General features: G+C 51.9%; 55 protein-coding genes and 3 tRNA genes (1 of these 58 running past the window's edge). 34 read left to right on the forward strand and 24 right to left on the reverse strand.

The features are described from left to right. Positions 1 to 3,130 (reverse strand): InlB B-repeat-containing protein (locus O0S10_RS06705; RefSeq protein ID WP_268925116.1); only part of this gene is annotated, 3,130 nt, incomplete at its 3' end. A 1,026-nt stretch (positions 3,131 to 4,156) separates the two neighbouring features. Here O0S10_RS06705 and O0S10_RS06710 point away from each other — a divergent pair. Continuing rightward, on the forward strand, positions 4,157 to 4,660 hold the full coding sequence (locus O0S10_RS06710) for a hypothetical protein (RefSeq protein WP_268925117.1): 504 nt from the start codon (positions 4,157 to 4,159) through the stop codon (positions 4,658 to 4,660). 299 nt (positions 4,661 to 4,959) lie between these two features. On the opposite strand, the gene O0S10_RS06715 is transcribed toward O0S10_RS06710, so the two are convergent. Further along, positions 4,960 to 5,178 (reverse strand): hypothetical protein, encoded by a 219-nt coding sequence (locus O0S10_RS06715; protein ID WP_268925118.1) that lies wholly within the window; start codon positions 5,176 to 5,178, stop codon positions 4,960 to 4,962. A 36-nt stretch (positions 5,179 to 5,214) separates the two neighbouring features. Here O0S10_RS06715 and O0S10_RS06720 point away from each other — a divergent pair, with 36 nt between their 5' ends. The 4 genes from O0S10_RS06720 to O0S10_RS06735 are packed head-to-tail and all read left to right on the forward strand — an operon-like array spanning position 5,215 to position 6,873. Next, a complete protein-coding gene (locus O0S10_RS06720) occupies positions 5,215 to 5,643 on the forward strand; it encodes a hypothetical protein (protein ID WP_268925119.1) in 429 nt (142 codons plus the stop codon). Further along, on the forward strand, positions 5,640 to 6,179 hold the full coding sequence (locus O0S10_RS06725; RefSeq protein WP_268925120.1) for a hypothetical protein: 540 nt from the start codon (positions 5,640 to 5,642) through the stop codon (positions 6,177 to 6,179). Before O0S10_RS06720 ends, O0S10_RS06725 begins: the two co-directional genes overlap by 4 nt. Further along, a complete protein-coding gene (locus O0S10_RS06730) occupies positions 6,176 to 6,679 on the forward strand; it encodes a hypothetical protein (RefSeq protein ID WP_268925121.1) in 504 nt (167 codons plus the stop codon). Before O0S10_RS06725 ends, O0S10_RS06730 begins: the two co-directional genes overlap by 4 nt. Next, on the forward strand, positions 6,676 to 6,873 hold the full coding sequence (locus tag O0S10_RS06735; RefSeq protein WP_268925122.1) for a hypothetical protein: 198 nt from the start codon (positions 6,676 to 6,678) through the stop codon (positions 6,871 to 6,873). The genes O0S10_RS06730 and O0S10_RS06735 overlap by 4 nt, the downstream gene beginning before the upstream one ends. A gap of 39 nt (positions 6,874 to 6,912) precedes the next feature. On the opposite strand, the gene O0S10_RS06740 is transcribed toward O0S10_RS06735, so the two are convergent. From O0S10_RS06740 to O0S10_RS06765, 6 genes are all read right to left on the reverse strand, one after another. Next, a tRNA-Ala gene (locus O0S10_RS06740) sits at positions 6,913 to 6,984 on the reverse strand. Between the two features lie 29 nt (positions 6,985 to 7,013). Next, positions 7,014 to 8,033, reverse strand: a complete 1,020-nt coding sequence (locus tag O0S10_RS06745; RefSeq protein ID WP_268925123.1) for a transcription initiation factor IIB — start codon at positions 8,031 to 8,033, stop codon at positions 7,014 to 7,016. After that, positions 8,009 to 8,350, reverse strand: a complete 342-nt coding sequence (locus tag O0S10_RS06750; RefSeq protein WP_268925124.1) for an H/ACA ribonucleoprotein complex subunit GAR1 — start codon at positions 8,348 to 8,350, stop codon at positions 8,009 to 8,011. The genes O0S10_RS06745 and O0S10_RS06750 overlap by 25 nt, the downstream gene beginning before the upstream one ends. Positions 8,351 to 8,477: 127 nt before the next feature. Further along, on the reverse strand, positions 8,478 to 9,122 hold the full coding sequence (locus O0S10_RS06755) for a histidinol phosphate phosphatase domain-containing protein (RefSeq protein ID WP_268925125.1): 645 nt from the start codon (positions 9,120 to 9,122) through the stop codon (positions 8,478 to 8,480). 3 nt (positions 9,123 to 9,125) lie between these two features. Further along, the gene (locus O0S10_RS06760; RefSeq protein ID WP_268925126.1) at positions 9,126 to 9,398 is read right to left on the reverse strand and encodes a signal recognition particle subunit SRP19/SEC65 family protein; all 273 of its coding nucleotides are present in this window, start codon (positions 9,396 to 9,398) and stop codon (positions 9,126 to 9,128) included. A 316-nt stretch (positions 9,399 to 9,714) separates the two neighbouring features. Further along, positions 9,715 to 10,071, reverse strand: coding sequence for a hypothetical protein (locus O0S10_RS06765; RefSeq protein WP_268925127.1), 357 nt, complete (start codon positions 10,069 to 10,071; stop codon positions 9,715 to 9,717). Positions 10,072 to 10,313: 242 nt separating this feature from the next. Between O0S10_RS06765 and hypB the strand changes: the two genes are divergently transcribed. The 4 genes from hypB to O0S10_RS06785 all read left to right on the forward strand — a co-directional run bounded on the left by hypB (position 10,314) and on the right by O0S10_RS06785 (position 12,473). After that, positions 10,314 to 10,961, forward strand: a complete 648-nt coding sequence (gene hypB / locus O0S10_RS06770) for a hydrogenase nickel incorporation protein HypB (RefSeq protein ID WP_268925128.1) — start codon at positions 10,314 to 10,316, stop codon at positions 10,959 to 10,961. A gap of 158 nt (positions 10,962 to 11,119) precedes the next feature. Next, positions 11,120 to 11,497: a 30S ribosomal protein S8e gene (locus O0S10_RS06775; protein ID WP_268923503.1), complete on the forward strand. Its 378-nt coding sequence runs from the start codon at positions 11,120 to 11,122 to the stop codon at positions 11,495 to 11,497. A 77-nt stretch (positions 11,498 to 11,574) separates the two neighbouring features. Then, positions 11,575 to 11,997, forward strand: a complete 423-nt coding sequence (locus O0S10_RS06780; protein ID WP_268925129.1) for a hypothetical protein — start codon at positions 11,575 to 11,577, stop codon at positions 11,995 to 11,997. Then, positions 11,994 to 12,473 (forward strand): DUF2240 family protein, encoded by a 480-nt coding sequence (locus O0S10_RS06785; protein ID WP_268925130.1) that lies wholly within the window; start codon positions 11,994 to 11,996, stop codon positions 12,471 to 12,473. The genes O0S10_RS06780 and O0S10_RS06785 overlap by 4 nt, the downstream gene beginning before the upstream one ends. A 165-nt stretch (positions 12,474 to 12,638) precedes the next feature. On the opposite strand, the gene O0S10_RS06790 is transcribed toward O0S10_RS06785, so the two are convergent. Further along, positions 12,639 to 13,040 carry a 30S ribosomal protein S6e gene (locus O0S10_RS06790; protein ID WP_268925131.1) on the reverse strand — a complete coding sequence of 134 codons (402 nt, stop codon included), beginning with the start codon at positions 13,038 to 13,040 and terminating at the stop codon, positions 12,639 to 12,641. Between the two features lie 71 nt (positions 13,041 to 13,111). Then, positions 13,112 to 14,884 carry a translation initiation factor IF-2 gene (infB, locus tag O0S10_RS06795; RefSeq protein ID WP_268925132.1) on the reverse strand — a complete coding sequence of 591 codons (1,773 nt, stop codon included), beginning with the start codon at positions 14,882 to 14,884 and terminating at the stop codon, positions 13,112 to 13,114. A 200-nt stretch (positions 14,885 to 15,084) separates the two neighbouring features. Here infB and O0S10_RS06800 point away from each other — a divergent pair. Together O0S10_RS06800 and O0S10_RS06805 are read left to right on the forward strand one after the other, a co-directional pair. Then, positions 15,085 to 15,157 (forward strand) — tRNA-His (locus O0S10_RS06800). 645 nt (positions 15,158 to 15,802) lie between these two features. Next, positions 15,803 to 20,713 carry an InlB B-repeat-containing protein gene (locus O0S10_RS06805; RefSeq protein ID WP_268925133.1) on the forward strand — a complete coding sequence of 1,637 codons (4,911 nt, stop codon included), beginning with the start codon at positions 15,803 to 15,805 and terminating at the stop codon, positions 20,711 to 20,713. Between the two features lie 231 nt (positions 20,714 to 20,944). On the opposite strand, the gene O0S10_RS06810 is transcribed toward O0S10_RS06805, so the two are convergent. The 4 genes from O0S10_RS06810 to O0S10_RS06825 form a co-directional block, all read right to left on the reverse strand. Continuing rightward, a complete protein-coding gene (locus O0S10_RS06810; protein ID WP_268925134.1) occupies positions 20,945 to 21,304 on the reverse strand; it encodes a winged helix-turn-helix transcriptional regulator in 360 nt (119 codons plus the stop codon). 62 nt (positions 21,305 to 21,366) lie between these two features. Next, positions 21,367 to 23,274, reverse strand: coding sequence for an ABC transporter ATP-binding protein (locus tag O0S10_RS06815; RefSeq protein ID WP_268925135.1), 1,908 nt, complete (start codon positions 23,272 to 23,274; stop codon positions 21,367 to 21,369). Continuing rightward, the gene (locus tag O0S10_RS06820) at positions 23,274 to 25,010 is read right to left on the reverse strand and encodes an ABC transporter ATP-binding protein (protein ID WP_268925136.1); all 1,737 of its coding nucleotides are present in this window, start codon (positions 25,008 to 25,010) and stop codon (positions 23,274 to 23,276) included. Before O0S10_RS06820 ends, O0S10_RS06815 begins: the two co-directional genes overlap by 1 nt. Next, entirely contained in the window at positions 25,007 to 25,447 is a 441-nt protein-coding gene (locus tag O0S10_RS06825; RefSeq protein ID WP_268925137.1) for a MarR family winged helix-turn-helix transcriptional regulator, read from the reverse strand. The genes O0S10_RS06820 and O0S10_RS06825 overlap by 4 nt, the downstream gene beginning before the upstream one ends. Before the next feature lie 128 nt (positions 25,448 to 25,575). Between O0S10_RS06825 and hcp the strand changes: the two genes are divergently transcribed. Continuing rightward, entirely contained in the window at positions 25,576 to 27,117 is a 1,542-nt protein-coding gene (gene hcp / locus O0S10_RS06830; RefSeq protein WP_268925138.1) for a hydroxylamine reductase, read from the forward strand. A 31-nt stretch (positions 27,118 to 27,148) separates the two neighbouring features. On the opposite strand, the gene O0S10_RS06835 is transcribed toward hcp, so the two are convergent. Beyond that, positions 27,149 to 27,781, reverse strand: coding sequence for a GyrI-like domain-containing protein (locus O0S10_RS06835; protein WP_268925139.1), 633 nt, complete (start codon positions 27,779 to 27,781; stop codon positions 27,149 to 27,151). Positions 27,782 to 28,145: 364 nt separating this feature from the next. On the opposite strand from O0S10_RS06835, the gene O0S10_RS06840 reads away from it, so the two are divergent. After that, positions 28,146 to 29,375, forward strand: a complete 1,230-nt coding sequence (locus O0S10_RS06840; protein WP_268925140.1) for a class I SAM-dependent methyltransferase — start codon at positions 28,146 to 28,148, stop codon at positions 29,373 to 29,375. 172 nt (positions 29,376 to 29,547) lie between these two features. Here the strand turns inward: O0S10_RS06840 and O0S10_RS06845 are convergent, their stop codons facing one another. Together O0S10_RS06845 and O0S10_RS06850 are read right to left on the reverse strand one after the other, a co-directional pair. Then, entirely contained in the window at positions 29,548 to 30,267 is a 720-nt protein-coding gene (locus O0S10_RS06845; protein WP_268925141.1) for an SAM-dependent methyltransferase, read from the reverse strand. A gap of 14 nt (positions 30,268 to 30,281) precedes the next feature. Next, positions 30,282 to 30,734, reverse strand: a complete 453-nt coding sequence (locus O0S10_RS06850; RefSeq protein ID WP_268925142.1) for a peptidylprolyl isomerase — start codon at positions 30,732 to 30,734, stop codon at positions 30,282 to 30,284. Positions 30,735 to 30,937: 203 nt separating this feature from the next. On the opposite strand from O0S10_RS06850, the gene O0S10_RS06855 reads away from it, so the two are divergent. The 14 genes from O0S10_RS06855 (at position 30,938) to O0S10_RS06920 (ending at position 44,003) form a co-directional block, all read left to right on the forward strand. Beyond that, positions 30,938 to 31,699 (forward strand): hypothetical protein, encoded by a 762-nt coding sequence (locus tag O0S10_RS06855; RefSeq protein WP_268925143.1) that lies wholly within the window; start codon positions 30,938 to 30,940, stop codon positions 31,697 to 31,699. 243 nt (positions 31,700 to 31,942) lie between these two features. Beyond that, positions 31,943 to 32,536, forward strand: coding sequence for a hypothetical protein (locus O0S10_RS06860; protein ID WP_268925144.1), 594 nt, complete (start codon positions 31,943 to 31,945; stop codon positions 32,534 to 32,536). Positions 32,537 to 32,639: 103 nt separating this feature from the next. Then, positions 32,640 to 33,032 carry an acyl-CoA thioesterase gene (locus O0S10_RS06865; protein ID WP_268925145.1) on the forward strand — a complete coding sequence of 131 codons (393 nt, stop codon included), beginning with the start codon at positions 32,640 to 32,642 and terminating at the stop codon, positions 33,030 to 33,032. 62 nt (positions 33,033 to 33,094) lie between these two features. Further along, the gene (locus tag O0S10_RS06870; RefSeq protein WP_268925174.1) at positions 33,095 to 34,255 is read left to right on the forward strand and encodes a TIGR04083 family peptide-modifying radical SAM enzyme; all 1,161 of its coding nucleotides are present in this window, start codon (positions 33,095 to 33,097) and stop codon (positions 34,253 to 34,255) included. 1 nt (position 34,256) lies between these two features. Continuing rightward, on the forward strand, positions 34,257 to 34,733 hold the full coding sequence (locus tag O0S10_RS06875) for a VOC family protein (protein WP_268925146.1): 477 nt from the start codon (positions 34,257 to 34,259) through the stop codon (positions 34,731 to 34,733). Between the two features lie 160 nt (positions 34,734 to 34,893). Next, positions 34,894 to 35,652: an SDR family NAD(P)-dependent oxidoreductase gene (locus O0S10_RS06880; RefSeq protein ID WP_268925147.1), complete on the forward strand. Its 759-nt coding sequence runs from the start codon at positions 34,894 to 34,896 to the stop codon at positions 35,650 to 35,652. Between the two features lie 208 nt (positions 35,653 to 35,860). Continuing rightward, positions 35,861 to 37,423 carry an ABC transporter substrate-binding protein gene (locus O0S10_RS06885; protein WP_268925148.1) on the forward strand — a complete coding sequence of 521 codons (1,563 nt, stop codon included), beginning with the start codon at positions 35,861 to 35,863 and terminating at the stop codon, positions 37,421 to 37,423. Between the two features lie 24 nt (positions 37,424 to 37,447). Then, positions 37,448 to 38,218 carry a class I SAM-dependent methyltransferase gene (locus O0S10_RS06890; RefSeq protein WP_268925149.1) on the forward strand — a complete coding sequence of 257 codons (771 nt, stop codon included), beginning with the start codon at positions 37,448 to 37,450 and terminating at the stop codon, positions 38,216 to 38,218. After that, entirely contained in the window at positions 38,215 to 39,765 is a 1,551-nt protein-coding gene (locus tag O0S10_RS06895) for an ABC transporter substrate-binding protein (RefSeq protein WP_268925150.1), read from the forward strand. Before O0S10_RS06890 ends, O0S10_RS06895 begins: the two co-directional genes overlap by 4 nt. Positions 39,766 to 39,775: 10 nt before the next feature. Beyond that, positions 39,776 to 40,537, forward strand: coding sequence for a class I SAM-dependent methyltransferase (locus O0S10_RS06900; protein WP_268925151.1), 762 nt, complete (start codon positions 39,776 to 39,778; stop codon positions 40,535 to 40,537). Between the two features lie 5 nt (positions 40,538 to 40,542). Then, positions 40,543 to 41,484, forward strand: coding sequence for an ABC transporter permease (locus O0S10_RS06905; protein ID WP_268925152.1), 942 nt, complete (start codon positions 40,543 to 40,545; stop codon positions 41,482 to 41,484). Then, on the forward strand, positions 41,477 to 42,373 hold the full coding sequence (locus O0S10_RS06910) for an ABC transporter permease (RefSeq protein ID WP_268925153.1): 897 nt from the start codon (positions 41,477 to 41,479) through the stop codon (positions 42,371 to 42,373). Before O0S10_RS06905 ends, O0S10_RS06910 begins: the two co-directional genes overlap by 8 nt. Continuing rightward, positions 42,370 to 43,299, forward strand: coding sequence for an ABC transporter ATP-binding protein (locus O0S10_RS06915; protein ID WP_268925154.1), 930 nt, complete (start codon positions 42,370 to 42,372; stop codon positions 43,297 to 43,299). Before O0S10_RS06910 ends, O0S10_RS06915 begins: the two co-directional genes overlap by 4 nt. Further along, a complete protein-coding gene (locus tag O0S10_RS06920) occupies positions 43,284 to 44,003 on the forward strand; it encodes an ABC transporter ATP-binding protein (protein WP_268925155.1) in 720 nt (239 codons plus the stop codon). Before O0S10_RS06915 ends, O0S10_RS06920 begins: the two co-directional genes overlap by 16 nt. Positions 44,004 to 44,260: 257 nt before the next feature. Here the strand turns inward: O0S10_RS06920 and O0S10_RS06925 are convergent, their stop codons facing one another. Both O0S10_RS06925 and O0S10_RS06930 read right to left on the reverse strand, forming a co-directional pair. Further along, positions 44,261 to 45,358 (reverse strand): transglutaminase-like domain-containing protein, encoded by a 1,098-nt coding sequence (locus O0S10_RS06925; RefSeq protein ID WP_268925156.1) that lies wholly within the window; start codon positions 45,356 to 45,358, stop codon positions 44,261 to 44,263. Between the two features lie 59 nt (positions 45,359 to 45,417). Then, positions 45,418 to 45,491, reverse strand: a tRNA-Val gene (locus tag O0S10_RS06930). A 116-nt stretch (positions 45,492 to 45,607) separates the two neighbouring features. Between O0S10_RS06930 and O0S10_RS06935 the strand changes: the two genes are divergently transcribed. Continuing rightward, entirely contained in the window at positions 45,608 to 46,804 is a 1,197-nt protein-coding gene (locus tag O0S10_RS06935) for an MFS transporter (RefSeq protein WP_268925157.1), read from the forward strand. 326 nt (positions 46,805 to 47,130) lie between these two features. Here the strand turns inward: O0S10_RS06935 and serA are convergent, their stop codons facing one another. Next, positions 47,131 to 48,714 carry a phosphoglycerate dehydrogenase gene (gene serA, locus O0S10_RS06940; protein WP_268925158.1) on the reverse strand — a complete coding sequence of 528 codons (1,584 nt, stop codon included), beginning with the start codon at positions 48,712 to 48,714 and terminating at the stop codon, positions 47,131 to 47,133. A 129-nt stretch (positions 48,715 to 48,843) separates the two neighbouring features. Between serA and ppsA the strand changes: the two genes are divergently transcribed. From ppsA to O0S10_RS06965, 5 genes are all read left to right on the forward strand, one after another. Further along, entirely contained in the window at positions 48,844 to 51,129 is a 2,286-nt protein-coding gene (gene ppsA / locus O0S10_RS06945) for a phosphoenolpyruvate synthase (RefSeq protein WP_268925159.1), read from the forward strand. A gap of 35 nt (positions 51,130 to 51,164) precedes the next feature. Then, positions 51,165 to 52,265, forward strand: coding sequence for a tyrosine decarboxylase MfnA (mfnA, locus tag O0S10_RS06950; protein ID WP_268925160.1), 1,101 nt, complete (start codon positions 51,165 to 51,167; stop codon positions 52,263 to 52,265). A gap of 281 nt (positions 52,266 to 52,546) precedes the next feature. Continuing rightward, the gene (locus tag O0S10_RS06955) at positions 52,547 to 53,257 is read left to right on the forward strand and encodes a YkgJ family cysteine cluster protein (protein WP_268925161.1); all 711 of its coding nucleotides are present in this window, start codon (positions 52,547 to 52,549) and stop codon (positions 53,255 to 53,257) included. Positions 53,258 to 53,306: 49 nt separating this feature from the next. Further along, the gene (tsaA, locus tag O0S10_RS06960; protein ID WP_268925162.1) at positions 53,307 to 53,813 is read left to right on the forward strand and encodes a tRNA (N6-threonylcarbamoyladenosine(37)-N6)-methyltransferase TrmO; all 507 of its coding nucleotides are present in this window, start codon (positions 53,307 to 53,309) and stop codon (positions 53,811 to 53,813) included. 111 nt (positions 53,814 to 53,924) lie between these two features. Beyond that, positions 53,925 to 54,134, forward strand: coding sequence for a TOBE domain-containing protein (locus O0S10_RS06965; RefSeq protein ID WP_268925163.1), 210 nt, complete (start codon positions 53,925 to 53,927; stop codon positions 54,132 to 54,134). Positions 54,135 to 54,173: 39 nt separating this feature from the next. Here the strand turns inward: O0S10_RS06965 and O0S10_RS06970 are convergent, their stop codons facing one another. From O0S10_RS06970 to modA, 4 genes are read right to left on the reverse strand one after another with little or no spacing between them, the layout of a single operon-like run. Next, positions 54,174 to 55,229, reverse strand: coding sequence for an ATP-binding cassette domain-containing protein (locus O0S10_RS06970; RefSeq protein ID WP_268925164.1), 1,056 nt, complete (start codon positions 55,227 to 55,229; stop codon positions 54,174 to 54,176). Next, the gene (locus O0S10_RS06975; RefSeq protein ID WP_268925165.1) at positions 55,222 to 56,028 is read right to left on the reverse strand and encodes an ABC transporter permease; all 807 of its coding nucleotides are present in this window, start codon (positions 56,026 to 56,028) and stop codon (positions 55,222 to 55,224) included. The genes O0S10_RS06970 and O0S10_RS06975 overlap by 8 nt, the downstream gene beginning before the upstream one ends. A gap of 3 nt (positions 56,029 to 56,031) precedes the next feature. Further along, on the reverse strand, positions 56,032 to 56,514 hold the full coding sequence (gene tsaA / locus O0S10_RS06980) for a tRNA (N6-threonylcarbamoyladenosine(37)-N6)-methyltransferase TrmO (protein WP_268925166.1): 483 nt from the start codon (positions 56,512 to 56,514) through the stop codon (positions 56,032 to 56,034). Positions 56,515 to 56,520: 6 nt separating this feature from the next. Beyond that, positions 56,521 to 57,318 (reverse strand): molybdate ABC transporter substrate-binding protein, encoded by a 798-nt coding sequence (modA, locus tag O0S10_RS06985; RefSeq protein ID WP_268925167.1) that lies wholly within the window; start codon positions 57,316 to 57,318, stop codon positions 56,521 to 56,523. Positions 57,319 to 57,518: 200 nt separating this feature from the next. Between modA and O0S10_RS06990 the strand changes: the two genes are divergently transcribed. Next, positions 57,519 to 57,671, forward strand: partial view of a molybdopterin molybdotransferase MoeA gene (locus O0S10_RS06990; protein WP_268925168.1) — the beginning only. 1,050 nt of this gene lie beyond the right edge of the window; 153 of the gene's 1,203 nt are visible here — the first part of the coding sequence; it begins with the start codon at positions 57,519 to 57,521; the stop codon falls past the right edge of the window.

Genomic DNA, 57,671 nt, shown 5'->3' on the forward strand with positions numbered 1-57,671 from the left:
TTCCACTCTGCTGGCTGCTGCTCTGGGATGAGCTGCTGCCGCCGGTCCACTTGGCATACAGGGTCATGTCGCTTGGGATGCCGTCGCTGAAGCTCCAGGCCTGGGTGCATGCCTCGTCTTTGTACCAGCCGGCAAAGGTGTAGCCGTCTTTGACGGGGTTGGCCGGTGCGGTGAGTTTGTCACCGTAGGAGAGGCCGGTTACGACGGAGAGAGTGGCACTTCCGTCGTTGAAGAGGACACGAAGTGCGCCGTCCATGTTGCCGGAGCCGGAGCCGCCGGAGCCGGAGCCGCCGGAGACCGGGGTATGGATCGGTGCGGGCGGTGCGGTGTATGCGGCAAGAACATAGCTGGAGAAACTATCACCCGTTACGGTGAATTCGTAGTAGTTATCGTTGTCAATCCATTGTCCGCGACCGTTGAGCGGTGTGCTGACTGTTCCGTCCGATTTATAGTGGAAGGCTTTGATCTTTTGCACGTCGCTCTCTTTGGTTCCGACAAGCTTCTGTATCTCACTCTTCGGAATCTTGAAGGTTACTTTGATGCCCTCGCTCTTGGAGACGTTGTTGTTAATCTTGGTAACATTGTCTCCGGTTGCGGTGATCATGGAGAGGAAGGTGTACTTGTTGGATTCAGAGAACGTCTCCTGAATTTTTTCCACAATGGTCTCGTTGAAAACCGGATCGATCGTTGGCAGGTAGTTGGTGACGTTTGCAAGGTTGATGACAATGCTGTAGCTTGTTTCCATTTTTGGAGACGCCGCAGGTGCTTCTTTGAAGGTTACATTTGCCATGGTGACATTTCCTTTGATACTGCCGCTTTCAGTCGTAGGTGCGGCCTCAAAGGTTACAACCATCACAACACCGGCATCTTCGTCTTCGATGGTCGCGATGTTGCTTTGAATTTCTATCGCACTCGAATTGGAAATGATTGTGCTACCATCATCTTGTTTCTCTACGTTAGACACAGGTAATTTAGGCTCAGCCGCCTGATAGACGGTGATGAGCATCGTTGCTTTTGCCTCGTTCGGGCCGGTTGCGGTGATGGTTGTCGTACCAACTGCCTTTGCGGTGTAGTTACCGTCCGCCCCAATGGTCAGAACACTGGTGTTGCTGGAAGACCATAATACGGATGTGCCCGCAGGAGTTACGGTGAACTTCTTTGCGGTTCCGGTTGTCTGGGTCGTGTTGCCCAGGTCAATGCCGGTGCCGTAGGGCGCGACGATCTTGAGATCAATGGTCTTGCCTTCGATCGTTAATCCGGAGGTGTCGAGCGTGATTGGGGTATTTGTGTTGGTCGTGATGTGGTTGACATACCCGGTCAGGGAAGTGAAGGTATTGTCTTCCTTGATGGTTCCTTTCAGGAAGTCCGTAAGCTCAGTTCCTACTGCGTTTGCACGCTGTGCGAATCCGACTGCATACAGTTTTCCGGTTGTGTTTGTGTTTTGAACCGTGTTCTTCTCCAGCGTCATGTTGACGGTGATGTTCACCGTTGCACTCATGGCTGCTTGGATGTTCTGGATGTACGCCTCAGCCGCCGTCATGGTGAGCGTGTTGTTGTTGATGGCGGTCTTTGTATTGCTCTTCGGCGGCGTGTAGTACAGCAGTCCGGTACGGTAGCTGGATTCAGCGGTGACTGTGTTATCACTGATTTCAGTGGTAAGGCTGGAGGTGTTTCCTGCGATGTACACACCAAATGCTGCATTTTTGTTTCCGGTCGAGTTCACCTTCAGTGTGTTTCCCTGAACGGTAAGGGTCTTTGCGTTGTCGGTCTGCGGTATGAACTTGACCGCATAGACGTAATTACTGCCGGTTGCGGTAATGGTGGATTTGTTTACGACAAGTGACACCTTTGGCCGTGCGAGAATGACGTCAAACTCCGGTGCGGTTGCACCGGTAACCGTAAGGGTACTTTCGGTAATGACAAGGTTGTTTGGTACGTTGGTCGGGTTAGCCGGCCAGTTTGCTACGAATGCTTTGATCAACGCATTCTGATCACCGCCCGTCGCTGTGACGTTGAGTTTTTTGAGCGTGACATCACCGGTTGCGGTGATGTTGATTGCACCGTTGGCAGGGATGCTGGATGCGGTGATCGATTTCTTGTCACCGTCGAAGGTGATGTTCTTGGAGATGACGATCGGATCGCTGCTCAGTGTAACTTCTTTCAGCTGGGTAACGGTGGCGCCATCGTCAACGTAGCTGTTCAGCGCTTTAGTCAGATTTGCATGCAGGGCAGGGATGGTACTACTACTACTACTATTCACTACCTTTGCTTCAGCATCGGCAGTGTTAAAGTTGCTTTTCCCCCAGACGCGTTTCTGTAATGCGTAATTCTCATCACCAATATACAGGTCATACGGCGTGTAGGAATTGGAGGAGGAGTGTACCGTTGCCTTGAGCCCGATCTGCTGATTATCATTCACGATGGGCAATGCATCCTTCAGTTCGGACATCTCATCGATCGTCAGGTTCGATGCGTACTGAACGTCCTTTCCGGAACTGACATCAATACTCTGAGTCCAGTTACTGTTCTGGATCGTGACGTTCGTGATGCTGACATTTGCACCATTGACGTTCAGACCACTGCCGGCACTGTCGTTCAGAATGAGATTTTCCAGTGTGATCGCGATGGAATCATTGGTATTGTATGCCTGAATACCGTGAGCTCCCAGGTTTGTGTTCTTCTCACCATCAGTACTTGTCGCAGCTGAAGTGGCATTACTTTCAAATCGGATGTTTTTCAGCGTGACAGTACCTCTGTCCCCCTTCCAGGTAGAATTATCAATCAGGAGCAGATTCTTTTGACCATTTGTACCAGACCATTTGTTCTCATTGGACAGAACTGCTGTAATTGTGTGATAATTATTACCACCACTGATCGTGACCGAGCGGTTTACGGTGATCTGGGAGGGTGCCTTGATGTCTTCTCCCAGATTGATTGTCGTAGGACCGGTACTATTCGAGAGATTTGCGATTAAATCCTCAAAGTTAGTGACTGTTACCGAGCTCCCGTCATTACTCTCCGCACTGACAGCTCCTGCCATCAGCGTACACACCAGCAGGAGCGCTGCGAGCAGCACCACACCGCGCCGCATCAGTCCTCCTGTATCACGGGGACATTTCATCCCATTCATTCGTTGCATCATAAAATACTCCATAGGATTACGCCGGACCGGTACCCGCAGAGCAGGAACAATTCAGTTCACGGAGATTGAATCCTATTGTAGAAGGATATAACGCGGAAAATTCTCTGATTGGATTTTTATCATATTTGCGCCGTGCGCACGAAAAATAAGACAATATTTGCGGCTCAAAAAAATCAGTGTGAGAAATGTCCGGGACGTTTCATTTCACGAAACGATTTTCAAAAAATGGAGGGAATAACGTCAATGCACAAGCAGCGGCATATTCAGATGAATCGGGAATACTATTATATCATAGTTGGTACTAAATACTACTACAACAGGATTCAATATTTGCGGAAGCCTCGTGAAAGTCGTGCGCGAACAAACCCCCAAAAACAGCAAAGATCACGACCGTATAATCGCAGATATATAATTTGTTTTTACCTGCGATTATGTTCTTCATCGTATTTAAATGTTTTCCCGCCAAAATTTCACCGAAAATCCCCCTTTTTCCCCAAAATTATAAATACCTCAGAAGTAAAACATCAAAATTGTCCCCGGACCCTATTAATTCCGGGCGGCAAAAACATCACCGAGGTGAACACAAAAAACCCCGAACCGCACAACCCCGGAACAGAAACAGATGTCTGCCCGATTTCCGCCACTCGAAAGGGAAAAAGGAACAGACACCTCTTCTTTATGATGTGAAACCACATCAACCTATCGGATCACCCTGCCGCTGAAGTCAGACTTCAGAAGTCAGACTTCAGCTGCACACACCACCCGGACACCACACAGGAAAAAAGTCCGCACACTCTTCAACACCCATGAATGTGCTCCGTGACAACGCTCTTGTGTACTATATTTGTTCTTCATTGAATAAATATGTTCATCAGTGTCAGTAAAAGAACCGCGAAAAAAAACGAAAAAAAACAGATGCCACAGAAGGAGACCCATCATACCCTCCCCTCCGCGCAGCTGACCTCTGACTTCTGAAGTCTGACGTCAGACCCGCATCACCACACACCACCTGTCATGAACACCCCGCAACTCCCCACCCGGAAACACCTCTACGCCTTCCTCAACGACGAAGAGTATCACACCCTCACCACCCTCATCGGCCGCATGGAATTCCCGACACTCAGCGCCTACATCACCGCAGTCTGCCGCACCACCCTCTACGGCTGGCAGACAAAGTATCACGTACCGTCCGGCGAACTTGACCCCGAAACCGCAGACTGGATCGCCTGGCACAAAAACCACATGACCAAAGAAGACCGCCTCCGGCAAACATACTTCGACATCCTCACCGACCTCGCCTTCCCCGTCATCGCCTCCCGCGGCGCGCAACTCGCCTTTCATTTATTACAGAACGAAATCGAGACAGCCATGGCAGAACAGGCCGGCATGCTGCCATCCTACGACCAGCTCAAAACCTGGACGCAGGTGTACGAAACCATCCACGCAGAACAACTCGGCAGACACCGCGCCGACCTCGCCCGCGACACAGCACAGGAAACCGAACACGAAATGATCTAAGGAAGTTGGTGTATCTTCAATGTGGCCAGAACACAGAAAAAGAAACGCGAATCGCGCTCGCCCCACAAACCGCATTTGCGTATCCTCGCTCTCCTTCCCGTCCGGGCGGACGGGTGGCGTTACTGTCGCACGGCAGAGCCGTGCTCCGTTCCCCTCTTCGGGGTCACTGTCGCACAGCAGAGCCGTGCTCCGCTCCCCCCTTCGTGGGTCGCTATCGCACGGCAGAGCCGTGCTCTCCTCCCCCTTTGAGGTCACTATCGCACGGCAGAGCCGTGCTCCACTCCCCCCTTCGGGGGTCGCTATCGCACAGCAGAACCGTGCTCCGCTCCCCCTTCGGGGTCGCTATCGCACAGCAGAACCGTGCTCCGCTCCCCCTTCGGGGTCGCTATCGCAAGCCCGGACGTTTTGCTCTCCTCCCCCTTCGGGGTCACTATCGCACGGCAGAACCGTGCTCCGCTCCCCCCTTCGTGGGTCACTATCGCACATGCAACGGCAATACTCGCGAAGCTCCCACTCATTCCGTATCCTGCCCGGCTTCGCGAGCATTTTTAGCCGTGGTTGCGACAGCAACGAGCAACCGCCCGGCTCCGGGCGGGCGAGAGCGGCGTAAAAAATGCGATGAGCGAAGCCGCGCCGTCAGGCGCATCTGCGTTATCTGCGTTATTCTTTCCTCATCCTGCCCCTATGAAGAAACCCGAACAACGGAAATACTCGCATCCCGCCACAAACCAAAGACACCCGACCATGACACACCACACCCGCCCCGGAAACCGCCTATGAATGAAGAACCCCTCCGCTACTACGGCCACACCTACTGCGGCACCGCCTTCACCCTCGGTCGCTATCGCACAGCAGAACCGTGCTCTCCTCCCCCTTTGGGGTCGCTATCGCACGGCAGAGCCGTGCTCCGCTCCCCCCTTCGTGGGTCGCTATCGCAAACGCGGCTAAAAATGCTTGCGAAGCCGACGCAGGATAGTAAATGAGTGGAAGCTTCGCGAGCATTTGCCGTCGCGTTTGCGACAGCAACGCCGCCCGTCCGCTCGGACGGGAAGGCGAGCGACGAATAGCAAATGCGATGAGCGAAGCACGCGGCGCGAAGCGACGCATCTGCGTTATCTGCGTTATTCTTTCCTCTTCCTGCCCCTATGAAGAAACCCGAACAACGGAAATACCCGCATCCCGCCACAAACCAAAGACACCCGATCATGACACACCACACCCGCCCCGGAAACCGTCTATGAATGAAGAACCCCTTCGCTACTACGGCGACACCTACTGCTGCCCCGCCTGCGGCACCGCCTTCACCCTCATCAGAAAAGAGATCACCGGCTGCGGCACCGGCACCCAGCACAACACACTCCGCTGCCCCGTCTGCACCGCAGACACCGCAATCCGCGTCAGCGACGAAGAACTCGCCCTCATCACCAGCTACATCAAACTCCGAAGCAAAGCACGCGACCTCATCCGCACCCGCACCCTCAATCAGACCACCAGACACCCATCAGGAACCAGACCATGACCTACACACCATTCGACCCGGAACCCTTCCTCACCATCACCCTCCCCCGCATCCACCCGCGCCCCAGTGACCCCTACGAAGCCGCCCTCCACAGCCGCGACCTCGCCTACATCTTCGAAGAATTCCACCTCAACTTCATCGAACAGTACCACAAAGACCTCGAACTCATCACCGGAGAAAACTGCGAAAGCGACGAATACCAGCTCATCCGAAGAACCAGAACCACCTGCAAAGTAAACATCCCCAAACTCCGAACCGACCACCCCGACCTCCATCAGCAACTCGTCTACCTCCGCGCAACCGACGCCGAAAAATTCCTCGGACGCCGCTACCTCTACACCGCAGCACGCGACCACGCCGGAGACCGCATCACCCGCTACGAACAGATAAACATCGACGACCTCAGAAAACACCTCACCCCCGCAGAACTCCCGCACTACCTCACCACAACCGAACGCCCCCTCACCCCCGAAATCATCACCCTCAGGAACACCCCATGACCTGGTACGACTACCCCCTCCTCCAAAACAGAGAACAACTCCGCCGCGAACTCCTCAGCGGAAAAAAAGTACTCACCATCGCACGAGAACTCGGATGCTCACGGGCAGCAGTAACAGCAGCAATGCGCCACCACAACCTCACACGCCCCTTCCTCACCATCGGAGAACAGACACGGAAAAAACTCAGGCTCTAACCCCCTTTTTTTCCCGCACCCCTCTGAAAAACACAAAAATGGACCCGGCGGGATTTGAACCCGCGGCATCTACGTTGCGAACGTAGCTATCTACCCCTGATATACGAGCCCGACAAAAAATATCGAGGGAAAAAATCCCATCAGAGAATAATCTCAATATCTAATTGTTCTGCCAATTCCTTATATCTGTTCCGAATCGTGACCTCCGTCACACCCGCAACATCCGCAACCTCGCGCTGCGTTCTCCGCTCTCCGGACAAAATCGACGAAATATAGATCGCCGCCGCCGCAACACCCGTCGGACCGCGCCCGCTCGTCAGCTCCCGCTCGCCCGCCTGCTTCAGAATCTCCATCGCACGCGACTGAACCTCGCCCTTCAGACCAAGACCCGAACAGAACCGCGGAACATAATCGCCCGGTGACGTCGGCAGCAGCTTCAGACCCAGCTCCCGGGAAATGAACCGGTACGTCCTGCCAATCTCCTTCCGCGAAACACGCGACACCTCAGCAATCTCATCCAGCGTTCTTGGCACATTACACTGACGGCATGCCGCATACAAAGCCGCCGCCGCAACACCCTCAATACTTCGCCCGCGGATCAGATTCTTATCCACCGCATCACGATACACAACCGCCGCCGTCTCACGCACATTTCTGGGAAGACCCAGAGCCGACGCCATACGATCCAGCTCCGACAGCGCAAACGCAAGATTCCGCTCCGTCGCATTCGACACCCTGATACGGCGCTGCCACTTCCGCAGCCGGTACAGCTGGGCACGATTCTTCGACGAAATCGCACGACCATAACTATCGCGGTTTCTCCAGTCGATCATCGTGGACAGACCCTTATCGTGAATCGTAAATGTCATCGGTGCGCCCACACGGGACCGCTTCATCCGCTGATCATGATCAAACGCGCGCCACTCCGGTCCACGGTCGATGAAATCATCATCCAGCACCAGACCACAGTGCTGACACACCAGCTCCGCCCGCTCATAATCATGAACAAGCTGCCGGCTGCCGCACTCCGGACACACCGTTGCAGTCGCATCACTACCGCCCTGCTTCTCCTTCACCTTCTCCACAGCGGTACTCTGCCGCTGCTTCATCTTTTCGCGCTCCTCTTTTAACTGTCTCAGTTTCTCGATTTCTTTTTCCATATTGAACCTCCGGTCTTCGGGTAGCGGGAATCTCCCTCCCCCCTGTATCCGGATACCTGACGGCGTTTTTTCGGCAGATCCGGCTTTGAACCGGGAACAACATACAAACTGTCCCCGACCCCTGCCAGAACACCGTCATTGCACAAAACGGTAAGATAGGGCCGTGCAACACTCCCGTAGAGATCAACAATCTTCCCTACAGTGCGGCTCTCTGCATCTGCAACCTCTGAATACAAAGGCGGAAGCTGTCCGGCATCACTCCTGAGAACAAGCAGCCTTCTCCCAAGAACTGCCGTAACTTCTCCTGCAAACTTCACAAATCAGCCTCAAATATCATACCGCATATATTGCAGACCCGCATGGAATCAAACCACAGGGTATATATGCAATATATTATACTGACAAACTTGTATAAAAATGTTCTCCAGAATTGTAAAATAATGGTTATGAAGAAAACAAAGAATCATAGGATTGGGAAAGAACTCTCTTTGCCTCCTCCTCACTCATCCCTGCCCCGCGTGCAACCAGATACCGCATGCGTTCACTCAGCAGATCCCCCGGTCCGTGCGCATCCGACTCCACCACAACCTCCGCACCCGCGCGGCGCGCTGCTGACAACACATGCCCGTTCGTACGGTTGTGTCCCCCGCGTGACGTAACCTCAAGAAACACACCATTCCTCGCTGCAAGGCGGGCATCCTCATCCGTAATCAGGCCGGGATGTGCCAGAACATCCACATAAGCACTTGAAATTGCCGCTGCATTCGTTCCCGGCGCAACAGGCTCTGCAATTGTCTCCCCGTGCACAACCACAACCTCCGCACCAAGACCTTTCGCATACTCCGCCAACTCATCAATCTGATCCGGCGGCACATGCGTAATCTCAATCCCCGAATACAACCGAATCCCGTACAACTCCGCAGACCGCTTCACCGCCTCCTCAGCGCGGATTAACTCCTCCACATTGGAAAAATCCGCATGATCCGAAATTGCCATCTCCGTATATCCCAGAACCGCCATCCGCCGGATTAACTCCGTCGGCAGCAGCTCCCCGTCACTCATCGTCGTATGACAGTGAAAATCGTACATCGATCACCTCCCGCTCAGCCTGTGGGCAACTTTTTGGAGCAGCTCCTCTTTACTCCCCTCATACTCAACCCGCAGCCTGCCGTCACCGGAAAACCAGTGTGCCGGATGCCGCACATCCCGCTCCTCATCAAGCACCGCAACATCGCACTGCTTCGCTGCCCGCGCAACCTGCGCAAGATTCGGTGACACAACCGCAAGCGTCTTTGCCACACGTCGTCCCTCGGATCGGGTCAGTTCCGCATTAAAATAGCAGGGATAAAGAAATCGAATTGCCATGAATACTACACTATTGGGCGTGAAAATCTATAAGGTAATTGGGGCTTTGCTCCAAAAGTCCAAACTTGTTCAGAATGTCTGAAAGGCTTTTGATTGGATAACTCGGGACTCTCTCACGGTGATTTTACTTGGAATAACCACATGCAGAGATATGTTCGAAAATCTTCGGCACATGGTTACTCCAAAAAACCAAAATCAAAATATTTTTATTCAGAGATTTTTGATCCTGCAATTCGAGACAATTCAGACTTTTGGAACAAAACCGGTACTTGCCGGTCCGTCGAAAAAATATTAATTGGATACAATCCCTCTCCGGTTACGGAATAGCCGCATACTCGTACACTCCTCCCTCCTCCCCGGTCGTAACGATCGCAGCCGGCATCATTGACCCTGTCTCACAGGACATAATTGCATTCTCTACCGGATAACTGATCATATCAACATCAATTACTGCAAATTCAGGATCACTGTCCCGGAAAAAGGGACGAAGCTCCGCATGTTCGGGGATCTCCTCATGCCCGGGAACCGGAACCTGCGTCATAGAGACAACATTGGGATTGTCCGGATCAACCCTGACAATTATCAGATGGTCCTCATCCTCCGCTGCCATCGCCGGAATCGCCAGAATGGACAGCGCAAGCAGAAAAACCGCAAGTTTTGAGAACATATTCATGATTTAGCGCATCTCCTGTATGATTGTGTAAGGGTGTATGGTATGTATTTGGGTGCCAGAATGTTTCTGACACTAAGTAGTAGATCGTCTATGTTAATATAGTTTTACATTTTGTTGAATTTTGATTACCTTATGTTGGGTGATGCTAACCAAAAACATATTTTTAACCTCGTTGGTATGACGCACTCATACACATCAGGAACAGTGTATCTATAAACCAGACGCACACCAATAGTACTCCCATGCACCACGTGGATGTTCACATGGAGGCCGAGATTTACGGCGCCAACAACCGTCTCGCAGAACACAACGCAGAACACTTCAAAGCACACAATGTTCGCGCATTCGATCTCCTCGGAGCAATCGGCTCGGGCAAAACCTCGCTTATTGAACAGATCGTCCCCGAACTCAAAAAGCGCAACCTCAATACCGCCGCAATCGCAGGAGACGTCTACGGTGACGACGACTTCCAGCGAATCGTCAAAACCGGCATCCCTGCCTTCAACGCAAACACCGGAAAAGAGTGCCACCTGGACGCGCACCTCGTCCACCATGCCCTTGACCACATGAACCTCGACGGCATCGACATCATCTTCATCGAAAACGTCGGCAACATGGTATGCCCGACCGATTTCAAGCTCGGCGCAGAGAAGCGCATCGTTGTCATCTCCACCACCGAAGGCGACGACGTCGTCAACAAACATCCGATGATGTTTCGGGACTGCCAGATTACCGTCATCAACAAAGTCGACCTCGCCGAAGCCGTCGGCTGCAACGTAGAACGGATGATCACCGATATCAAACGCTACAACCCCGAAATGATCATCATCAAGACCAACCTCCGCAAAGGAGACGGTGTAGCCGAAGTTGCCGATGCCATCCTTGCCTAACGGAATTTAAATATCCGGAAAGCCTATACATATAGGACTCTGGAAAAGACTGAGATGATCCGGACCGGACCGTTCCGAACCGGATCACCCGTCCTCAAGTAGTAATTACTGCTTTCGGGCGTTCAATCAGAGAAACAAATTATTGGAGATATTAATTCATGCTTTGGCAAGGAAGATCAGTAAGAAAGTCCACCGGTGGCCGTTACCACGCCAACCGCGGCAAAAAGCGGTTTGAAATTGGCAGATCCCCGGCAGACACCATTATCGGAGAAACCCGGGTAAAAACCATCAGAGTAACCGGCGGCAACACGAAAGTCCGTGCACTCCGCTGTGAGTACGCAAACGTCAGTGACAAAAAGACCGGAAAGGTCCAGAAAGTCAAGATCAACTCTGTTGCAGAAAATGCCGCAAACCCGAACTATGTTCGCCGGAACCTGATGACCAAGGGCGCAATCATTGCAACCGACCTCGGTAAAGCCCGTATCGTCAGCCGCCCGGGTCAGGACGGCGTTATCAACGCAGTCCTGCTCGAATAAACAAAATACTTTTTTTTCTTTTCCTGCCCATTCACAGCAAAATATACTTATCCATAGCGGTGCCCAATATCTGATATATGAGAAGAGTGTCCTATCAGTTTCCCAACCGCTGCGATCTTGAGTTTGAAACAGACGTTCCCTTCGCAGTATTTCTGAACGCCGTTGAATCCCTTGCCGGACGGCAGGACAACTTCAGAACCGGTGCCGGACCCATCAAACGTGAAATCTCCGTCTTCCTTGCCCATGACCGGCTTGGTTTTGAAAAGATTGAACCCGGCGCAAACATCAGCAAAACCACCACAGATGCCGCAGACATCCTCATAACCCTTACCGACACCCTGCTGAAAGCCTCCGGAAACGTTCCCTTAAACGATCACCGGTTCATGATCCGTTCCATGGAAAAAGGAGCGCGTACCGAAATCTTCATCACCAAATCCCCCTCCATCGAAGGATTCGATGCCATGGACATGAAAAAAATGATTCTCGGGGCACTTGCGTGACCGAACTGGAAACAACGGTTGCTGCACCCTTCCGGCACGGAAGAAAAGACCGTCTCAGCAAGATGGAACTGGTATTTTACTATGTGCAGGACAAACGGTGGATGAGCCAGGATCAGGCAAAAAAACTGATCGATCTCGCCGCAAAACGCGGTCTTCTCATCAAAGACGGGGAGGAAAACATCTACCGCTGTGCCTCCTCTCTTGCGGATGTTGCTATACCCCTGGGATTCCGTCCCGGTGACGAAATCTTCGCCGAAACCGAAGAACAGGACCCGATCGAGGCTCTGATCGATGACATTGCCGCAGCAACCGGTAAAACGAGAAAAGACCTTGCCGCAGAGATGCAGGAAATAGCAGGACACTTCGACAACCTCCTTGTCCCGGAAGCCTCCGTCATCCTTCTTGCAAAAAAATACGATGTCAGTACTGCTGCCTACCTGCCTGCCCTTCGCGCGGCAATGCACGAGGGGCCGTAACTTTTTTTGATTTTTTTTCTTGAAAAAAACCTGCAGCACACCTCTCTTCGAAAAACTTCTCCCAACGGTATCCGTCTGTATTGTACCACAGAACATCTTTCGTGAAAAACTCCCGGATTCCGGCAAAATCAGCAAGAGAAGAAGAGAAAAAGTATTGAGAGAGAATTACTCTGCCGCTGCTTCTTCAGCAGGGGCAAAGATCTCTGCGACCGGCTTTTCGCCGTAGGTGGAGATTTTCGCGTTTACCTGAACAAAGTCAGCTGCGATCTCATTACCGCGCTGGCCCTTTCTTCTCCGCTCACCATTGTGGGTTGCATGGAAACCAAATCCATCGGAAAGGAGAAGGTTTCTTCTGCCGTTTCCCGGGAGGTCCGGACGTGCCGGGGTTCCGGTTTTGTCCGAGCCGCCGGTGATTGTAATCTTATAACCATTCAGACCAAACGGAGCGCCGTCAACCTCGGTGCCAATCTTCTTTCCCAGAAGTGCACCCGCAGCTGCGCCCGTGGCATCTATTTTGTACGAAAGACCCGTTTTCGGGTCTGACAGTACGACCTTAAAGTCTACCATTGTATTAGCACATCTCCTCGATATCAATAGGATGCCGAAGTACCCATATAGTTAGTCTCTTCCCATTTATACTACTTCCCCCAGAAGGGCTGGGTCTTGCGGAAGATATTGGTGTACTCCTCCAGCGCCTCCTGCGTACCTGCATTTAAATGGGACAACATTTCCGTCTCCAGGACCTTCACATGCCGCTCGGGCACAGCAACGTAAAGCGTCTCGCCAACATCGATTTGCCGCCCGATCGTAACACCATCAATTGAAACCGCAACCTCAACTCCCTCCTTGGCTTCCTGGATGTTTTCCTTGTTGAGCTTAATCTGTTTGATCTCGCCCACTACTTTGCCCTCGCGCGTCGCCACATGTACATGCGGTCGGAGAATGCCGCCCAGGACCCGCACACCCACAACTGCAGGCCCGCTCTGACGGAACACACAATCGGGCAGAATGGAAAACTTCGCCGGAAGGACAACCGTTTCAAACTGTTTCGCCTCTCGTGCGCGAGTCAGTTCATCACGCCAGTCAATGTAGTCATCAATGAGTTTGTAAATGACGCGGTTGGAGAAGATCTTCACATCAACCTCCTCATCGCGGATCATCGCATCCGCATCGGGCAGCAGGGGGACGTTGAAACAGAGCACCGTCTTGTAGAGCTCATCCTTCATCACGCTGATCTCGATTAAATCATGGCGGCTGACCGGACCCACCTCTGCACGCATAATCGGGATGTTCTTCTCCTCAAGTTCTTTGGAGAGTGCTTCAAGCGCGCCGATGGTATCAGCGCGAACTGTGATACCGATCTCAGAAAGCTTCACATTGATCTCCTGCATCTCCTCTTCTATCCTGGCGAGCATCTCATCGCGGTCTCCGCGAATCACGCGGACCGGTGAACCTGCAATAATGTTCTCCAGATTTGGCGCGGTGATCTTTACCCCGGCCGCTGCCGTTACTGACTTCACGCGCTGGAACCGGTCTTCAATCAGAATCTCCTTCATCGGTCGCGGCTGAAGAAGCGCCCGGACTTTTGTGGCAATTGCCCCCTCGGCACCGGCGATCGCAATCTCATCGCCGACACTGATGATACCATCGTAGAGGATCACATCAAGCGTTGTACCAAGACCCTTCTCCTCTTTGACCTCAAGCACTGTACCGATGCCGGGACCTTCGACGGTGGTCTTGAGACCCTCGGTTAAGAACCGTTGGGCAAGACCGATCATCACCATCAGCAGATCGCCGATACCTTCGCCGGTCATACTGCTTACCGGCACGATCACCAGATTGCGCTGGAAATCACTCACGCGGTCGAACCGTTCGGAGTTGAACCCCATCTCGGAAAGTTTTCCGACCAGTTCATAGACACGGTTCTCGCATTCGGTCTGTACGCGCTCGTTCTGGTTTTTGTAGGACTTCATAAACGATGCGTTCTCCATCGGCCGCCAGCCGGGGATACGATCGATCTTCGTTGCTGCAATCACAAACGGGGTCTTGCAGTTCCGGAGAATCTGGAGTGCCTCAACCGTCTGCTGCTTGAATCCTTCATTGACATCCACCACTAAAATTGCAATGTCGGCAAGTGCGCCGCCGCGGGCGCGGAGCGTGGTGAATGCGTGATGCCCCGGTGTGTCGATAAAGAGAAGACCGGGGACATTCGTCTTCATCTTTCCAAGATCACCGCTCATCTTCTGAATCGAGCCGATCGGGATCATCGTTGCACCGATATGCTGGGTAATTGCCCCGGCTTCGCCTGCGACAACACGCGATCCCCGGATACGATCCAGAAGTGATGTCTTCCCGTGATCCACGTGCCCCAACACGCAGACAATGGGGGTGCGGATATGTTCTGCTGCCATTTCTCTTTTCCCTCCTCTCTGATTGTGAAAAACAGAGATAAAAACTACGTAAGTATTGGCAGTGGTCAGTAATAAACGTAAATGGCGATGTGGCCGTCATCTAAAAGATATGTTAATATTTGGGGACGCCCTATGTAGTAGAGTGTTTCATACGGCGGTATGAAACCAACTCAACTTGTTCCAGATATGCTGGTTTTCAGGCTAAGGTAGGGTAGCTGGACATCCTATAGGACTGTGGATCCTTTGACCCGGGTTCGAGTCCCGGCCTTGGCCCTTTGGTATTTTTTCCTTTTTGAAATTTTTCTGATATCATAATGTTCCGTCCTGTTGCTTCTGTGAATTTTTCCGGACAAGCAGTTCAGTGGTTTGCTTTCTCTCCTGCTGTCCGCGATACCGGCTGCCTCTTTTGGCTTCTGATCTTACATATGGGGTAATGCCAGTATATGTCAGTATTTTACAATATACTTACATATTATTTATGATCAGATGTCGATTATTTGGTTATGATTTATTTTATGCAATTCATATGTCTAACATCTTCATTTTTTATTACGTATGTGTTACGTTTTCAGGATTCGATCTGGTGGTGTGAGGGTTTCATGCGCGAATGATCTTCGCGTGTGGTTCTGTCCTGCTCATTTGAATGTTGGGTTAATGGATCTATTTTGTGAAACCAGATCGTTATTTTTCTAAAATAGAATTTTCTCGTTCATGGAAATTATCTGATCGTGTGAATGTGTCTGTTTTACTGAGGGGTAGTTGTGTTAAAAATATGTACTTTATATTATTAACATTATTTCACACGATTTGATGATCATTATATATAGTATGGTAGCACGATCTTTTACTGTTATGCGATGTAATTTTCAATGCAGATCACATTCTGATCAGAGTTATGAATACTCATGGAGCGGGCTTGTGGTCCTTCTGTTGTTTGCTCTGATGTTCTGCGGTCTGGTATCTGTGGTATCCGCAGCAGAACCCTGGGATGGATCATCGGTAAACCTGACATGGTACGAGGACGAACGGGCAGCGGGGCACGGCTCCGCGACAAACCCGTTCTGCATCTATGACGCCGATAGTTTTGCCGCGTTTGCACGGAAAGTGAACACAGGAACGGATTTTAAGGACGAGAAGATCATCCTGTGTGCAGATATAGATCTGGGAAACGAAAAGTGGGAACCTATTGGTTCGAAGTCAGAAACGCAGTTTCGCGGTTCCTTTGACGGTACCAATCATATCATAACCAACCTGTATGTGAAACACGATAATCTGTATGGTCACGCGTTTGCCGGTCTGTTTGGCTGTGTAGATCGCGGTACCATCCAAAATCTGGATCTGAACCGGGTTAATATCTCTGTACAAGCAAACCAAGTCTGCCATGTCGGAGGATTGGTTGGATATGCCTACCGTAGTAAGATATCTTCATGTTCAGTCAACGACGGGTACATAAAAGGAGTATCGACCACCGGGAACTGCTTCGTCGGAGGACTGGTTGGGATAATAGGAGGTGGAGGCGTGGACAGAGCAGTTGTAGGTTCCTATGCTGCAGTAGCGGTAATGGGAATAACTGAGAGGGGGACCGAGATGTGTTGCGGGGGGTTGATTGGCAAGAGCGGAGTCGACGTTTGGAACTGTTATGCCATTGGTAACGTGACCGGCCTACCATCCACAGCGTCCCCAAATGTCTATGCCGGCGGGTTGATAGGATCCATTGATCAGACCAGTGTGATTCAGGTCCGAAACAGTTACGCCGCCGGAAATGTGGTGATATTTTCCTCTCGTCTGAATAAGGACGTACGCGTTGGCGGGCTGGTAGGAAACTGGGTGGCCAATAACAGGATAGACAATTGTTTTGCGCTGAATCAAGCAATTGCAGGAGTGACGGGTAATCCCGGTACAGGGGGTGTGATGAAAGGGAGAATAGTACCCCTGGCCCATTCAGATTCAACCCTGAGCAACCTGTTTGCGGGACGATGGATGGTAGTTAATGTAAATGGTGCGCCGGGCTATCTAAGCACTGCAGCGAAGACCAAATCGGGTGCAAACGGAGAATCTGTCGCCCTGAACCCGAAGCTGTATCGCAATGAAGTATTTTTCCGTTCTGTAATCAATACTGGTCAGTATCGGTCGGATTATGAGAAGTACTGGATGCTGTCTACCGCTGATCCCACCTATCCGTATCCGGTACTCAAAAATCGTCCTCAACCAGCGATACCCGGAACCGCGCTGATACCGTATTACAACGTTACCCTGGACACCGTGAGCAATGGATTTACCGGCCATATGACACGGACCCCGGATGATCCCCTTGGTGTTATGGATGGACGGAATGTCACGATACAAATCCATCCGGACATCGGAAGCAAATTTTCCAAACTTGTGGATAACAACGCGGATGTCACATCGCAGGTACGTGCGAACCAAACGTATAGAATTCAGGACATCCAAAGTAATCACCGGCTCAGTGTCACCTTTGCTGAAGCACCAACCTATCCCCTAATGGTCATAAACGGCACGGCGGAAACTTCATCAGGTAAATTCTATGCCGGAGCGAACATCACTGTCACCGCGAACACCATTCCCAGGAAGGTATTTTCCCACTGGACAGCTGAGGGAATCACGCTGAGCGCGGAAAATCTCTCTGCTAAGAACTTCACCTTTGTAATGCCCAATCAGACGGTAACCCTTACCGCAACCTACACCGACGCCCCGAAGTTTTCCGTACAGGTCACCAACGGCACGCTTGTGGGTGGTAATACCTCTGGTCTGTTCTATGCCGGTGACCAGATCATCGCCATTGCGGATCTCTCCAAAGGTGACTTCTACAGATGGAATGTAACGGGTCTGAAGAATCTGCTGGACGAGGAGAAACGCCCGGTGTATCTTTTCACAATGCCGGAGAATAATGTCACGGTTGAGGCGATCTATAAGGGAGAGCTGAGTAAACACACGGTTACGGTCGTGAATGCCACTATTAGCGGACATACCGGGGATGTCGCCTCGCATTATCCCTATGAGATGATAACGGTAACCGCAAAATCCATACCGGGCAAAACATTCTCCGGATGGAACGTAACCGGCCTTACACTGGATACGGATCAGCGGATGCAATCCACATTCTCGTTCAGGATGCCCCAGACGGATGTAGTCCTTGAAGCAACATATACGGATACCCCGAAGTTCACAGTTACGATCACCAACGGCACGTTTGCAGACGGCTCCACCTCCGGTCTGTTCTCTGCCGGAGATACCATCACTGTCACAGCGGATGTTCCTGTATTCGGTACTCTGTTCTCCAGATGGATCGTAACGGGTCTCATATCGGACACCTTCGATCTTACGCAGTCGCCGTTCACGTTTACCATGCCTGCGCAGAATGTGACGCTTGCAGCAGCATACGTGGAATCTCCGAAGTTTTCCGTACAGGTCACGAACGGCACGCTTGCGGACGGTTCCACCTCCGGTATGTTCTATGCCGGAGAAAACATTACCGTCACGGCGAATACCCCTCCCGGAACCGTATTCCTCAGATGGTTCGGACACGGACTTCAAGTGGATCTCGCATCCCAGGCTCAGTCACCGTTCACGTTCACGATGCCTGCCCACAATGTGACACTTGAAGCGCAATATGTCCCCAAAATGACATACACTGTTGTGGTTTTAGACGGAATCATTTCCGACACCAACGGGAGTACATTTGGGAATTATTACCCGGGCGAAACAGTCACGGTCACTGCAAACCCGCCCGATAGTATCAATAAAATATTCTCTCACTGGACAGTTCAGGGACTCACTCTGCGTCCTAATCTGCTTGAATACTCCACCCTGACATTCACGATGCCGCGTGGTTCTGTGGTGATAAGTGCAACGTACGTGGAAGCTCCGAAGTTTTCCGTACAGGTCACGAACGGCACGCTTGTGGGTGGTGGGACCTCCGGCATGTTCTATGCAGGTGAAGAGATCACGGTTACCGCTGATGCCCCGTCAGTTGGTACTGCATTTTCCTGCTGGAATGCGACCGGTGTTGTACTGGAAACCTCCCAGTGTATGCAGTCACCGATCACGTTTACCATGCCCGAACAGAACGTGACGCTTGCAGCGACGTATCGTGGTGCTGCACAGTTCTCTATTATGGTTATCAACGGGACTCTTGAGGACGACTCTGTCTCAGGCGCATTTTATGCGGGTGAAACGGTCACCGTTACCGCTGCCGCTCCGGCGGTTGGCAAAACCTTTACCGGGTGGAATGTGACCGGTGTTGTACTGGATAGTTCTCAACGTACCCATTCCCCACTCACGTTTACCATGCCTGCCAACGATGTGACTCTTGAAGCAACGTATGCCGCTGATGATCAGTACGCTGTTACAGTCTTAAGTGGCGGCACCATTTCCATGCCCGACGGAAATGTGAATCACGGCATGTTCTATGCGGGTGAAGAGGTCACTCTCATTGCAGATCCTCCCTCCGTTGGTAAAAAATTCTCGCACTGGAAGGTACTCAGCAACCCCGGTTCTTTCAAACTCAGTTCTGCCGTACTTGCAAACTCTTCCCTGACGTTCACGATGCCGCGTGGTTCTGTGGTGATAAGTGCAACGTACGTGGAATCTCCGAAGTTTTCCGTACAGGTCACCAACGGCACGCTTGTGGATGGTGGGACCTCCGGCATGTTCTATGCTGGAGAAAACATTACTGTCACGGCGAATACCACCGTCGGGAAATCATTCTTTGAATGGATCGTTACCGGTCTCACGCTGGGGACAGAGGAACGGAACTCGTCTCAGATAATCTTCACGATGCCGGAAAATGATGTAACACTTGATGCAACGTACATAGATTCCATGGTCGTTGATCCGAGCACCCCTACCGCGACCGAATCTCCGACCCCTACCGCGACCGAGTCTCCAACACCTACCGAGACCGAGTCTCCGACTCCTACCGCGACCGAATCTCCGACCCCTACTGCGACCGAGTCTCCGACCCCCACTGAGACTGAGTCTCCGACCCCCACTGCGACCGAGTCTCCGACTCCTACCGCGACCGAATCTCCGACTCCAACTGCGACCGAGTCTCCGACTCCTACCGCGACCGAATCTCCAACCCCTACCGAGACCGAATCTCCAACACCTACCTCGACCGAGTCTCCGACTCCAACTGCGACCGAGTCTCCAACACCTACCTCGACCGAGTCTCCAACACCTACCTCGACCGAGTCTCCAACACCTACCTCGACCGAGTCTCCGACTCCTACCTCGACCGAGTCTCCGACTCCTACCGTGACTGTGTCGCCAACACCTACCGTGACTGTGTCGCCAACACCTACCAGTACCAGCAATGTTCTCCCGATCGCAACTGGTGCTGCCACCCCCTCTGCCACACGTACAACTGCCGGAGGATCCGGGTCAGGCAACATGAACAATGCTTTCCGTGTCCTCTTTGACACCCAGGGAGGTACTTTCATTCCCCCGCAGACCTCTCTCTCGTATGGGGATGTTGTTACTCGTCCCCCCTCTCCCGAAAAGAACGGATACATCTTTGCAGGATGGTATCAGGATCAGGACTGTACCAAACGATGGAATTTTGCGGCTTTCCTCCCCGGTGACCTGACATTGTACGCCAAATGGATTAAGATCTCCACCGCAACTACAACAGCAACATCCGCAGCCAAACTCACCGGAACTCTCACCGTCACCCAGACCACTGTTGCAACCGCGACACCGATGGAAACACAATCAACACGTTCCCCGCTCAAACAGATCCCTGTTCCTCTTGCCGGAGTTCTGGTCGGTCTTCTTGCAGCAGGAATACTTGTACAGAGGAGATCCTAATCCAATTTTTTCCGGATTCATTTTTCGGGGAGGCAGCACAGCCAGAGGCACAGGGTATGCCTAAATTGCAAACGGAACAACTGGACACATCACTACAGAATTCATACCACACAAACATTTGGATGGACTCCAAAGCCTCATTCACTAAAATTCATCCCGTAGCAATACACACTCCGGACATACCCGCCGAAACTGGATATATGTAACCTGAACTGAATCGTGGACCCCTCATCAGAGTTTACAGAGTTTACACTCCTGACTTCCGCAGGGAATATTATCAATCTTCCATTTCAGGGCCCAGTATTTAATTCCCCGCACCACCTTCATCAGTTCAATCCCGCTCTCCGTCAGCGTGTACTCGGAACGTATCGGAACAACAGTTGCATCAATCGTTTTTGACACAATCCCTTCCGCCTCCAGCTCCTGTAACCGCTCGGAAAGAACCTTCGCCGTAATCTCCGGCAGCCGATCCTTCAGCTCTGAAAACCTTCGGGTATAGTTATCCCCCTTAAACAGCTCAAGAATAATTAACAACGTCCATTTCTTCGTCAGATACCGGACGGTCAGGTTCACGGTACAGAACTCATCCATACAAAAAGATGGGGCGTATACCCCTATCTACCTTCGTATCTTTTTGATACCAGATGTAAAAATCATTCAAGCTCAAACGCACCCGTGTACAGCTGATAGTACTTCCCTTTCTGTGCAATCAGTGTCTCATGATTGCCGCGTTCAATGACTCTGCCATTTTCCAAAACCAGAATCACGTCCGCATTGTGAATCGTCGAAAGCCGGTGGGCAATCACAAATACCGTTCTTCCTCTCATCAGCGAGTCCATACCCGCCTGCACAATCGCCTCCGTCCGGGTATCAATACTGGAAGTCGCCTCATCCAGAATCATCACCGGCGGGTTCGCCACCGCCGCCCGTGCAATTGAGAGCAGCTGCCGCTGTCCCTGCGACAAACTGCCGCCATCCCCTTCCAGCATCGTCGCATACCCGTCCGGCAGCATGCGGATAAACTCATCCGCGTTCGCAAGCTTCGCTGCCGCATACACATCCTCATCGGTCGCATTCAGCTTCCCGTACCGGATATTTTCCATCACAGTTCCGGTAAAGAGATTCGTATCCTGCAGAACCATCCCCAGTGACCACCGCAGATCACTCTTTTTTATTCTGGTCACATCAATGCCGTCATAGAGAATCTTCCCGGCATAAATATCATAGAACCGGTTAATGAGATTCGTGATCGTCGTCTTGCCCGCACCCGTCGCACCGACGAACGCCACCTTCTGCCCCGGCTTTGCATACAGGGAGACATCGTGCAGAACCTCCTTTTCCGGCGTGTAGCCAAAACTCACCTGCGAAAACCGCACGTCTCCTTTCAGTTCTGTATAGACCGTGCCTGATTCGGTCTCCTCCTTCCATGCCCAGAGCGTCGTCTCGTCCAGTGTCTCCACCAGACCCCCCTCCTCCCGCCTCACATTCACCAGCCGGACAGTTCCCGCATCGTCTTCAACCGGCTCATCCATCAACTGGAAGATACGCTCTGCCCCGGCAAGCGCCATCACCACCGCACTGATCTGCTGGGACACCTGACTGACCGGCATCATAAAACTCCTGCTTAACAGCAGGAATGCCGCAATCGCCCCAAGTGTCAGACCGCCGACCCCAAGAAGTGCAAGTGCTCCGCCAAGGATTGCCACCAGCACATACTGGATGTTGCCGATGTTTGCCACCACCGGCATGAAAATATTGGCAAACGTGTTCGCCGACGTCGCATGACCGCACAGCTCTGTATTCATCGCATCAAACTCTGCCTTTGCCGTGCCCTCATGGCAGAACACCTTCACCACCTTCTGGCCTCCCATGATCTCCTCAATGTAGCCGTTCACTACACCAAGCGACTCCTGCTGCCGGATAAAGTACGTCGCACTCTTTGTGCCGATGTACTTGGTTACAAAGAACAGCACACCCACCATAAAGAGCACCAGAATTGTCAGATGCCCGCTCGTGTACACCATCGCCGCAAACACTACGACGATCGTCACTACAGACGAGAACACCTGCGGAATACTCTGCGAGATCATCTGCCGCAGGGTATCTGTATCATTGGTGTAACGGCTCATCACATCACCGAAGGTGTGCGTATCAAAGTAGCTGACCGGCAGCTTCTGCATATGCGAAAACATCCGATCCCGGATTTTCTTCAGCATCCCCTGGGCAATGACTACCATCAACCTCGTATAGACAAATGTTGCTGCAACACCCGCAGCATAGATCACGGCCATGAAAAAAATTGCCGTGAGGAGTCCGGTAAACACCGGATATTCCATCCCGAGAAGCGGTGTGATGTACTCGTCTATAAGTACCTCCATAAACAGTGAACTGACAACACCTGCAAGAGCACTGAGAACAATGCACACCAGAACAACGGCAAATCGTACCCGGTCCATACCCGTCAGGTAGCTGAACAGCCGCTTAACCGTCCTTCCTGCATCCTGCGGACCTCCTCCGGCAAACTGTCCCGGACGCACGTGTCTCCCTCCCATCGGCGGCATTACACATCATCCCCCTTCATCTGGGAACGGTACATCTCCCGGTATATCGCATTGTTCTGCAGCAGTTCCTCATGGGTCCCCAAAGCACAGATGCGGCCCGCATCCATGACCAGGATCATGTCCGCATCCTGTACCGACGCAATTCTCTGGGCGATAATGAGTTTCGTTGTCTCAGGAATCTCGGTTTTGAAGGCCTGCCGGATCTGTGCATCCGTTCTGGTATCAACCGCGCTCGTTGAATCGTCCAAAATGAGAATTTTCGGTTTTCTCAGCAGTGCCCGTGCAATACAGAGCCGCTGCTTCTGGCCGCCGGAGAAGTTTGAACCTCCCTGCTCCACCCGTGTGTCGTACCTGTCCGGCAGTGTCCCGATGAACTCGTCCGCTTTTGCCATCCTGCATGCGCGGACAATCTCCTCCTCGGTCGCATCGGGATTTCCCCACCGGAGATTGTCGCGAACGGTTCCTGAAAACAGCACATTTTTCTGCAGAACCATCGCAACCGCATCCCGCAGGGTATTGAGGTCATACTCCCGCACATCCACTCCGCCGACAAGGACCGTTCCTTTCGTAGTGTCATACAGTCGGGGTATCAGCTGAACCAGCGTTGACTTTGCACTTCCGGTACCGCCGAGAATACCGACCGTTTCACCTGCATGTATTTTCAGACTGATGTCCTTGAGAACTTCCCGATCGGTATCCTTTGTGTACCGGAATCCGACATCGCGGAACTCAACGTCGCCGTTTGCAACGGTGAAGATCGGATCCGCAGGGTTGGTTAAGTCCACCTCTTCATCCAGAACCTCCACAATTCTCCGGGATGATGCCTGCGCCATCGTGATCATCACAAAGACCATGGCAAGCATCATGAGACTCATCAGAATCTGCATGGAGTACGAGATCAGACTCACCAGCTCTCCGGTCGTCAGACTTCCAAGAACGATGAACTGCGCCCCGAACCATGAGATGAGAAGAATACTTGCATAGACGACTGCCTGCATCAAAGGACTCGTGAATGCGAGGATCTTTTCCGCATGTGAGAAGTAGCCGTAGATGGAGGCTGAGACATTGCGGAACTTTTTAATCTCATAGTCTTCCCGGACATAGGACTTCACCACACGAATACCGCGAAGATTTTCCCGTACCACTTTGTTGAGAGAGTCGTATGTCTTGAACACCAGCTCAAACAACGGCTGGGCACGGGTAATGATCAGATACATCCCGATGCCGAGAAGCGGAAGCAGTACGAGAAAGATCAGCGACAGCTCTGCATGAATGCCGACCACCATCAGAAATGCGAAGACCAGCATCAGCGGACAACGGATGGCAATTCTGATAATCATCTGGTACGCGTTCTGCACGTTGGTGACATCGGTTGTCATGCGGGTGATGAGACTTGCCGTTGAGTATTTGTCGATGTTTGCAAACGAAAAATTCTGAATGGTGTGGAAGAGATCATGCCGGAGATTTTTTGCAAATCCGGCGGACGCTGCTGCCGCGTACTTTCCCGCAAGCACGCCGAAAACAAGAGACATCACTGCAAACAACAGCAGAACAAGTCCGAGTTTTACGATGATGTTCATGTTGCCTGCGGTAATTCCGTCGTCGATGAGGCCTGCAAGAACCAACGGAATCAGTATTTCCATAATGACCTCAAGCGTCACAAACCCCGGGGTAAGAATGCTGTCACGCCGGTACTCGCGGATGGAACCGGACAGTCGTTCAATGACTCGGTTCACGTTTCACATCCACTGAGATTGTTCCGCATCTTCTCGGCAACCGAGCAGAAGAGATCCACCTCCTCTCTGGTGAGACCGTGTATCAGTTGTGTATTGATCTGTTCAAATTTTTCTTCGATGCGGCGGTTAATGTCCAGTGCTTTCCGGGTGGGGACGAGTTTTTTCAGCCGGGCGTCATATGGTACCGGTTCGCGGATGATGAGGCCGTTTTTTTCCATGAGCTGAAGCATGCCGGTTGCCGTTGAGCGGCGGATGGAGAGTTGTGCTTCTATATCCTTCTGGAAAATGTCATGATTGGGATTGCGGCAGAGGTAACTGATGATCCAGCCGTGCATGCCGGTCATGCCGCGGCAGTCGCAGAAGCAGTCGGAGTTCTGCAGCGTTCGTTTGATGGTATTGGTGAGTATTTTTATCTGAATAATGACCTGTTGCTCCATACTTCACCTTTGTTAGGGAGCTAACAAATAAATATCTTTCTTCCATGGTATGGTTTTGGAAACTTTTTCCTATATCACTAAGTGTGAATAATATACTTACTATCTAAAAGTAATAAAAGGTGAAATCCATGTACTGTCAACAATGTCAGGAATCAAAAACACCCGCCTGTACCCTTGGCGGAGCCTGCGGAAAAAACAAAATCGTTGCCGAGGTACAGGACCGCGTGCTGTACTCCCTCTCGGCCCTTTCCTTTCGGGCAAAAACCGCGAACACCGGTCTTGATCCGTGTGTACTGGAAGCACTGTTTGCAACGCTGACCAATGTCAGTTTCGATGAGACACGGTTCAACGAATATCTCTCCTGCATCACCAGCCACTACAACGCCCTGCCTCCGGCGGCGGGTGAGCCTGTCTTCGACGCACCCGCAGGTCTTGACGCCATCAGTGATCCCAACACCCGTTCGCTGTTCTCACTGCTGCTGTTCGGGGTGAAGGGCCTTGCCGCCTACTACTCCCACGCAATTGTTCTCGGAAAAACCGATGATGCCATTCTTTCCTTTATCCGCGATGCACTTGCATCGCGGTTTGAGGATCTCACCATCGATCAGCGCACCGCACTTGTTCTTGAATGCGGCAAACACGGTGTCGCAGTACTCGCGCTTCTCGATGCAGCGAACCAGACCTATGGTGTTCCGGAGATCACCAGCGTCTCCACGAGTGCAGGTCTCCGTCCCGGCATTCTCGTGACCGGCCATGATCTCAAAGACCTTGCCATGCTGCTTGAGGCAACGAAGGACGAAGGAATTGACATCTACACGCACGGTGAGATGCTGCCTGCCCATGCCTATCCTGCCTTCAAAAAGTATCCGCAGCTGCGCGGAAACTTTGGCGGCTCGTGGGCGGAACAGAGAATGGACCTTGCAAAGTTTCACGGTCCGGTTCTCTTCACTACCAACTGTCTTGTGCCGCCCGCACCGGCCTATGCAGACAAAGTCTTCACCACCGGTGCAGTCAGCTTTCCGAACTGTCCCCACATCGATGCAAAACCGGACGGAAGTAAAGACTTTTCCGCACTCATCGCCCTTGCCAGGACCTGCCGACCGCCCGAGGAACTGGGCCGTCCCGATCTTCTGACCGGCTGCGCCCATGATGCCGTCCTTGCCCTTGCCCCCAAAGTCATTGAACTGATCAAAGGCGGAAAAATCCGGAGATTTGTTGTTATGGCGGGATGTGACGGCCGGGACAAGCGCCGCAGTTACTACACCGAGTTTGCCAAGGCCCTTCCCCATGACACCATCATCCTCACTGCGGGCTGCGTCAAGTATCGCTACAACGCTCTTGCGCTTGGCGACATCGACGGTATCCCCCGCGTGCTGGACGCCGGTCAGTGCAATGACTCCTACAGTCTTGTGGTCATCGCCCTCGCTCTTGCGGATGCCTTCGGTTGCGGTATCAATGATCTCCCCATCTCCTACAACATCGCCTGGTATGAACAGAAGGCAGTCCTCGTCCTGCTTGCCCTGCTGCACCTCGGCGTGAAGAATATCATGCTCGGCCCCTCACTGCCGGAGTTTGTCTCACCGGACGTCCTGAACGTTCTGGTAACGACGTTCGGCCTTCAGTCGAGTTCGACGGTTGCCGAGGATCTGGTAAAACTGTCCTGTGTCTGAGGCAGTCCGTCTCCCCCTTTTTTTCGAAAGTTCATTTCTGTATCCGCCGGACTGTCCAGCGGAGCACTGTCTTTTGTTTTATGGGTTCGCAGCGTCGTGCATCCGAGATATATATCTCGCGGTGCAGAAGAGACGTTCGTTCGAGATTATTTTCGCGAAGAAACTGCGTCATCTGCGCAAAACTTGCCGATTCGTAATCATAGGGGCCGAGATGCATCATCTGAACCGACAGACCGTCTTCCATTGTGCCAAACACTGCCTTGTCCACCGCAAGCTGTGGTTTCTTTTTTCTGACCGTTTCAGTCGCCCGTAGGACAATCTCTTCGGTCACAAACTCGGGCTGGCGTATCATCAGCGTGTAGGAAAAGTTGTCCTTGTCTTCGCTGCCCAACGCAGGATCAGCAAGACCCCATACACCCTCCAGCGGATACACGGTGTAGGGTTCAAATCCTTCGGGCGTATAGCACTGCTTTGGCATCATGCGGATTGCATAGGACAGTGCGTAGAGAATACCGATGTTTTCTGCGAACGCAGGACTGGCATTCGGGTTTCCGGTGCCGGATATCTGGAAAAATTTCTGTACGGGGATTGTTATGAGTTCCGGCTTCGTCTTTGGGAGGTAGAGGGCTTTATCCTCTTTGCGCCACTCGTGTTTACCTGTCATCAGCTCATTCTTTGCGGTATATCCATATGAAGGAGCGTCCGCGCGGTGTGAAAGTGCATTCTTGGTTGAGCTGATGTATAAATATTGTATCCTAACTCAGTAGGATATCAGAGCCAGTCTCATCACAAAAAATTCACAAAATAGTTCTAAATTTGAAAGTAGGGCTGAATTATGCAGTTACTCTGAAGTTTTTCCTGCAAAACCCCTGTAGGAACAGGAGTTAATCCAATATTTATTCAAAATAGATGCAAAAATTCTGACAAAATTCTGGAGTACATCCTGAATTTTTAACTCATAAATAGATTTAATTAGGATCATGTTGATACCCTACTGAGTATGGATTCAAGATTTTGTGTGGTGACATATGAAGTGTAGGTTTTGTGGAAGAGAGATTAAAGAGACAGTAATTGATTTAGTCAATGCTCCTCCATCAAATGCCTATCTTCGAGAAGAACAACTTAACGACTCAGAAATTTATTATCCATTAAAGATAATGGTATGTGAACACTGCTGGCTTGTACAAGTGGATGAGTATGCCTCCTCAGCAGATATTTTCGATGACGATTACTTATATTTTAGTTCTTATTCATCATCCTGGGTTGAGCATGCACGAAAGTATGTAGAGATGATCATACCTCGTTTATCATTATCAAGTAACTCAAAAGTAATGGAAATTGCCTCCAATGATGGATATCTTTTACAATTTTTTGTAAAATCTCAGATTCCCTGCGTTGGTGTTGAACCCTCAACAAGCACTATTCAGGAAGCTGCGGAAAAAGGAGTTGAATCAATTCCAGAATTTTTTGGGACACAACTTGCCAAATGGATTGTTGACACTCGTGGAAAGCAAAATCTCATAATCGGTAACAATGTCCTGGCACATGTTCCTGACATAAATGATTTTGTTGAAGGACTCCAGATTTCTCTGGCTCGTGATGGGACAATTACTATGGAGTTCCCACATCTTCTGAATCTCTTGAAATATGTTCAATTTGATACGATTTATCATGAACATTACTCCTATCTATCGTTATTATCGGTACAACAGATATTCTCAGCACACGGTTTGAAGATTTATGACGTTGAGGAATTACCGACACATGGAGGTTCATTAAGAATTTATGCATGTCACAAATCTGATGACAAACCTATTTCTTCATCTGTGCCATCCGTACTTCAGTCTGAGATTGATTATGGATTAAATACTCTGGATGTCTATGTAACATTTCGAAAACAGGTCGAAAACATTCGGAATGACTTCCTTGAATTTTTAATCCGTCTTAAAAAAGAGAAAAAATGCGTTGTGGGATATGGTGCAGCTGCAAAAGGAAACACACTTTTCAATTATTGTGGTATCAAAGGAAATCAGATGATCTATGCAGTAGCTGATGCTTCTCCACACAAACAGGGACGTTATCTTCCAGGTTCACATATCCCGATTATATCTCCAGAGGCAATAAAGAATATTAAACCTGATTATCTGATAATTATTCCTTGGAATATTAAGCAGGAAATCATGAATCAAAATGCATACATTCGAGAATGGGGGGGTAAATTTGTGACCATAATTCCGCGTATAGAAATAAGTGAGTAGATATTACCAACAACACTTTCTTTTTCTCTGTGTAAGATCCATCCATTTTATCTTCCCGTTTCCTACCTGAATTACTTCCACTATCCCATTATTCATTTCACCTTGAAATGGCCGCGCGGTGTGAAAGTGCGAAAAAGTAGAAGAGAACTGCGGAAGTCCCCCGCATCCTCTTTTAATCTGCGGTTCTTGTGGCAAGAACGGCGATCAGGTTCATGTACTTTCCTGCGCCTGCTTCCATGGCGGGCCGGTCATTGATGGCATACTCGTTGCCGCAGTTCAGCCAGTCACTCCAGCACTCGTCAAAGCCTTCCATTTCGCGGAGTGCATCAATGCGGATCATCTCTGACTGCGCAAGAATGTTCTGCCACCACCCGCAGCTGTGGAGCGTCTCCATATCCTCAGCGGTCCATGACAGAAGAATCTCGTCCGGCAGATTTTCATGAATCTCCTCTTTGAATCCGGGAAATGCCAGCGCAATTCTGCCGCCTTTCTTTACGAACGGCGCGAGTTTTGCATCCATGAATCCTGCCTCTCTACCGAAGTAGTGGTAGGAGTCCACAGAGATTACGGCATCAAAGTAGTCGTGCGCAAAGGGAAGATCCTCCGCATTCGCATGAATAGGGATGATTCGGCCTTCCAAACCTGCTGCTTTGAAGCGTTCATAGTTCTCTGTTGCTGTGATCCAGAGATCAACTGCATACACGGTCGCACCAAACTCCTTTGCCAGAAAGATGGAAGTGAGACCTTTGCCGCAGCCGAGGTCCAGCACTTTCATGCCGGGTTTCAGATCGATACCGCAGGTCAGCTCCTCTACCAGCTTCAGGGGGTTTGGCCCCATCATCGTTTCGCGTACAAACAGTTCGTCGTATTGTGTACTTCTGGGAAAGTTCATCGTTGGGAAAAGTGTCAGAGAAGGGTTGCCTTCTTGATGGCAACCTTCTCCAGCGGCTTATCACCAAAGTCCGTCTTCACCTTACCAATGGCATCAACAACGTCCATGCCTTCGACAACCGTACCGAATGCGGGGTGTGCCTTGTCAAGGTAATTGTTGTTGACGAGGTTGATGAAGAACTGGCTGCCTCCCGTGTTCGGGCCGGCGTTTGCCATGGAGATACTGCCGCGGTTGTTTTTATTGTCGGGCATAAACTCATCCTTGATGGTGTAGCCCGGTCCGCCGCGACCGGTGCCGGTAGGGTCGCCGCCCTGGATCATAAATCCGTCAATTACCCGGTGGAAGATGACACCGTCATAGAATCCTTTGCCGACGAGGTCGGCAAAGTTGCCTGCAGTTACCGGCATGTCGTCGCGCAGTTCAATAACGATGTCACCAAGCGTTGTCTCCAGTTTTACTCTTGTCATGAGTACAAGGTGTACCGGAACGGCAATAAATATGAGCATCCTTTCCCGGCTGATCAGAGTTCTCCTTCCTTTCATCTGTTCTCCGCACAAATCTGATCCCAATAAATGAGTTTATTTTCTTTAATAGGCAATTTTAACATAAATTATATTATTTTTAATGGTAAATTCGATATTGTATAACGTTATCAAAATTACTTCGCACATTGATCATTACAACGATCTGTCTGTCATTGATCCTGACTCCCGTGATGGCTGCGGTCTGTGAAAGTACCTTCGGTTCTGGAGGTCATGAATCCCCCGCCCCGAATGGTGATATGGTGTTTTGTTCCAACGTATCAACAGGGGAACTCCAGCCTCAGCAGTATGCGTTTGTTGTACCGCTTGCCAAATATGTGATTGACGGGGTTGCATACTATGTGGGTTTTCAGGTCCTTGCCGAGATGTGCCAGGCATTGAATGTCCCCTTTGATCCGTTCAACGAATACTCAAAATTTGTCCAATGTCTGGAAAAACTGACAGTTCATCAGTCTCCTGATCTGGATCTTGTGTGGAACTCCAAAAATTACGAGATATCCACCTCAAAGAATGTGACTCGCATCCTTACCGCAGCAAAGCAGGATTTTGGTACAAACTACAATCACTACTCGGCTGCAGACAAAGAGAAGATCCGATATTACTACAAAGCCTATCTTGTCAGGGATCCAGTAAGCAAAAAGATGGTAATCCTCGTCAATCCTTTGTTCCCGATTACCCGTTCAGAGGCTGTGGACAGGTTCATGAAGGGGCAGAATGTGTTTACCGTACAGAATGTTCTTGCAAAGGATGTAGCGAGTGCTGCATCAGATTCTAAATACTCTATTCCACGTTTTCATTCGAATATAACTCATTCGGAGTGCGGGTATTATCCCCATTATCACCCGATGAAACACGGCAAACAGACTCATGCCCATATCTGGTACATATGACTCTTCTAGGATGTGATTTCTATGGTATACTGTCCACATTGTCATCCTTAGGAAGGGAAGAATTCGTGTTATCAGATGGAGGGGATAGTGTAAGGGCATAGTTACCATATCCGGTTTTTAAGGACGGTGAGTTCCCGGTGAAAATAGGCATGGTGATCTGAGTCTTTCTCCTCCATTTGGAACTTCCTCCCTTTTTTCACTGACGAGAAACACTAAACTGCCTCATGCCCATATCTGGTACATATGATCTTTCAGAGCTGTGATCTCGGGGACAACGGTCGGCTGTATGCTACCCGCATCGCGACCCCCGAGATGGTCAGAATCCGTGTAACCTGCTGGAAGAGCGGACAGCAGACCTATGATATACAGCTGATCTATACCGTTGCATATGATTATGATCGTCTTCGGATTCAGCATCACGGGAAACTCATGAGAGATACACTGAGTTCCGGCTGCGGCTACGGGGAGTATGATGAGGATGAGCCGTATTCTCCTTTTGGCTGTGAACTGTTCCGTACCGGGGATATTGCCGTTCCGATCCTGCTGCAGGATCATCATGCTGACATTCTCCTCTACATTACGGAAAATCATGCCCGTGAAACGGGAAGAATTCTCGACGTAGAGGATTTCAGCCCTCTCCTTCCGGATATGCTGCAACGGGAATCGGACCTCATGCGCCGGCATCGGTTGTACCGCCGCGGTATGCTTCGTCCGCGCCGTTTCCATTCTTCCTGGTACGGGGTGATGTACCATTACCCCTCCCTGGTGGGACGCAGCCGCCGTATCCGGTTTTTCAAGGACTGTGGGTTCCCGGTGGAGATGCGCATGGTGATCTGACACCAGCAACGTGATGACGCCGGAGTCATCTTCTCAGGTACTCCCGGTCCCTTCCAGAGCATTTACCTCTCCTGCCGCCGGATCATATTCAGGAAAATCACTCATGCGCCTTGCAACAGAAATTCAAATCGACTGGGACGATCTTGATGCCTTCGGGCATGTAAACAACCTCGCGATTCTCCGATATGTGCAGACCTCCCGCATCCGTGTCTGCGAGGAGGCAGGGCTGATGAAGGGAAGCACCCGCCCCGATCATGGCCCGATTCTTGCTGCAACCGGCTGCCGGTATCTGCGTCCGCTCTACTACCCGGGGGTCGTGCGGGTGGAGTCGATGGTTACCGAAGTCAAACACACGAGTTTTCTGATCCGGCACACGATCCTTGATGATGCGGGACATACTGCCGCAACAGCAGAGGATGTGCTGGTGTACTTTGACTATCTGCACGAGGAGATGATGCCGGTTCCGGATGCACTTCGCGCCCGGTTATCTGCATGAACTTTTTTTGAAAATCTGTACCGATAGAAACTTATCTTTTGCCGGGAATCAGTATGTCACTGATGAAAAATCCCTTCCATGTGATGATCATCCCGACACTCGGCTGTCCCGGGCAGTGTAAATACTGCTGGAGTTCGGATGTGAACTCGCCGAAGATGACCGCAGAAACCGCTGAGGAGATCGTCCGGTGGCTGGAGCCGCTGCGGGATCAGCGGGTGACCTTCACTTTTCACGGCGGTGAGCCGCTGCTTGCGGGTCCCGGGTTCTACCGGACCGTCCTGCCGCTGATCACATCCCGCCTCGCGCACCTGTCGCCGGAGTTTGCCATGCAGACCAACCTCTGGCTGATGACCGATGAACTTGCGGAAATTCTCGCCGCGTATCAGGTGCCGCTCGGCTCTTCCATTGACGGGCCGGAGGCACTGACCAACTATCAGCGCGGTGACGAGTATTTTGCGCGAACCATGGCCGGCTACCGCATTGCGACCGCCCACGGACTTCTCGTCCGGTTCATCTGTACCTTCACCAACTCCTCGGTTGCACAGAAGGAGGAGATTGTCAGATTCTTCCGCGAGCAGGGATGGGTCATGAAGCTGCATCCCGCACTGCCGTCCCTGAAAGGCGACAACCCGAACGCGTGGACACTGTCCCCCGAAGAGTACGGGAAGCTTCTGGTATATCTGCTGGATGAAGCACTTCTGCATGCAGACGATTTTGAGATCATGAACATTAATGACCTCTGTCGGTGCGTGTTTACGCGGAGCGGGAGTGTCTGCACGTATGCGGACTGCATGGGAACAACGTTTGCTGTAGGGCCTGACGGTGCAATCTACCCCTGCTACCGGTTTGTGGGAATGCCCGAGTGGGTGATGGGAACGGTCGTTGATGCGCCGTCCATTGATACGCTGATGTCCTCTCCTGCCGGGCAGCGGATGCTTGCCTTCAGGGACCATGTGGATACGGCCTGCCGGGCCTGTGCCCACATTGCCTACTGTCGCGGCGGCTGTCCGTACAATGCTCTTGCCGGAACGTCGGAACGTGTAAATGGTGTTGATCCCCACTGCACCGCATACAAACGCATTTTCGATGAGATAACGTCCCGGATGGAGGCCGAGATGGCCGCAGGAGCGGCTGCCGCCGTTCCTGCGGCACGCATGTCGCGTGTCCGGCGCAAGACAAAACCGGGTGTGATGACGCTCGTAAAAAAGATCGTGGAGCAGTAAGATGAAGTTTATGGGCCCGCTTATTGTGGTGAAAGATATTGGGACCTCGGTCCGGTTTTATCAGGAACTGTTTGATCTTACAGTGGAGTATGACTTCGGTGAGAACGTCTCGTTTGCCGGAGGTCCGGCACTGCAGTCCCTGCGTTCGTTTGCGCAGATGACCGGTGTTTCCGAGGAGACGATCTTCTGCCGTCCCCACAACATGGAGTTATATTTTGAGGAGGGGGAGTTCGATGCCTTCGTCTCCCGCCTGAAAACAATTTCGGGCATCCGGTATGTCCACGATGTGGTTGAGCATCCGTGGGGGCAGCGGGTTGTCCGCATCTATGATCCGAATCTGCATATGATTGAGATCGGTGAGAGTATGACGGTTGTGATCCGCCGCTGTCTTGCAAGCGGCATGAGCATGGAAGAGACCGCGGCAAAGACCCAGCATCCGCTTGCAATGGTGGAGATGGTCAAAAACTCCGCTCTCTAACTTTTTTGGTTGTAATGCCACCAGTTCGCGTTCTTTTTTTTGGAAAAAATCATCGTGAAATATCTCCACCGTACCACACGATATACCCACAGTCCATTTTTCCCGGAGAGTATATATTCCCTGAGACGATACTGAAAGATCATCTGAGAGGTACACAATCATGGGAAAGATGAATGGCAAAGTCGTCTTAATCACCGGCGGCGGAAAAGGAATCGGATTCGGTATTGCAACAGCGTTCGCGAAGGAAGGCGCAAATCTGGTCATCACCGGCAGAACCGTGTCGCGGCTGGAGAACGCACAGAAAACACTTGAGGCCTTCGGCGTATCGGTTCTGCCGGTCGCCGCCGATGGCGGGCATGAAGACGAGGTAAAGGCCGCGGTCAGACAGGCAGTTGACCGGTTCGGGAAGATCGATGTGCTGATCAACAATGCCCAGGTCTCTGCCTCCGGAGTGATGCTTGCTGATCATACCAAAGAGCAGTTCGATCTGGCGATCAACTCGGGCCTGTATGCCGCGTTCTTCTACATGCGGGAGTGCTTCCCGTATCTGAAGGAAACAAAAGGAAGCGTCATTAACTTTGCATCGGGTGCCGGTCTTTTCGGCAAACCGGGGCAGTCCTCGTATGCCGCGGCGAAGGAAGGCATCCGCGGGATGTCGCGGGTTGCGGCAACTGAGTGGGGACCGTTTGGTATCAACGTGAACGTCGTCTGCCCACTGGTCTACACCGAGTCACTGGATCAGTGGCGGCGTGAGTATCCCGAGGTCTATGAGCAGACCATCAAAGGTATCCCGCTCGGCAGATTCGGCGACCCGGAAAAAGACATCGGAAGAATCTGCGTGTTCCTTGCATCCGAGGATGCCGCCTACATCAGCGGCGAGACCTTCACAGTGCAGGGCGGCAGCGGGCTTCGGCCATAACTTTTTTTTGCCTTTTAAAATCATTTCTGACGTTTTGTTCGGAGTTTGTTCCAAATGTTCTTTCATGCAAACTCATAAATTCATACTAATTTTAAATTTAGTAAAATTTATATCGATACAAACAAGTACATAGTATCAACTCTGGTTATGAAAAATTCGTTTGTAAATACGATGTAGTGTCAGAGTCGGAAATGTTTCGAGGAATTGTATGAAAAAGATCTATGGAATTTTTGTGATCCTCACGCTTGCCGTCTGCATTCTTGCAGCAGGCTGCGTGGGGACCGGCGGCAGTACCAGTGGGGAAAAGGTGCTGGTTGTCGGTGAAATGTGGCGTGTCTCCTCCATCAACCCGGGCGACGGGCATGATGGCGGAACCTTTGTCACTGAAAAAGCAATTGTGACCGAAACACTCGTCGGGGCAAACGCCCAGTTTGAGCTGACGCCGAATCTTGCGGAAAACTGGAAACAGATCAACGATACCTGCTGGGAGTTCAAGCTCCGCGAAGGTGTGAAATTCCATAACGGCGATGAGATGACCGCATCAGACGTCAAGATGTCGCTGGACAACACCGTCAGGCTCTCGCCGAGCACAGCAAAACTGATGTCGTATGATCATGCTGACGTTGTGGATAAGTCTACGATTCGCATCTATACAACCGATCTGAATCCGCTGGTTCCGGGTGTTCTTCACTACCCGGATACCGCAATTGTGAGCAGCAGGTCCTATGATGCAAACGGTAACTTTGTCAACCCGATCGGTACCGGCCCGATGAAGGTTGAGTCCTTCAACGAACAGACCGGTGAACTGGTTGTTGTCAAGAACACCGACTGGTGGGGTGGCGATCCCGGTTTTGACAAGATGATCATGCGGGGATATGAAAACCCATCCACCCGTGCCATGATGATCGAAAACGGCGATGTTGATTTCACCACCGATCCGCCGTACAGTGATATTGAACGACTTGATGCACTTCCGGACATCCATGTCGAGAAGTACAACACGCCGAGAATTTACAAGCTCGATGTAAATCTTGCCCATGAGACAATGGCGGATCTGAATATCCGCAAAGCAATTTCACATGCGATTGATCGAACCGGTATTGTGGACAATGTGCTCTATGGTGTCGGTGCTCCGGCTGGTGGTGTGTTCCTGCCGAGCATGACCTGGTCGAACAAGAGCCTTGTCCCGTACTCCTATGATCCGGCACTGGCAAAACAGTACCTCGCAAACGCAGGCTGGATGGATACCAACGGCGATGGATATGTGGACAAGAACGGCAAAAACCTGCATATCAAAATCTACACCTACACCGAGCGCCCTGGTCTTCCACCCATGCAGGAGGCAATCGCTGCTAACCTCCGGGCTGTTGGTATTGAGGTTGAGGAAGTCTCAATGGAGAACAGTGCCATGAATGCCGCAATGGCTGACGGAAGCTGGGATCTCTATCTGTCAGCGATGAATCTTGCCATGGTTCCCGATCCCGAGTATGTGTTAAAGTCCTGGTACACCACCACCGGTACGGGAAACAAACCGGGATACAGTAACGCGGATGTTGACCGTCTTATCGTCGAAGGCCACTACATCAGTGATTTGGATGAGCGGTATGATCACTTCCGCGAGATTGAGGGGATTGTGTACGACGAACTGCCGACCATCAACATTGCCTACTACGGTGTTGCTATTGTGATGAAGGACACGGTTACCGGCTACAAGTTTGATCCAACCGCCCATGACTACAGAATTGATCCGTTCATGACCATTACGGCATGAACTCCCTTTTTTTGGATGTGTCACATGGATGATAAAGCAGTGAAATCCGAAATTGCGGAAAGCTGGAACGAAGAGGCCGCGTACTATGACACACATGTCTCCCACGGTATACAGACTGAGGAGGAACGGCTGCTCTGGATGAATGCGTTTCAAACCGTCCTTCCGCCGGGCGATAGCCTCTCTATTCTGGATGTTGGCTGCGGGACCGGTGCCATGGGACTGATCCTTGCGGAGATGGGACATGCCGTTACCGGCATAGATCTCTCGGAAGGGATGATGGGTATCGGCCGCAAAAAGGCAGAAACCGCTCATCTTCCGATGACCTTTCAGTCCGGAGATGCGGAAGATCCTCCGTTTGCGGAGAACACCTTTGACGTGGTTATCAACCGCCATCTGCTGTGGACGCTTCCACATCCGGACACCGCCCTTGCAAACTGGTATCAGGTGCTGAAACCGGAGGGCGTGGTGGTGGTGATCGATGGTGTATGGGATGACGGGTCTGTCATCTCTGCCGTGCGGAGAAGAACAAGTTCTGTGTTTGCCCGTATTCTTGAACCACACCCGCACGGAGAAAAAGGCTACAGCACCAAGGTCTGTGACGCTCTGCCGAACCGTGGGGGTGTTCCGGAAGCTGAAGCACGCAGATATATGGAAAACACTGGATTTGTTGGGATCTCCATACTGAATCTGGACCACATCCGGGTAAACCAGCGGCAGCGGCTGAAATGGTATCAGAAGATCAATCCGATCAGTCCCTACTATCTGATGGCAGGCAGAAAGGAGATATGTCCATGAGGTTCGGGCTCGTTCTGTGTCTTATAGCGACCCTGTCCCTCATCGCTGCTGCAGCAGGCTGTATTGATTCCGGCAGTGAAAAAAATGTTCTGATCGTCGGAAACCATCTGATGTCGGATGCCCGCGAACTGGATCAGGGTACCGGCACCGGAACACTGATCACCGAAAAGATCATCATCACCGAGACGCTTGTCGCAACCGGGGAGGACTTCTCACTCAAACCAAACCTTGCGGAAAGCTGGAAGATGATCAACGACACCACCTGGGAATTTAAACTCCGGGAAGATGTGAAATTTCACAACGGCGATGAGATGACAGCTGCGGATGTGAAGTTTTCGATTGAAAACATCAACACCAAACAGCCGGGAAGAACGACGCTGATCGATTACAGGGACTCTGAAATTGTGGATAAGTACACCATCCGCATCCGGACCAATACCATGAATCCTCTGCTGCCTGCAGCACTGCACTCTCCGGATACCGCGATCATCAGTCCGAAATCCTACGATGCAAACGGGGAGTATGTCACCACAATTGGAACAGGTCCGATGAAACTTGCGTCCTTCAATGAGCAAACCGGTGAGATTGTGGTAGTCCGCCATGATCAGTGGTGGGGCGGAACCCCGACGATTGAAAAAATCATCAATCGCGGGTATCCGAATCCCAATACCCGTGCTATGATTATCGAGAACCATGATGTGGATATGACCTTTGACCCGCCGTACAGCGAGGTTGCACGACTGGATGCGATTGAAGGAATTGATGTACTGAAGTTCAACACGCCGCGCACCTACAAGCTTGATCTGAACTTCGACCATGCCCCGCTGGATGACCTGAATGTGAGAAAAGCCCTTGCCTATGCAATTGATCGACAGGGAATTGTGGACAATGTGCTCTACGGCGTCGGCAGTGTAGCGACCGGGCCGTTCCTGCCGACGATGGCATGGGCAAACACGAGTCTAGTCCCCTATACCTACAACCAGACTCTTGCGAAACAGTATCTCGCCGATGCCGGATGGACGGATACCAACGGCGACGGATATGTGGATAAGGACGGCAAAAAACTGAGTTTCAAACTGCTCACCTACACCGAGCGTCCGGGACTTGTCCCGATGCTTGAAGCAATTTCTTCCAATCTGAAAGACATCGGCATCGAAGTTGAGGAGATTGCCATGGAAACTGGTGCAATCTCGCCCATGCTTGCTGAAGGCGACTGGGATATGTATCTGATTGCCGCAAACCTTGCAATGGTCCCTGACCCTGAATATGTGTTAAAAACCTGGTACACCACCGATGGTACAACGAACCGCGGCCATTACAGTAACACTGAAGTTGATCGGATTGTTGCGGAAGGTCACAACCTTATCACCCCCAAAGAGCGGTATGCCCACTTCCGCACCGCTGAGGGTATTGTGTATGACGAGGTTGCAACCATCAATGTAGCCTACTATGGTGTTGCGATTATCATGTGGGATAATGTGCAGGGATTCACGTATGATCCGACCGCCCATGATTACCGACTCAGTCCGTTTATGACCGTTGCCTAATGAGGAGAGAATGATGGAAGACAGTGAGATTAAACAGGGTATTATCCGCAAATGGGACACAAGTGCAGATCAGTATGATCTGCACGTATCCCACGGTGTGAAAACAGAGGAGGAAAAACAGTTATGGATGGATGCGTTTCGTACGGCTCTGCCACAGGGAACGCTTCGCATTCTTGACGTCGGCTGCGGGACCGGTGCCATGGGCCTCATCCTCGCGGAGATGGGGCACGAGGTCCTCGGCATCGATCTTTCGGAAGGGATGATGGATGTTGGCAGAAAGAAAAACGAAAAATGTGGTCTTTCGATGATCTTTCAGAAAGGAGATGCGGAACATCCTCCGTTTGCTGATGACAGCTTTGATGTAGTGGTCAACCGCCATCTGCTCTGGACGCTTCCGCATCCGGACACAGCCCTTGCCTCATGGAAACGGATTATTCATCCGGGGGGTCGGATTATTGTCATCGACGGTGTGTGGGACGACGGAAAAACCACCACAAAGATCCGCCGCGAGGTAAGTAACTCTCTTGGAAAAATCTTTGATCCGCTGCCCGCTCCCGCCCCGTACACTGCAGAGGTATCATCTGCTCTGCCTAACCTTGGCGGAGTTCCAGAATATGCTGCCCGCAGATACTTTGCCGATGCAGGTCTTGCGGATGTCACCCTTGAAAATCTCATGCATATCCGCGATCTCCAACGAAAACAGCTGAACTGGTATCAGAAGATCAGTCATCACTGGTGCTACTACCTCATCTCCGGAACCAAAGAGGTGTAACCTGTATGCACCATTATCTCATCAAACGAACTGCCTATCTCATTCTCACACTTGTGATTGCGTCGATGTTCACGTTTGTGGTGGTCAATGCAACCCCTGGCGAGCCTGCCGAAGTTCTGGCACGACATCTCTACATCGGTCTTGAAGAGGTCGCACCTCCAGAGCTGATTGCTGAGGTTTCCGAACGCTATGATCTTAACAAGCCGCTTTTGCAACAATATCTGGAATGGGTCGGTGGAATTCTGCACGGAGATTTAGGCCACTCCATCCTTTTCAACAAACCGGTGGATCGGCTTTTGATGCTGCATCTGCCGCCGACTATCCTGTTGACCGCGGTGGCGATGTCATTTGCCACGATTGCAGGTCTTGTCCTTGGCATCTACTCGGCACTGCATCAGAACAAAATTTCGGACCACATTATCCGCGTCGGTACGATCTTCTCCGTGTCCATGCCCGGGTTCTGGGTGGCCGTTATGCTGATTCTGGTTTTTTCTATTTGGCTCGGACTGACGCCGGTTTCCGGATATAGCGGCCCGCAGTACATCATTCTCCCGGCGATTGCACTCGGACTGCACACAATGGCCTCCATTATCCGTATCATGCGAACCAGCATGCTTGAGACGATGGACAAACCGTTTGTCACGTTTGCAAAGGCGAAGGGTCTGCCGATGCGGCGGGTGATTTGTTCCCATGCATGCAAGAATGCGTTTCTGCCGGTGCTGACTGTGATCGGCATGTCGTTTGGCGCACTGCTTGCAGGTTCCGTGGTCATCGAGACCATTTTTTCCTGGCCGGGGATCGGGGCCATGCTGATGAAGGCAATCTCGGCACGCGACCTTGTCCTGATTGAAAGTACGATCATGGTAATCGTATTCATGTTCCTGATCGTGAACTTCGTGATTGATCTGCTCTATCACGTAATTGATCCGAGGATCACCTATGAGTGAAACGGGCACTGTAGCACGAATAAAAATCTGGCAGTCGAACGTCCGCGGGGCGGACTGGTATTATCGTCTCAGACAGCGTCCGGGCCTTCAGATTGTATTTGTTCTCCTTGCCGTTGTTCTGATTGCGGCGGTCTTTGCTCCGGTAATTTCCCCACAGGATCCGGCAGCACAAGATCTCTACGGCAAAAATCAGTGGATGTCCGCGGATCACTGGTTTGGTACAGACTATCTCGGTCGCGATCTGTTCAGCAGAGTTGTCTGCGGTCTGCAAACTTCCATGGCGATTGCAGTGACAACGATTGTGATCACGTTTGTGATCGGAACGGCTATCGGCAGCTATGCAGGATACAAAGGTGGCTGGGTGGATAATGTGATCGCCCGTGTCATTGATGTGTTCCTTGCGTTTCCGTCGATCATTCTTGCCCTTGCGCTGGTGACGCTTCTTGGTTCCGGCATTCTGAACATGATTTTCATGCTTTCGATTGTGCAGTGGGCGTCGTTTGCCCGGCTGATGCGGGGTCAGGTGCTCGCGGAAAAAAATGCAGAGTATGTCCTGTCCGCACGTGCAGCGGGTCTTCCCGGCTGGTGGATTCTTCTGAAACATCTGATGCCGAACTGTATTATGCCGGTAGTGGTACTGGCAACAATGGATCTGGGACACACGATTCTGACCATCTCCACGTTGTCATTCTTAGGTCTCGGTCTGCCGCCTTCGATTCCTGAATGGGGCTCGATGATCAATGCGGGTCTGGACAGTATGCGTACCGCACCTCTGAATGTGATTGTGCCGGGTCTTGCTATCACAACGGTGACTCTGCTGTTCAATCTGGCGGGTGAAGGTGTCCGTGATATTACGGACCCCGGAACGGATGCGGAGGGAAGCCTGTGAACATTCTGGAAGTTTCAGAGTTAAATGTGGCGTTTCCCACCCGCCGCGGTCTTGTCCGGGCATCACAGAACGTGAACTTTTCGGTGAAGGAGGGTGAGATCTGTGTACTGATCGGAGAAACGGGTTCGGGAAAGTCGGTGATCGGGCAGGCTGTTCTGCATCTTCTGCCGCAAAACGCCAGAGTTTCCGGCAGTGTCCGGTATGCAGGCGAGGAGATTCTTTTGATTTCGGAACAGAAATTTTCCCGTCTGCGGGGTCATGAGATCTCTCTGATTCCGCAGAACCCCACCGGTTCGCTGGATCCTCTGATGCGATGCGGGCAGCAGGTTGCCGAGGTTCTGGATGTCTGCGGCGTACCAAAAGAGGAGCATTCCTCCCGGACCACATCCATTCTTTCGGCTCTGTCCTTTTCGGACCCGGAACTGGTTGCTGCATCATACCCGCACGAACTGTCCGGCGGTATGCGTCAGAGACTGACGACCGGAATTGCCCTTGCAGCTTCTCCGCGACTTCTGGTCGCCGATGAACCGACAAAGGGTCTGGACTATGCGGCGCGGAAACGGACAATAGAGATGTTTCTGAATCTGAAGCGGAGGGGAACTGATTCTGTTTTGATGATTACGCACGATCTGGAGCTTGCTGAGATGATTGCAGATCAGGCAGGAGTACTGTACTCGGGAGAACTGGTGGAGTTCGGTCCGGCTGCGGATGTGTTTTCCTCGCCTCTTCATCCCTATACTAAAGGACTGATGGCGGCTCTGCCGAAAAACGGAATGACACCAATGCCGGGGATGTGTCCCGGGCTCGCACAGCTGCCGGACGGCTGTTACTTCCATGACCGGTGTCCGACTCCGTGTGAGGAAAACCATGTGCATCCACTGATGCACGAAGTCTGCGGGAGGCAGGTGCGATGCAGCCGCTGCTGAGTGCCGAGTGTCTTTCCAAAAACTACGGTCACGGAGATATTTTCCGCGACGTGAGTTTTACTGTGGATGCCGGTGAGACGATCGGTCTGTTTGGGATGAGCGGGTCGGGCAAGTCAACGCTCGGCCGGTGTCTGATAGGACTTGAACGACTGTCCGATGGCCGTGTACTGTTTGAGGGTGCAGAGGTTTCCAAACTTTCTGAACGGAGACTGCGGGAACTGCGGCCTGCAATGCAGATGCTTTTTCAGCATCCTGAGATGTCGATGGATCCCCGGATGCGGCTGTGCGATAGTGTGGCTGAACCTCTCGCATATCACGAAGGACGGGAACGATCCGATGTGTTTTCCGATCTTCTGCCGTTGATTGCAGCGGTTGGTCTCCGACCGGATCAGTTCTCCTGCTATCCGAACCAGTTGTCCGGCGGGGAAATTCAGCGGGCGATGATGGTGAAGATTTACTCGCTGTCACCGAAGCTGATCATTGCCGATGAGCCGACGTCGATGCTTGATATGTCAGTGCAGGCACAGATTCTTGGTCTGATGAAAAATCTTCAGAAAAAGAACAACACTGCCTGTGTGTTTATCTCGCATGATCCGCAGGTAATGCTAGCAATGTGCGATCGTATCGGAGTTCTGGGAGAGAAAACATTTCGTGTGATGAATGCAGGGGAGTTTGCCGGATATGCGGCTGATCTCTCAGTCTGATTTCTACAAAAAAATGTATTTATACTATTGTGTGATACTAAATAATATTAGTATCATACGATGCTATTGCCTGCATAGGGAGGTGATCGATTCAGTCGAAAAAAACAGTTTACACACCATGCCAGACTGCCGGATGCTTTACCCACGCAACACACACATCATAATTCCCAGCATCCGGCAGGTCAGCAGAGCGTATTTTCTTTCACAGTACTTCATGATACTGACATTTTGCCGGCAGTCCCCTTGCCGGTCCTGTTTTACGGTGCGTGGAATACGCCGGTCTCTGCGATGACGTCACGGTAGAGATTTCCACCGGTGAGAACCGCAGTTATCTCCACTGGTTCGCGTCGGGGAATGGTGATCTTTCCATCAGCCCGAACGGTATCGTGCTCGCGGCAGTCCTCAAGAAGAATTGTCGTGGAGTCGTACACTTCCCCGCCGGTCCGTACCGTTACCTCCAGCTGGACGTCGTGTGAGGTACCGGGACCAAGATTTTCTACGGTTGCGACCATCCGGTATATTGCCGTCTCCCAGGTGGAAGTGTCGGATTCCGCGATGAACTCAAGGTCCATTGCCGGCTGCTGTTCAAGCGGGAGTATCTCAACGTCAACACCGGCAAACTCATCCGGCAGATCCCCGATGTACCAGCCTCTGGCAGTGGTCTCCTGATAGTAATAACGCGTGTCGTTGTAGAGGTAATAGGTCCCGTCAAACATATCGTCGCCTGCAATGCCAACCGCCATGTGCTGCGGGAGTTTGAGAAGCACCGCCCCGTGCCCCATCTCGTGAAGTACCGAGGCGATAAGTATTGCGACATCCTCGCAGTCGCCGCTGTTATCCACGAGTGTTTCCAGCGGGTAGCGCGGATACTCTTCCATGCCGGTGGTTTCCTGGTCTGAGGTGTAGGAAAGCGACTGTGCGAATGCGATGAAGTTCTCAATGGTTTCCCGTTCGTTGTATCCTGCATTTTTTCCCATCACGGTAAATGCATCGGCGATCTCTCTGACGTATTCACGGTCGTAATCCGAGAGCGCATAGCGCACATAGTTGCTGTTCTTCGTATGGTCCTGCATCCGGAAGTACTGGTATGCGGTTTTGGGAACATCGATGAAGTAGGTATGATTTGTCTTCTGATATGTCCAGGAAAATTCGGAACGCAGCATTCCCCACGCGGGGGTGGGAAGGGGTGTCGGGGTTGCGAAACTCTCCGGTACTGGCGGAACCGTTGCGGTTATGTCGGGTACCTGCGTTGGAACGGGTTGCTGGGCAGGTACGTAGGTAATGCAGCCGGCGCTGAGGTTTGAGAGAGCAAGGAGCAACAGAACGATCGCAAAAGCACGGCGGAAAAACTGCACAGTATGAAATAATATGCCGCAGCAGGGATAAAACTTCTTGAATGTTTTCAGAAAAGAAGTGGACCCGAAGGGAGTCGAACCCTTGATCTCCGCCATGTCAAGGCGACGTCATAGCCTACTAGACCACGAGTCCACGAATGTTTTGCACCTATGTGCTCTAATACATACGACATTCCCAAATATAAATATTTTCAAGTGAAATTGTCAGTACAGCTTTATCCTGTATCACTGCGAACAGAATAATCATCCATGGAATATGCAGGTGAGATTCAACGAAAAAAGCGACTGCTGCAGTATCTCTGCATTATCGGTTTGTTTTCCATATTCTCCACCACCATTGCCAAAAATCCGGTACTTCCTCTCTATGCCGAATCGCTTGGGGCAGGAAACGCAACAATAGGACTTATATCTGCAGTATCGCCGTTTGCAGGAATTCTTCTCAGCTTTCCGGTGGGTGTACTTTCCGATCATCTCGGCAGACGCAGACTTCTTCTCCTTTCCGGCGTTGTGTTTCTCCTCGCCCCGCTGATGTATCTTGCAGCCGTTGATCCCCTGCTGCTTATCCCGATCCGCTTCTTCCATGGGATGGCAACTGCTATTCTTGGACCTGTTGTCGGTGCGGTTATTGCGGAAGAGTTTGGCGAGCACAAAGGAGAGATGATGGGGACCTACAGTTCGGCAACCCTCGCCGGCAGGTCTGCGGCTCCGCTGATCGGAGGTGCAGTCCTCTCGCTTTTTGCCGCAGCTCCGGCAGTATCAGCCTATCACATCGTCTATCTCATCGCGTTTGCCGCCGGTATCCCGGTTTTTCTTCTGATGCTCCGCTATCATGATCCGGGGACTGTCCGGAACCTTTCATCGGTTACGGTTTCATCCTTCCGGGAGAATTTGCTGGTTTTTTTCCGCAATCGCGGTCTTCGCTGTGCATCTGCAGCAGAGATGGCGACGTACTTCTGTTTTGGTACCTTTGAGACCTTTCTCCCGCTTTATCTTCTTACCGCCGGTATATCCGCGTGGCAGACCGGTATCATCTTTTTTGTACAGGTGATCATTATCGCAGCCACCAAACCATTTTTCGGCAGACTTGCGGACCGGTGCGATCCCATCCGCCAGATTCTTTTTGGCCTGCTGCTGACCGGAGGATCACTCGGTGCATTTTCACTTACCGGCAGCTTTTGGCTACTGCTTGGGATCAGCTGTGTCTTTGGTATCGGCATGTCGCTGTCCACGGTTGCGGCAAATGTGTATGCGGCAACTGTTGCCGAACAGAACCGTCTTGGTGCGTCCATGGGTGCACTTTCATCGATTATGGACATCGGTCATTCCGCAGGGCCGCTCATTGCCGGAGTTGCGGTAACAGTTGCCGGATACACTGCCAGTTTCGTTCTGTGTCTCCTTACAGCTCTGGCGGTTTTCGGATATATCATCCTCGGCACGCGGCAGTGAATCGGATTCTCCCTGTTTTTATTTCGTGCTGCAAAACTGCCAAATGAAAAAAATCTGGGAATGCCTGGTTTTATTCATGCTGTCTGTCACATTTCGGACAGCATGGGTGAGCACCAAAAAAGATAGGGATACAGAAGATGTCCCGGGTATTTGCTCTGTCAGGGTGGTGTCACAGCCTGCCAGATCACGCGTCCGCAAATGTTCACACCTGCATGGTTAAGTCTTCGCCGCATCACCCATCAGGTCGGCAAGCCCGAACTCGTCGGGACTTTTTTCCAGCCTACGTGTTAGCATAGATATCGGATGCAAAAAAAAGTTGGGGATGTTTACAGCTGCATGAACTTTGCCGAGATGATGCCGTCGCTTTCTGCGACCTCCTGCATCACGTTTGCAGGAACAACGTCGTCCACGGCAAGAATCATCAGCGATTCGGAACCTACATCCACTTTTCCGACCTGCATGTTTGAGATGTTGATGTTGTGTTTACCGAGCAGTACGCACACCGGGCCGACAACGCCCGGGCGGTTAATGTGGTCGGCAACAATCACATTGCCCTTCGGCACAAGGTCCATGGAGTAGCCGTTGATGGAGGTAATGCGGGGACCAACACGGGTAATAATACCGGAGATCGTCTGAGTACCTTTTCCGGTTTTGAATGTCAGGGTCACCAGTGACTTGTAGTCGCCTGCATCCGCCGAGGTCTTTTCCACGATGGTCATACCGCGCTGCTGTACAATAAACTCTGCGTTCACGAGATTTGCCGGTTCGTGAAGCGCTTTGTCCAGAAGACCCTTCAGGCCCATGCGGGTCGGGTATTTCAGGTTCTGTTTCATCTCGGCAACCTCGCCGAGGTACGCGAACTCAATCTCGGTGATAGCACCGTCTGCAAGCTGTGCTGCAAGGCTTCCCATCTTCTCGGTCAGCTGTGCGAACGGTTCAAGTTTCGGGCGAAGCTCCGGCGCAACCAGTGGCGCGTTCACTGCATTCTTGGCGGATCCGCCCTTCAGCACTTCGATGCACTGCTGGGCAACTGAGATTGCCACATTCTTCTGGGCCTCAACCGTGCTTGCGCCAAGGTGCGGGGTCACGATAACCTTGTCAAGGGAAAGAAGCGGTGAGTCGGTCGGCGGTTCCTGTTCAAATACGTCGAGTGCGGCTCCTGCAACCTTGCCGGAGGTGATTGCTTCATACAGGGCTGCTTCATCAATGATACCACCGCGGGCACAGTTGATTAATCGGACACCGTCCTTCATGGTTGCAATTGACTCCTTGTTGACAAGATGTGTCGTGGACGGAATCAGCGGCGTGTGTACTGTAATCACATCGGCTTTGGTGAAGAGTTCGGCCACGCTCATCATCTCAACGCCCATTGCAGCCCCGACCTCTGCCGGGATGAATGGATCGTAGGCGATGACCGTCATCTGCAGTGCCTGGGCACGTTTGGAAACTTCGCGGCCGATTCTTCCGAATCCGACCACACCAAGCACCTTGCCGTTCATTTCATTGCCCATAAACTTTGAGCGTTTCCATTCACCTTTCTTCAGTGATGCGGTTGCCTGCGGGATGTTTCTCGCAAGCGCCATCATCATGGCGATGGTGTGTTCCGTTGCCGCGAGCGTGTTGCCTTCGGGAGCGTTGGAGACAATGATGCCTTTCTTCGTTGCCGCATCACAGTCAATGTTGTCCACACCGACACCGGCACGACCGATGTACTTCATCCGATCGGCCGCTTCAATGATGCGTGCGGTGACCTGCGTTCCGGACCGGACGATCAGTGCATCGTATCCGCCGATGATCTTGACGAGTTCATCCTCGGACAGGTCTGCCTTTTCATCAACATCACAAAATCCCTTTAAAATATCGACTCCTTCTTTTGCAAGGGGGTCGCTCACAAGTACTTTGAAGCTCACGGATAATCCCGTATCTATTTGTTCTTACTCGGTAATAGTATTGCCCAACCCGGGAGAGGTTATGGTGGTTTCCTGTCTTCCAACACAATATATTATTGTGGACGGGGACCAATGTTATACCGAGTGTCTATGGACAAATCACCCAATATCCTATGGCTCAACGAAATCCGCAAAGATGATATTCCCTCCGTAGGAGGGAAAGGCGCCTCTCTTGGTGAAATGACCTCTATTGGTCTCCCTGTTCCACAGGGTTTTGTCGTGACCGCCCAGGCTTTCCGTAGATTTTTACAGCTGACAAAACTGGAAGACTCCATCTTCGATATTCTGGAGAAACTTGACGTTGATGACAACGATGCCCTCAACGCCACCGCAGATAAGGTAAAGGCAATGGTCAGTTCGGCGGCAATGCCCGAGGCAATCAAAAAGGAGATTGTTGCGTCCTACCAGAAGATGGGATCCGATACCGTTGTTGCTGTCCGGTCCAGTGCTACTGCAGAGGATCTGCCGGATGCATCTTTTGCCGGTCAGCAGGACACCTATCTGAATATCCTCGGCGAGGCCGATCTCCTGCAGTCCGTGCAGGACTGCTGGGCCTCTCTCTACGGCGGCCGTGCCATCTACTACCGTGCAAAGCAGGGTTTCGATGACCGTACCGTCAATATTGCAGTGGTTGTCCAGCAGCTGGTGTTCTCGGAAAAAGCCGGCGTGATGTTTTCTTCCCATCCGATCTCCGGAGCTGCAACCGTCATCATTGAGGGTTCATGGGGTCTGGGGGAGGCAATTGTGTCTGGTACCGTGTCTCCGGACAACTATGTCTATGACCGCAAGAACAAGCGGATCACCACAAAGACCGTTGCCAACAAGTCTGTTGAGATCATTCCGGACGGCAGTAAAGGAACAAAGACCGTTGCTGTTCCGGAAAACCGTCAGAATATACAGGTTCTCTCAGACGTCGAGGTTGCAAAACTTGCTGAGTTTGCGGTAGTATCCGAGGAACACTACAAGGTTCCGCAGGATATGGAGTGGGGAATGGTGGGTGACACCATTTATATTCTTCAGTCCCGCCCGATCACGACGATTCAGAAGAGTTCCCTTGTTTCGGATTCCGGGAAGGCTGCCTGCTCGGTGGCAGACAGCGAGATTATTCTTCAGGGATATGGTGCATCTCCCGGCATCGCATCCGGTCCGGTTGTTATCGTTACTGATGCAAAGGATACCTCCCGTGTGAAGGAGGGGGACATTATGGTCTCGCCGATGACCAACCCTGATATGGTCCCTGCCATGCGCAAAGTTGTCGGCATCATCACTGATGAGGGCGGTATGACCTGCCATGCGGCAATTGTGTCGCGTGAGCTTGGAACGCCTGCGGTTGTCGGAACGAAGAAGGCAACCTCCCTCCTCAAGGAGGGGCAGATCGTTACCATCGATGGTGAGAAGGGTCTGATCTACGACGGAAAACTTGAGACTGCCGTTCCTGCGGCAGCTGCGGCGGCTGTGCCGGTCGCGGCTGCAGCACCTGTCATCACTGCAACCTCGGTGAAAGTGAATGTTTCAATGCCCGAGGCAGCGGCACGCGCTGCGGCGACGGGCGCGGATGGTGTTGGTCTGCTCAGAATTGAGCACCTGATTCTTGGTATGAACAAGACGCCGAGCTGGTACATTAAGAACGGTAAGGAAGAGGAGTTCATTGCCGAGCTGTATAATGGTATTAAGACGGTGCTTGACGCATTCCGCGGCAAGCCGGTCTGGGTGCGCACGATCGATTCACCGACCGATGAGTTCCTGAACATGGCCGGCGGCGAGGATGAGCCGCATGAGCACAATCCGATGCTTGGTTTCCGCGGTCTCCGTCGTGATCTTCGTCAGATGGCGCAGTTCAGGATGCAGGCAGAGTGTTTCAAGCGTCTGTGGGAAGCGGGATACGATAATCTCGGCATTATGTTCCCGCTGGTGCAGCACCCCCGTGAGTTCCTCGCGGCAAAGGAGGCGTTCCGCTCCTGGGGCATTGATGTGGAGAATCGTGTGCTTGGTATTATGGTCGAGATCCCGGCATCCGCTATCATTATTGATGAGTTCATCAGGGCGGGCATCAAGTTCTGTTCCTTTGGAACGAATGATCTGATCCAGTACACGCTTGCGGTTGACCGCAACAATGGTATGATCGGCGATATGTATGAGCCGGAACACCCGGCGGTTATGCGTCTCATCAAGTACTGTATTGAGCAGTGCCGCGAGGCAGGCGTTGAGTGTTCCATCTGCGGTCAAGCGGGTTCGGATCCGAAGTTTGTGAAGTGGCTGGTGAATCAGGGCATTTCCAGTGTTTCCTCAAACATTGATGCAATTCCGAAGATTCGCGAGACGGTTGCAAAGACCGAGCGTCAGATTCTGCTGAATATGGCGTTTAAGAAAAATTAAGAGAAAATCATTCAATTTTTTTCAGGGCTTGCCTTATGGAGGATAAAGGGTGCAGCAGGGAGGAGGTTCTCTCCTTCCTCGCCGGTTTACGGGCTGAGGATTTGCATCATGATCATATCCTCAGTTCCATGTGTACGATTCCGCATCCGATTGCGGTTGCGGTGCACGAGATGTTTAGTGCGACGAATCTGGGAGATCCGGGTCTGTATCCGGGGACGACGAAGGTTGAGGATCTGCTGATTCATTCCCTCGGGGAGCTGATGCATCTGCCTGATGCAGGGGGTTACTCGACTTCAGGCGGGACGGAGTCAAATCTTCAGGCTATCCGGATTGCAAAGAAGCTGAAACCGGAGGTAAAGAACCCGAATATTGTGGTTCCTGCATCCGCACACTTTTCGTTTGACAAGACGTGTGATATGCTGGGGCTTGAGATGCGGATTGTGCCGTACGGGAAGAACTACACGGTGGATACGGAGAAGATGGCGGAGATGGTGGACAAAAACACCATTGCGGTTGCGGCGGTTGCGGGAACGACGGAGTACGGGATGATCGATGATGTTCCTGCTGTTGCCCGGATTGCCGGGGAGCATGACTGTTTCTGTCATGTGGATGCGGCGTTCGGCGGGTTTGTAATTCCGTTTCTGGAGAATCCTCCGCTGTTTGATTTTGCGGTGCCGGGTGTTGATTCGATTTCGCTGGACCCGCATAAGATGGGACTTGCAACGATTCCGTGCGGGTCTCTGCTGCTTCGTGATCCGGGGGTGTTCGGCTGCCTGAATGTGGATACGCCGTATCTGACGGTGAAGAAGCAGTGCACGCTGGCCGGAACGCGGCCGGGTGCGGATGTTGCGGGAGCGTATGCGGTGATGAAGCATCTGGGCCGTGAGGGGTTCCGTGCGATTGTTGCGGGATGTATGGAGAATACCCGCAGGCTGGTTGACGGGATGGAGGCATGCGGCTACCACCGGGTGGTGGATCCGATTATGAATGTGGCGGCGTTTTCCGGTGGGGATGCACCTGCCGGATGGACGGTGTCACATACGCGTGCGGGTCATCTGCGGTTTGTGATAATGCCGCATGTGACGCGCGATGTGATCGAGTGTTTCCTTGCCGATGTTGCGGCAATGCAGGCATAATCTTTTTTTGTGTGCGGGGATCGGGGACGTTACCCCTCAATTCATTTATTTCCTTGTTGTTCATGTATGTTCCGTGATGTTTTTTTCTTTCAGTGTTTTCTGTGGGTCTTGGGACTTTATGGACAACACCTCTGAGGGGACTAGTACGAAATGGATTCACTGATTTTTCCGGAGGCTCCAGATCTGGTACGTGGCGGCGGTCTTTCATTCTGTCCGCTCACCAGCCGGGACAGTGCAGCAATCATGCTCATATCCCTTTGCGTCCAAGTATATTCCCAGTCATGTCCGTTAGTCCCGATGCCGAACTTGCCGCCCTCCGCACCGAACTTGCTGCTCTTCAGGCGTATCCCAAAGAAAAACTGGAGGAGATCATTGCAGAGGTGGGATTTTCCTGTACCTGCTGTGGCCGCTGCTGTACCCGTGCGTTCAACGGCCATGTGTTTCTGCTGTCCGCGGATGCAGAACGATTACGAAGGTCTGCGCCGGAGATGCTGATGCCCGCACCGGATTTTCCCTACTCTGATGCTTCGGGGAACTTCTATGTGTCCGGGTATGCACTCCGGACGAAACAAAACGGTGACTGCGTGTTCCTCTCGGAGGAAAAAAAGTGTACGATCTATGAAGACCGTTTTGCCATTTGCCGGATTTATCCCTACATGCTCCACCGCGAGCCGGACAGTCGCGGCCATGTGGACTGGCGGCAGATCAGCGGTTTAGATGAGCACGGAGAGTATGATGCTGTCATCCCTCCTGAAGAGACGGCACAGACTGCGGCGGCTGTCATTGCCTACGAGACTGCCTACCTCGAACAGGAGATCGCGTTTCATGAGGCACTGACGGCAAAGTTTTCCCAGGAGAACATCCGGTTCGTGCGGCGCGATCATGACCGGCGTACCCGCGAATTTTTGAAAGGGGTTGCTCACGCGACCGTCTATGTCTGGGACGGGAAGATGTTTTCCCGGGAAGAAGCTGTTCCTGCCGAGTACCGGTAAGGAATAAAACCGCGTAACTCTTCTTAAAAGTAAACCAATATACTTCCTCATGGAACCTGTAACCTATCGGCCGGTCGGCGTTATTCACTCTCCGCACACGAGCCTTGCGGGGATGCCCATTCAGCCGCCCGCGGCAAAGTCCTTTGCCGGAACGCTTGAGGTCCTGCCGGAGCTTGCCGACGGTCTGACCGGTATTGAGGGATTTACCCGTCTGATTCTGATTTATCAGCTGCACAAAAGCGAAGGTTTCTCCCTGACAGCAACACCGTTCCTGGATACCACGACGCACGGAGTCTTTGCAACCCGTGTGCCCCGCCGCCCGAACCAGATCGGACTCTCCATCGTAAAACTGCTGGGACGAAAGGGCAATGGGCTGGAGATCGGGGAAGTGGATATCCTCGACGGAACCCCGGTGCTTGACATCAAACCGTATGTGCCGCCGTTTGATGCGTACCCGCAGGAGCGTTACGGCTGGTTTGAAGGGAAGCTGGATGACATCGAAGCTGCACGATCGGATGATCGGTTTATTTGTGGCAAATCAAACACATCCGAGTAACTTATTGCGGATCCTATAAATGAAGGTTAATTGGTTGTGGTGAACTGTAATCAAGTTGTATTAAACAGGTGTATTTATCATTTCCGCCATCCTATATGATAAGAGATTAACATGAAAGTTAGCGCAAGAAACCAGCTGAAAGGAAAGATTGTGAAGCTCACGGAAGGCGCGGTCAACACCGAAGTTGTCATTGAGATCGCAGGCGGACAGCAGATCACCTCTGTTGTTACCAAGACTTCCGCACAGAACCTTGGTCTTGCAGTCGGCAAAGAAGCCTACGCAATCATCAAGGCAAGCGAAGTCATGATCGGTACCGAATAAATCAGTTCCCCCCATTTTTCTTTCATTTTCTGTGTCCCGTTACCGGAATACATGTACTGCGGTTGCTTTGAATGTTACCCAGACCTCTGTACCGGAACAGAGTTTCAGCCGTTCCACACTCTGCCGCGTCAGTGCAGCAGTTACTATGATCCCGTTTCCGCAGTCCACCGGGATCTTTGCGTAGATGCCGTTCTCCGCAACCCCGGCAACAATGCCGGGCAGCGAGTTCCGGGCCGAGGAGTCCAGCGGACTGGTTGAGAGGATAAGATCCTCGGGCCGGATGCCGACCCGTACCGGACCGGAGAGATCTGTTGCGGCGAACAGTTTTACCGGTCCGACTGCAATCTCTGCAGTTCCGGTCCCGTCGGGGGATGCTGTTCCGGAAAAGAGATTTTCCATTCCGGTAAAGTGTGCAATAAAGTCTGATGCGGGCCTGCGGAGAATTGTCTCCGGTGTTCCCTCCTGCGCAACCGCACCGTCTTTCATTACCACCACGCGGTCGGCAAGTGCATAGATGTCCTCGAAGTGGTGGGTGATGTGCAGAATCATCACGCCGGTTCTTGTGTGAATTTCTTTGATCTCCCGTCGCAGTCGTTCACGTGTTACGGTGTCCAGTGCCGAGAGCGGTTCGTCCAGCAGAAGCACACGGGGACGAAGCACCAGTGCCCGGGCGATTGCCGTGCGCTGCTGTTCTCCGCCGGAAAGCGTTGCGGGATAGCGATCCAGCAGATGGGCGATGCCGAGCGTTTCTGCAATTGATTCGGCTGCGGCATCCCGGTTTTCTCCAGATATGCCGCGCTGCCGGAGGCCGAATCCGATGTTCTCCCGAACTGTCATGTGAGGGAAGAGCATGTAGTCCTGATAGACCATGCCGATGCCCCGCCGTTCCGGCGGGGCATCGGTAATATCTGTTCCGTCCAGAAGGATCCGTCCTTTATCGGGGCGATGAATTCCTGCAATCGTTTCCAGAAGAATGGTCTTTCCCGCACCGGTCGGCCCGAGGATGATGCAGTACTCACCGTCTGCAACCGATACACTGAGATCGGTGAACCGGAACTCACCAAGCGAAAGTGTCAGATCTGATATTTCAAGCATAGATTGTACTCCGTCCGTCGCCTGCGTACTCAACGATGAGGAGTGTTGCACCCGAGATTATCAGAAGGATCAGCGCTGCTGCAATCGCCATATCCAGGTCTCCCGTGGACATATTCAGGAACAGGGCAATGGGTAGTGTTTCGGTCTTCATCGCAATTGCTCCTGCAAGCATCAGTACTGCACCAAATTCTCCCATTGCCTTTGACCAGGTAATGACAATTCCTGCTGCAAGACCGCTCTTTGCCATCGGCAGTGTCACTTGTGAAAACGCCCGCCACTCTGAACATCCGAGTGTCCGTGCTACATGTTCATACCGCGGACTGATCATGGCAAATGTTGAGCGGGCGATCCGGATCATGTAGGGGAGGTTTACAAAGAACTGGGCGATTACAATGGCAATCGGGGTGTACACGATGAAGATGCCGAATCCGGAGAGAAACTGCCCGACGGGTGAGGTGACCGGTGAGAGAAAGATCAGCAGAGCTACGCCCGCCACCAGCGGCGGGAGCGACAGGGGGAGATTCAGAAGAATGTTGACCCAGCGTTTTCCGGCAAAGGGTTTTCGGGTCATTATGTATGCGACCGGAACGGCGGCGGCCACGCAGCAGAATGTGGAGGTGACTGCGGTTATGAGCGAGAGCTGTACTGCAAACCAGATCTCTTCCGAGGTCAGTGCTGCAATCAGGGCTTCGGGTGTGGGAAATATCACCAGACCGCCGAAGACAACGATGAGCAGTATGACTGCGGCGGCTGTGAGGGCAAGGCAAAGCGCCTGAAAAAAGGAGGGAGTTTTTTGCATGGTTTACGAGAGGTTTTTGCTTTTTGCCGCAATGTTTGCCAGATGTTCACGGGTAAGCCAGCCGGATGAGGCATCCGGGACTGCGTCAAACGCCGGGATGTAGGGTTTGATGTCGAGTACCGGTGTTCCATCCAGAAGGTCAATGCCTTCGATCAGCAGCAGGTTTTCTTTGCGTGCCAGAAGCCGCACCACGGAGAATCCGATTTTATTCGGGCGCGACATGTGGCGGGTTGCAAAGATGCCGTGAGATGCCCCGCCGTCCACCATTGGTTTTTCTGCGAGCAGTTCTGCGGGAGCACGGTCAAGCCGGACGAGGAGCATCAGGTGCGTGAAGGTCTCGATCTGATCGAGACCGCAGGCGTACTCGGGTTTTACTTCAATGGTACCGCGCCCGGTGGAGCAGAGGCTCTGTACCGGTGTCTGCATCATGTCTGTGTAGGGTGTTCTGAGCCGGCCGATTGCGTTGATCGTGAAGGTGTCTTCCATCGCTTTTCAGCTCGTGTACTTTTCGTTCGGGTATGCGGGGAAACCGTACTTTTCAAAGATTGCTTTACCCTCGGCGGAAACAACAAAGTCTGCGAACTTCTGGGCGAGTTCGGGCTGTGTGGTGAAGGTGGTAATGCCGATTGGCGCAATCAGAATCGAGTTGTCGGTAACCGGAATTTCGATTAGGTCAAACCGGTCGCCTTTTGCGTTGTCCATGGTGAGAAGTGCGGCGTCCGCGTTTCCGGTGGACATTGCGGTTACTACTTCGTTGATGGTTGCACCGCGGAGTACGACGTTTTTCTCGATTTCTGCGGTGACGCCGTAGTTGTCAAAGATTTTGACTCCGGCTTTTCCAATCGCAGTCGCGTTGATATCACCCAAGGCAAGCCGTACTCCCGGTTTTGCGAGGTTTGCAACGGTCTGAATGCCAAGGGGATTGCCTTTCTGTACGGCGATGATTGGGACGTGATAGGCAACAAGCTGGGAGTTGTTCGATACGAGGCCTTTTTTTACGGCGTTCTGGTAGTCAGGCTGACCGCCGGGGATGAAGGCGTCGCCGAGGTGTGAGGTTTCCATCTGGGAGATAAGGACTCCGGAGCCGCCGTAGGTCAGATCAACGGTAACACTATTCTTTTCGCCGAAGACGGTGCCGATTTCGGCCATGGGGCCTTTGAGTCCTGCTCCTGCATAGATGAGGAGTGTTTTGTTTTCGTCTCCTGCGGGAGTGCCGATACAGCCTGCAGCACAGATAACAGCTGCGAGTACTGCCAGAGTCAGGAGTATCAGTCCGGATACACGTTTCATGAATTTACCATATGCGGATTCATCATAATAACAGTATCTAATCTTTTTGAAAATGTTAATCTGATTAAATTAACTATGTTCAATACCCCGGAATACTAATCATTATTTATTTTGTCAACCATGTTGTTAGATATGATATGTGAAGCGACAGGGAGACGGACGGAGCATCTCGTCTCCGGGATCACGTGCGGGAAGGCTGTATGAGGTTTTTAAAGCTGGTGTCCTCTGCCGAGGCTGAAAAGACTCTGCTGGCTCTGGCACATCCTCTGCCGGAAGAGCTGGTGCCGCTTGCAGAGTCGGTTGGCCGCATACTGTCGCGCAGGATTTTGTCTCCTGAAAATATTCCGGGGTTT

This window comes from Methanocorpusculum petauri, assembly GCF_026891975.1.
GTDB classification, from domain to species: Archaea; Halobacteriota; Methanomicrobia; order Methanomicrobiales; family Methanocorpusculaceae; genus Methanocorpusculum; species Methanocorpusculum petauri.

Excerpts from the sequence above, each read along its gene's own strand:
- O0S10_RS06710 (WP_268925117.1), top strand. The coding sequence starts at position 4,157 with ATGAACACCCCGCAACTCCCCACCCGGAAACACCTCTACGCCTTCCTC.
- O0S10_RS06715 (WP_268925118.1), bottom strand. The coding sequence starts at position 5,178 with ATGAGTGGGAGCTTCGCGAGTATTGCCGTTGCATGTGCGATAGTGACC.
- O0S10_RS06725 (WP_268925120.1), top strand. The coding sequence starts at position 5,640 with ATGAGTGGAAGCTTCGCGAGCATTTGCCGTCGCGTTTGCGACAGCAAC.
- O0S10_RS06730 (WP_268925121.1), top strand. The coding sequence starts at position 6,176 with ATGACCTACACACCATTCGACCCGGAACCCTTCCTCACCATCACCCTC.
- O0S10_RS06735 (WP_268925122.1), top strand. The coding sequence starts at position 6,676 with ATGACCTGGTACGACTACCCCCTCCTCCAAAACAGAGAACAACTCCGC.
- O0S10_RS06745 (WP_268925123.1), bottom strand. The coding sequence starts at position 8,033 with ATGGAAAAAGAAATCGAGAAACTGAGACAGTTAAAAGAGGAGCGCGAA.
- O0S10_RS06755 (WP_268925125.1), bottom strand. The coding sequence starts at position 9,122 with ATGTACGATTTTCACTGTCATACGACGATGAGTGACGGGGAGCTGCTG.
- O0S10_RS06760 (WP_268925126.1), bottom strand. The coding sequence starts at position 9,398 with ATGGCAATTCGATTTCTTTATCCCTGCTATTTTAATGCGGAACTGACC.
- O0S10_RS06765 (WP_268925127.1), bottom strand. The coding sequence starts at position 10,071 with ATGAATATGTTCTCAAAACTTGCGGTTTTTCTGCTTGCGCTGTCCATT.
- hypB (WP_268925128.1), top strand. The coding sequence starts at position 10,314 with ATGCACCACGTGGATGTTCACATGGAGGCCGAGATTTACGGCGCCAAC.
- O0S10_RS06775 (WP_268923503.1), top strand. The coding sequence starts at position 11,120 with ATGCTTTGGCAAGGAAGATCAGTAAGAAAGTCCACCGGTGGCCGTTAC.
- O0S10_RS06780 (WP_268925129.1), top strand. The coding sequence starts at position 11,575 with ATGAGAAGAGTGTCCTATCAGTTTCCCAACCGCTGCGATCTTGAGTTT.
- O0S10_RS06790 (WP_268925131.1), bottom strand. The coding sequence starts at position 13,040 with ATGGTAGACTTTAAGGTCGTACTGTCAGACCCGAAAACGGGTCTTTCG.
- infB (WP_268925132.1), bottom strand. The coding sequence starts at position 14,884 with ATGGCAGCAGAACATATCCGCACCCCCATTGTCTGCGTGTTGGGGCAC.
- O0S10_RS06810 (WP_268925134.1), bottom strand. The coding sequence starts at position 21,304 with ATGGATGAGTTCTGTACCGTGAACCTGACCGTCCGGTATCTGACGAAG.
- O0S10_RS06815 (WP_268925135.1), bottom strand. The coding sequence starts at position 23,274 with ATGCCGCCGATGGGAGGGAGACACGTGCGTCCGGGACAGTTTGCCGGA.
- O0S10_RS06825 (WP_268925137.1), bottom strand. The coding sequence starts at position 25,447 with ATGGAGCAACAGGTCATTATTCAGATAAAAATACTCACCAATACCATC.
- hcp (WP_268925138.1), top strand. The coding sequence starts at position 25,576 with ATGTACTGTCAACAATGTCAGGAATCAAAAACACCCGCCTGTACCCTT.
- O0S10_RS06835 (WP_268925139.1), bottom strand. The coding sequence starts at position 27,781 with ATGACAGGTAAACACGAGTGGCGCAAAGAGGATAAAGCCCTCTACCTC.
- O0S10_RS06840 (WP_268925140.1), top strand. The coding sequence starts at position 28,146 with ATGAAGTGTAGGTTTTGTGGAAGAGAGATTAAAGAGACAGTAATTGAT.
- O0S10_RS06845 (WP_268925141.1), bottom strand. The coding sequence starts at position 30,267 with ATGAACTTTCCCAGAAGTACACAATACGACGAACTGTTTGTACGCGAA.
- O0S10_RS06850 (WP_268925142.1), bottom strand. The coding sequence starts at position 30,734 with ATGACAAGAGTAAAACTGGAGACAACGCTTGGTGACATCGTTATTGAA.
- O0S10_RS06860 (WP_268925144.1), top strand. The coding sequence starts at position 31,943 with ATGATCTTTCAGAGCTGTGATCTCGGGGACAACGGTCGGCTGTATGCT.
- O0S10_RS06865 (WP_268925145.1), top strand. The coding sequence starts at position 32,640 with ATGCGCCTTGCAACAGAAATTCAAATCGACTGGGACGATCTTGATGCC.
- O0S10_RS06870 (WP_268925174.1), top strand. The coding sequence starts at position 33,095 with ATGAAAAATCCCTTCCATGTGATGATCATCCCGACACTCGGCTGTCCC.
- O0S10_RS06875 (WP_268925146.1), top strand. The coding sequence starts at position 34,257 with ATGAAGTTTATGGGCCCGCTTATTGTGGTGAAAGATATTGGGACCTCG.
- O0S10_RS06880 (WP_268925147.1), top strand. The coding sequence starts at position 34,894 with ATGGGAAAGATGAATGGCAAAGTCGTCTTAATCACCGGCGGCGGAAAA.
- O0S10_RS06885 (WP_268925148.1), top strand. The coding sequence starts at position 35,861 with ATGAAAAAGATCTATGGAATTTTTGTGATCCTCACGCTTGCCGTCTGC.
- O0S10_RS06890 (WP_268925149.1), top strand. The coding sequence starts at position 37,448 with ATGGATGATAAAGCAGTGAAATCCGAAATTGCGGAAAGCTGGAACGAA.
- O0S10_RS06895 (WP_268925150.1), top strand. The coding sequence starts at position 38,215 with ATGAGGTTCGGGCTCGTTCTGTGTCTTATAGCGACCCTGTCCCTCATC.
- O0S10_RS06900 (WP_268925151.1), top strand. The coding sequence starts at position 39,776 with ATGATGGAAGACAGTGAGATTAAACAGGGTATTATCCGCAAATGGGAC.
- O0S10_RS06905 (WP_268925152.1), top strand. The coding sequence starts at position 40,543 with ATGCACCATTATCTCATCAAACGAACTGCCTATCTCATTCTCACACTT.
- O0S10_RS06910 (WP_268925153.1), top strand. The coding sequence starts at position 41,477 with ATGAGTGAAACGGGCACTGTAGCACGAATAAAAATCTGGCAGTCGAAC.
- O0S10_RS06920 (WP_268925155.1), top strand. The coding sequence starts at position 43,284 with ATGCAGCCGCTGCTGAGTGCCGAGTGTCTTTCCAAAAACTACGGTCAC.
- O0S10_RS06935 (WP_268925157.1), top strand. The coding sequence starts at position 45,608 with ATGGAATATGCAGGTGAGATTCAACGAAAAAAGCGACTGCTGCAGTAT.
- ppsA (WP_268925159.1), top strand. The coding sequence starts at position 48,844 with ATGGACAAATCACCCAATATCCTATGGCTCAACGAAATCCGCAAAGAT.
- mfnA (WP_268925160.1), top strand. The coding sequence starts at position 51,165 with ATGGAGGATAAAGGGTGCAGCAGGGAGGAGGTTCTCTCCTTCCTCGCC.
- O0S10_RS06955 (WP_268925161.1), top strand. The coding sequence starts at position 52,547 with ATGTCCGTTAGTCCCGATGCCGAACTTGCCGCCCTCCGCACCGAACTT.
- tsaA (WP_268925162.1), top strand. The coding sequence starts at position 53,307 with ATGGAACCTGTAACCTATCGGCCGGTCGGCGTTATTCACTCTCCGCAC.
- O0S10_RS06965 (WP_268925163.1), top strand. The coding sequence starts at position 53,925 with ATGAAAGTTAGCGCAAGAAACCAGCTGAAAGGAAAGATTGTGAAGCTC.
- O0S10_RS06970 (WP_268925164.1), bottom strand. The coding sequence starts at position 55,229 with ATGCTTGAAATATCAGATCTGACACTTTCGCTTGGTGAGTTCCGGTTC.
- O0S10_RS06975 (WP_268925165.1), bottom strand. The coding sequence starts at position 56,028 with ATGCAAAAAACTCCCTCCTTTTTTCAGGCGCTTTGCCTTGCCCTCACA.
- tsaA (WP_268925166.1), bottom strand. The coding sequence starts at position 56,514 with ATGGAAGACACCTTCACGATCAACGCAATCGGCCGGCTCAGAACACCC.
- modA (WP_268925167.1), bottom strand. The coding sequence starts at position 57,318 with ATGAAACGTGTATCCGGACTGATACTCCTGACTCTGGCAGTACTCGCA.